This is a genomic window from Marinomonas posidonica, from assembly GCF_043643765.1.
Classification (GTDB): domain Bacteria; phylum Pseudomonadota; class Gammaproteobacteria; order Pseudomonadales; family Marinomonadaceae; genus Marinomonas; species Marinomonas posidonica_A.
On record NZ_JBHZSP010000011.1, the window covers coordinates 1 to 55413 of the forward strand.

At 43.9% G+C, this 55413-nt stretch carries 68 protein-coding genes and 1 tRNA gene (1 of these 69 only partly in view); 32 read left to right on the top strand and 37 right to left on the bottom strand.

Going from position 1 to position 55413, the window contains the following annotated elements:
• The first annotated feature begins 273 nt into the window (after window positions 1–273).
• Window positions 274–690, top strand: coding sequence for a CBS domain-containing protein (locus ACHUFM_RS12970; protein ID WP_394182644.1), 417 nt, complete (start codon window positions 274–276; stop codon window positions 688–690).
• A 104-nt stretch (window positions 691–794) separates the two neighbouring features.
• On the opposite strand, the gene ACHUFM_RS12975 is transcribed toward ACHUFM_RS12970, so the two are convergent.
• From ACHUFM_RS12975 to ACHUFM_RS13000, 6 genes are read right to left on the bottom strand one after another with little or no spacing between them, the layout of a single operon-like run.
• Entirely contained in the window at window positions 795–2546 is a 1752-nt protein-coding gene (locus ACHUFM_RS12975) for a lysophospholipid acyltransferase family protein (RefSeq protein WP_394182645.1), read from the bottom strand.
• Window positions 2547–2566: 20 nt separating this feature from the next.
• Complete coding sequence (locus ACHUFM_RS12980) at window positions 2567–3007, bottom strand: YHS domain-containing (seleno)protein (RefSeq protein WP_394182646.1); 441 nt, start codon at window positions 3005–3007, stop codon at window positions 2567–2569.
• Between the two features lie 10 nt (window positions 3008–3017).
• Window positions 3018–3773 carry an NRDE family protein gene (locus tag ACHUFM_RS12985; protein WP_394182647.1) on the bottom strand — a complete coding sequence of 252 codons (756 nt, stop codon included), beginning with the start codon at window positions 3771–3773 and terminating at the stop codon, window positions 3018–3020.
• A gap of 2 nt (window positions 3774–3775) precedes the next feature.
• Window positions 3776–4372 carry a DinB family protein gene (locus ACHUFM_RS12990; protein WP_394182648.1) on the bottom strand — a complete coding sequence of 199 codons (597 nt, stop codon included), beginning with the start codon at window positions 4370–4372 and terminating at the stop codon, window positions 3776–3778.
• A 42-nt stretch (window positions 4373–4414) separates the two neighbouring features.
• Entirely contained in the window at window positions 4415–5539 is a 1125-nt protein-coding gene (locus tag ACHUFM_RS12995) for an ATP-grasp domain-containing protein (protein ID WP_394182649.1), read from the bottom strand.
• 1 nt (window position 5540) lies between these two features.
• Window positions 5541–6125 (bottom strand): DedA family protein, encoded by a 585-nt coding sequence (locus ACHUFM_RS13000; protein ID WP_394182650.1) that lies wholly within the window; start codon window positions 6123–6125, stop codon window positions 5541–5543.
• Window positions 6126–6420: 295 nt separating this feature from the next.
• On the opposite strand from ACHUFM_RS13000, the gene ACHUFM_RS13005 reads away from it, so the two are divergent.
• The 9 genes from ACHUFM_RS13005 (at window position 6421) to ACHUFM_RS13045 (ending at window position 14319) form a co-directional block, all read left to right on the top strand.
• Window positions 6421–6864, top strand: coding sequence for a hypothetical protein (locus tag ACHUFM_RS13005; protein WP_394182651.1), 444 nt, complete (start codon window positions 6421–6423; stop codon window positions 6862–6864).
• Window positions 6865–6904: 40 nt separating this feature from the next.
• Window positions 6905–7093 (top strand): DUF1289 domain-containing protein, encoded by a 189-nt coding sequence (locus ACHUFM_RS13010; protein ID WP_394182652.1) that lies wholly within the window; start codon window positions 6905–6907, stop codon window positions 7091–7093.
• Window positions 7094–7440: 347 nt separating this feature from the next.
• Window positions 7441–8046, top strand: coding sequence for a Yip1 family protein (locus tag ACHUFM_RS13015; RefSeq protein WP_394182653.1), 606 nt, complete (start codon window positions 7441–7443; stop codon window positions 8044–8046).
• 462 nt (window positions 8047–8508) lie between these two features.
• On the top strand, window positions 8509–11307 hold the full coding sequence (locus ACHUFM_RS13020; RefSeq protein ID WP_394182654.1) for a monovalent cation/H+ antiporter subunit A: 2799 nt from the start codon (window positions 8509–8511) through the stop codon (window positions 11305–11307).
• On the top strand, window positions 11307–11675 hold the full coding sequence (locus tag ACHUFM_RS13025) for a Na+/H+ antiporter subunit C (RefSeq protein ID WP_063332803.1): 369 nt from the start codon (window positions 11307–11309) through the stop codon (window positions 11673–11675). Before ACHUFM_RS13020 ends, ACHUFM_RS13025 begins: the two co-directional genes overlap by 1 nt.
• Window positions 11676–13187, top strand: a complete 1512-nt coding sequence (locus ACHUFM_RS13030) for a monovalent cation/H+ antiporter subunit D (RefSeq protein ID WP_394182655.1) — start codon at window positions 11676–11678, stop codon at window positions 13185–13187. It begins immediately after the preceding gene.
• Complete coding sequence (locus ACHUFM_RS13035; protein WP_394182656.1) at window positions 13184–13669, top strand: Na+/H+ antiporter subunit E; 486 nt, start codon at window positions 13184–13186, stop codon at window positions 13667–13669. The genes ACHUFM_RS13030 and ACHUFM_RS13035 overlap by 4 nt, the downstream gene beginning before the upstream one ends.
• A complete protein-coding gene (locus ACHUFM_RS13040; RefSeq protein WP_394182657.1) occupies window positions 13663–13932 on the top strand; it encodes a K+/H+ antiporter subunit F in 270 nt (89 codons plus the stop codon). The genes ACHUFM_RS13035 and ACHUFM_RS13040 overlap by 7 nt, the downstream gene beginning before the upstream one ends.
• A 9-nt stretch (window positions 13933–13941) precedes the next feature.
• Window positions 13942–14319, top strand: a complete 378-nt coding sequence (locus ACHUFM_RS13045) for a Na+/H+ antiporter subunit G (RefSeq protein WP_394182658.1) — start codon at window positions 13942–13944, stop codon at window positions 14317–14319.
• On the opposite strand, the gene amt is transcribed toward ACHUFM_RS13045, so the two are convergent.
• On the bottom strand, window positions 14294–17350 hold the full coding sequence (gene amt, locus ACHUFM_RS13050; protein WP_394182659.1) for an ammonium transporter: 3057 nt from the start codon (window positions 17348–17350) through the stop codon (window positions 14294–14296). The genes ACHUFM_RS13045 and amt overlap by 26 nt on opposite strands.
• A 352-nt stretch (window positions 17351–17702) precedes the next feature.
• Here amt and cysP point away from each other — a divergent pair, with 352 nt between their 5' ends.
• The 5 genes from cysP (at window position 17703) to hxpB (ending at window position 22380) form a co-directional block, all read left to right on the top strand.
• Window positions 17703–18716 carry a thiosulfate ABC transporter substrate-binding protein CysP gene (cysP, locus tag ACHUFM_RS13055; RefSeq protein ID WP_394182660.1) on the top strand — a complete coding sequence of 338 codons (1014 nt, stop codon included), beginning with the start codon at window positions 17703–17705 and terminating at the stop codon, window positions 18714–18716.
• A gap of 135 nt (window positions 18717–18851) precedes the next feature.
• Window positions 18852–19709, top strand: coding sequence for a sulfate/thiosulfate ABC transporter permease CysT (gene cysT, locus ACHUFM_RS13060; protein WP_063332810.1), 858 nt, complete (start codon window positions 18852–18854; stop codon window positions 19707–19709).
• Window positions 19710–19720: 11 nt separating this feature from the next.
• Window positions 19721–20602 (top strand): sulfate ABC transporter permease subunit CysW, encoded by an 882-nt coding sequence (gene cysW, locus ACHUFM_RS13065; RefSeq protein WP_394182661.1) that lies wholly within the window; start codon window positions 19721–19723, stop codon window positions 20600–20602.
• A complete protein-coding gene (locus ACHUFM_RS13070) occupies window positions 20599–21687 on the top strand; it encodes a sulfate/molybdate ABC transporter ATP-binding protein (RefSeq protein WP_394182662.1) in 1089 nt (362 codons plus the stop codon). The genes cysW and ACHUFM_RS13070 overlap by 4 nt, the downstream gene beginning before the upstream one ends.
• A 33-nt stretch (window positions 21688–21720) precedes the next feature.
• Window positions 21721–22380 (top strand): hexitol phosphatase HxpB, encoded by a 660-nt coding sequence (gene hxpB / locus ACHUFM_RS13075; protein WP_394182663.1) that lies wholly within the window; start codon window positions 21721–21723, stop codon window positions 22378–22380.
• A 7-nt stretch (window positions 22381–22387) separates the two neighbouring features.
• Here the strand turns inward: hxpB and ACHUFM_RS13080 are convergent, their stop codons facing one another.
• Entirely contained in the window at window positions 22388–23311 is a 924-nt protein-coding gene (locus ACHUFM_RS13080; protein WP_394182664.1) for a histone deacetylase family protein, read from the bottom strand.
• 265 nt (window positions 23312–23576) lie between these two features.
• Here ACHUFM_RS13080 and ACHUFM_RS13085 point away from each other — a divergent pair, with 265 nt between their 5' ends.
• Both ACHUFM_RS13085 and ACHUFM_RS13090 read left to right on the top strand, forming a co-directional pair.
• Window positions 23577–25964 carry a bifunctional acetate--CoA ligase family protein/GNAT family N-acetyltransferase gene (locus ACHUFM_RS13085; RefSeq protein ID WP_394182665.1) on the top strand — a complete coding sequence of 796 codons (2388 nt, stop codon included), beginning with the start codon at window positions 23577–23579 and terminating at the stop codon, window positions 25962–25964.
• Window positions 25965–26249: 285 nt separating this feature from the next.
• Window positions 26250–26624, top strand: a complete 375-nt coding sequence (locus ACHUFM_RS13090; RefSeq protein ID WP_394182666.1) for a hypothetical protein — start codon at window positions 26250–26252, stop codon at window positions 26622–26624.
• Between the two features lie 164 nt (window positions 26625–26788).
• Here the strand turns inward: ACHUFM_RS13090 and ACHUFM_RS13095 are convergent, their stop codons facing one another.
• The 4 genes from ACHUFM_RS13095 to ACHUFM_RS13110 form a co-directional block, all read right to left on the bottom strand.
• Entirely contained in the window at window positions 26789–27145 is a 357-nt protein-coding gene (locus ACHUFM_RS13095) for a type II toxin-antitoxin system PemK/MazF family toxin (RefSeq protein ID WP_394182833.1), read from the bottom strand.
• Between the two features lie 31 nt (window positions 27146–27176).
• A complete protein-coding gene (locus tag ACHUFM_RS13100) occupies window positions 27177–27440 on the bottom strand; it encodes an AbrB/MazE/SpoVT family DNA-binding domain-containing protein (RefSeq protein WP_394182667.1) in 264 nt (87 codons plus the stop codon).
• 65 nt (window positions 27441–27505) lie between these two features.
• Window positions 27506–27646, bottom strand: a complete 141-nt coding sequence (locus ACHUFM_RS13105) for a hypothetical protein (RefSeq protein WP_394182668.1) — start codon at window positions 27644–27646, stop codon at window positions 27506–27508.
• 130 nt (window positions 27647–27776) lie between these two features.
• Complete coding sequence (locus tag ACHUFM_RS13110) at window positions 27777–28265, bottom strand: hypothetical protein (RefSeq protein ID WP_394182669.1); 489 nt, start codon at window positions 28263–28265, stop codon at window positions 27777–27779.
• A 430-nt stretch (window positions 28266–28695) separates the two neighbouring features.
• Here ACHUFM_RS13110 and ACHUFM_RS13115 point away from each other — a divergent pair, with 430 nt between their 5' ends.
• The 3 genes from ACHUFM_RS13115 (at window position 28696) to ACHUFM_RS13125 (ending at window position 29831) form a co-directional block, all read left to right on the top strand.
• The gene (locus tag ACHUFM_RS13115) at window positions 28696–28968 is read left to right on the top strand and encodes a site-specific integrase (RefSeq protein ID WP_394182670.1); all 273 of its coding nucleotides are present in this window, start codon (window positions 28696–28698) and stop codon (window positions 28966–28968) included.
• Window positions 28969–29301: 333 nt separating this feature from the next.
• The gene (locus ACHUFM_RS13120; protein WP_394182671.1) at window positions 29302–29589 is read left to right on the top strand and encodes a hypothetical protein; all 288 of its coding nucleotides are present in this window, start codon (window positions 29302–29304) and stop codon (window positions 29587–29589) included.
• Window positions 29590–29657: 68 nt separating this feature from the next.
• On the top strand, window positions 29658–29831 hold the full coding sequence (locus ACHUFM_RS13125; RefSeq protein WP_394182672.1) for a DUF3606 domain-containing protein: 174 nt from the start codon (window positions 29658–29660) through the stop codon (window positions 29829–29831).
• 92 nt (window positions 29832–29923) lie between these two features.
• Here ACHUFM_RS13125 and ACHUFM_RS13130 read toward each other — a convergent pair whose 3' ends face one another.
• Both ACHUFM_RS13130 and ACHUFM_RS13135 read right to left on the bottom strand, forming a co-directional pair.
• Window positions 29924–30484: a hypothetical protein gene (locus ACHUFM_RS13130; RefSeq protein WP_394182673.1), complete on the bottom strand. Its 561-nt coding sequence runs from the start codon at window positions 30482–30484 to the stop codon at window positions 29924–29926.
• Between the two features lie 43 nt (window positions 30485–30527).
• Window positions 30528–31613: a hypothetical protein gene (locus ACHUFM_RS13135; RefSeq protein ID WP_394182674.1), complete on the bottom strand. Its 1086-nt coding sequence runs from the start codon at window positions 31611–31613 to the stop codon at window positions 30528–30530.
• Window positions 31614–31773: 160 nt separating this feature from the next.
• On the opposite strand from ACHUFM_RS13135, the gene ACHUFM_RS13140 reads away from it, so the two are divergent.
• A complete protein-coding gene (locus ACHUFM_RS13140; RefSeq protein ID WP_394182675.1) occupies window positions 31774–32010 on the top strand; it encodes a hypothetical protein in 237 nt (78 codons plus the stop codon).
• Window positions 32011–32070: 60 nt separating this feature from the next.
• On the top strand, window positions 32071–32592 hold the full coding sequence (locus tag ACHUFM_RS13145; protein ID WP_394182676.1) for a hypothetical protein: 522 nt from the start codon (window positions 32071–32073) through the stop codon (window positions 32590–32592).
• A 17-nt stretch (window positions 32593–32609) separates the two neighbouring features.
• On the opposite strand, the gene ACHUFM_RS13150 is transcribed toward ACHUFM_RS13145, so the two are convergent.
• From ACHUFM_RS13150 to ACHUFM_RS13165, 4 genes are all read right to left on the bottom strand, one after another.
• A complete protein-coding gene (locus ACHUFM_RS13150) occupies window positions 32610–32795 on the bottom strand; it encodes a hypothetical protein (protein WP_394182677.1) in 186 nt (61 codons plus the stop codon).
• 103 nt (window positions 32796–32898) lie between these two features.
• On the bottom strand, window positions 32899–33384 hold the full coding sequence (locus ACHUFM_RS13155) for a DUF2971 domain-containing protein (protein ID WP_394182678.1): 486 nt from the start codon (window positions 33382–33384) through the stop codon (window positions 32899–32901).
• A gap of 17 nt (window positions 33385–33401) precedes the next feature.
• Entirely contained in the window at window positions 33402–33926 is a 525-nt protein-coding gene (locus ACHUFM_RS13160) for a hypothetical protein (RefSeq protein WP_394182679.1), read from the bottom strand.
• 1 nt (window position 33927) lies between these two features.
• On the bottom strand, window positions 33928–34326 hold the full coding sequence (locus ACHUFM_RS13165) for a hypothetical protein (protein WP_394182680.1): 399 nt from the start codon (window positions 34324–34326) through the stop codon (window positions 33928–33930).
• Between the two features lie 386 nt (window positions 34327–34712).
• Here ACHUFM_RS13165 and ACHUFM_RS13170 point away from each other — a divergent pair, with 386 nt between their 5' ends.
• Complete coding sequence (locus ACHUFM_RS13170) at window positions 34713–35060, top strand: hypothetical protein (protein WP_394182681.1); 348 nt, start codon at window positions 34713–34715, stop codon at window positions 35058–35060.
• Window positions 35053–35334 carry a hypothetical protein gene (locus ACHUFM_RS13175; protein WP_394182682.1) on the top strand — a complete coding sequence of 94 codons (282 nt, stop codon included), beginning with the start codon at window positions 35053–35055 and terminating at the stop codon, window positions 35332–35334. The genes ACHUFM_RS13170 and ACHUFM_RS13175 overlap by 8 nt, the downstream gene beginning before the upstream one ends.
• Here ACHUFM_RS13175 and ACHUFM_RS13180 read toward each other — a convergent pair.
• Window positions 35331–35585: an ogr/Delta-like zinc finger family protein gene (locus ACHUFM_RS13180; protein WP_394182683.1), complete on the bottom strand. Its 255-nt coding sequence runs from the start codon at window positions 35583–35585 to the stop codon at window positions 35331–35333. The genes ACHUFM_RS13175 and ACHUFM_RS13180 overlap by 4 nt on opposite strands.
• 161 nt (window positions 35586–35746) lie before the next feature.
• Here ACHUFM_RS13180 and ACHUFM_RS13185 point away from each other — a divergent pair, with 161 nt between their 5' ends.
• The 3 genes from ACHUFM_RS13185 to ACHUFM_RS13195 all read left to right on the top strand — a co-directional run bounded on the left by ACHUFM_RS13185 (window position 35747) and on the right by ACHUFM_RS13195 (window position 37158).
• Complete coding sequence (locus ACHUFM_RS13185; RefSeq protein ID WP_394182684.1) at window positions 35747–35923, top strand: type II toxin-antitoxin system HicA family toxin; 177 nt, start codon at window positions 35747–35749, stop codon at window positions 35921–35923.
• A gap of 122 nt (window positions 35924–36045) precedes the next feature.
• Window positions 36046–36453: a type II toxin-antitoxin system HicB family antitoxin gene (locus ACHUFM_RS13190; RefSeq protein ID WP_394182685.1), complete on the top strand. Its 408-nt coding sequence runs from the start codon at window positions 36046–36048 to the stop codon at window positions 36451–36453.
• Between the two features lie 159 nt (window positions 36454–36612).
• Window positions 36613–37158, top strand: coding sequence for a hypothetical protein (locus tag ACHUFM_RS13195; RefSeq protein WP_394182686.1), 546 nt, complete (start codon window positions 36613–36615; stop codon window positions 37156–37158).
• Window positions 37159–37211: 53 nt separating this feature from the next.
• Here ACHUFM_RS13195 and ACHUFM_RS13200 read toward each other — a convergent pair whose 3' ends face one another.
• Window positions 37212–37721, bottom strand: coding sequence for a hypothetical protein (locus tag ACHUFM_RS13200; RefSeq protein ID WP_394182687.1), 510 nt, complete (start codon window positions 37719–37721; stop codon window positions 37212–37214).
• Window positions 37722–37758: 37 nt separating this feature from the next.
• Window positions 37759–37834: transfer RNA gene (locus ACHUFM_RS13205), tRNA-Phe, on the bottom strand.
• 120 nt (window positions 37835–37954) lie between these two features.
• On the opposite strand from ACHUFM_RS13205, the gene trmL reads away from it, so the two are divergent.
• Both trmL and ACHUFM_RS13215 read left to right on the top strand, forming a co-directional pair.
• Complete coding sequence (trmL, locus tag ACHUFM_RS13210; RefSeq protein ID WP_394182688.1) at window positions 37955–38431, top strand: tRNA (uridine(34)/cytosine(34)/5-carboxymethylaminomethyluridine(34)-2'-O)-methyltransferase TrmL; 477 nt, start codon at window positions 37955–37957, stop codon at window positions 38429–38431.
• A 7-nt stretch (window positions 38432–38438) separates the two neighbouring features.
• The gene (locus ACHUFM_RS13215; RefSeq protein ID WP_394182689.1) at window positions 38439–39539 is read left to right on the top strand and encodes a potassium channel family protein; all 1101 of its coding nucleotides are present in this window, start codon (window positions 38439–38441) and stop codon (window positions 39537–39539) included.
• Between the two features lie 33 nt (window positions 39540–39572).
• Here the strand turns inward: ACHUFM_RS13215 and ACHUFM_RS13220 are convergent, their stop codons facing one another.
• From ACHUFM_RS13220 to ACHUFM_RS13275, 12 genes are all read right to left on the bottom strand, one after another.
• Window positions 39573–41306, bottom strand: a complete 1734-nt coding sequence (locus tag ACHUFM_RS13220; RefSeq protein WP_394182835.1) for a potassium/proton antiporter — start codon at window positions 41304–41306, stop codon at window positions 39573–39575.
• 14 nt (window positions 41307–41320) lie between these two features.
• The gene (locus ACHUFM_RS13225; protein WP_394182690.1) at window positions 41321–41572 is read right to left on the bottom strand and encodes a YfhL family 4Fe-4S dicluster ferredoxin; all 252 of its coding nucleotides are present in this window, start codon (window positions 41570–41572) and stop codon (window positions 41321–41323) included.
• Between the two features lie 53 nt (window positions 41573–41625).
• Window positions 41626–42111, bottom strand: coding sequence for a pantetheine-phosphate adenylyltransferase (gene coaD / locus ACHUFM_RS13230; RefSeq protein ID WP_013797555.1), 486 nt, complete (start codon window positions 42109–42111; stop codon window positions 41626–41628).
• Between the two features lie 169 nt (window positions 42112–42280).
• On the bottom strand, window positions 42281–42826 hold the full coding sequence (locus ACHUFM_RS13235) for a YggT family protein (protein ID WP_394182691.1): 546 nt from the start codon (window positions 42824–42826) through the stop codon (window positions 42281–42283).
• Window positions 42827–42852: 26 nt separating this feature from the next.
• A complete protein-coding gene (proC, locus tag ACHUFM_RS13240) occupies window positions 42853–43671 on the bottom strand; it encodes a pyrroline-5-carboxylate reductase (protein WP_394182692.1) in 819 nt (272 codons plus the stop codon).
• Between the two features lie 63 nt (window positions 43672–43734).
• Window positions 43735–44457 (bottom strand): YggS family pyridoxal phosphate-dependent enzyme, encoded by a 723-nt coding sequence (locus ACHUFM_RS13245; protein ID WP_394182693.1) that lies wholly within the window; start codon window positions 44455–44457, stop codon window positions 43735–43737.
• Window positions 44458–44551: 94 nt separating this feature from the next.
• Window positions 44552–45658: a GGDEF domain-containing protein gene (locus ACHUFM_RS13250; RefSeq protein WP_394182694.1), complete on the bottom strand. Its 1107-nt coding sequence runs from the start codon at window positions 45656–45658 to the stop codon at window positions 44552–44554.
• Between the two features lie 114 nt (window positions 45659–45772).
• Window positions 45773–47050 (bottom strand): dihydroorotase, encoded by a 1278-nt coding sequence (locus tag ACHUFM_RS13255; RefSeq protein ID WP_394182695.1) that lies wholly within the window; start codon window positions 47048–47050, stop codon window positions 45773–45775.
• A gap of 1 nt (window position 47051) precedes the next feature.
• Window positions 47052–48059, bottom strand: a complete 1008-nt coding sequence (locus tag ACHUFM_RS13260; RefSeq protein ID WP_394182696.1) for an aspartate carbamoyltransferase catalytic subunit — start codon at window positions 48057–48059, stop codon at window positions 47052–47054.
• A gap of 231 nt (window positions 48060–48290) precedes the next feature.
• On the bottom strand, window positions 48291–48788 hold the full coding sequence (gene pyrR / locus ACHUFM_RS13265; RefSeq protein ID WP_113872841.1) for a bifunctional pyr operon transcriptional regulator/uracil phosphoribosyltransferase PyrR: 498 nt from the start codon (window positions 48786–48788) through the stop codon (window positions 48291–48293).
• Window positions 48789–48853: 65 nt separating this feature from the next.
• Complete coding sequence (gene ruvX / locus ACHUFM_RS13270) at window positions 48854–49315, bottom strand: Holliday junction resolvase RuvX (RefSeq protein WP_394182697.1); 462 nt, start codon at window positions 49313–49315, stop codon at window positions 48854–48856.
• On the bottom strand, window positions 49315–49878 hold the full coding sequence (locus ACHUFM_RS13275; RefSeq protein ID WP_394182698.1) for a YqgE/AlgH family protein: 564 nt from the start codon (window positions 49876–49878) through the stop codon (window positions 49315–49317). Before ACHUFM_RS13275 ends, ruvX begins: the two co-directional genes overlap by 1 nt.
• Before the next feature lie 269 nt (window positions 49879–50147).
• Between ACHUFM_RS13275 and ACHUFM_RS13280 the strand changes: the two genes are divergently transcribed.
• The 3 genes from ACHUFM_RS13280 (at window position 50148) to ACHUFM_RS13290 (ending at window position 52057) form a co-directional block, all read left to right on the top strand.
• Window positions 50148–50303 carry a hypothetical protein gene (locus ACHUFM_RS13280; protein WP_181799768.1) on the top strand — a complete coding sequence of 52 codons (156 nt, stop codon included), beginning with the start codon at window positions 50148–50150 and terminating at the stop codon, window positions 50301–50303.
• 99 nt (window positions 50304–50402) lie between these two features.
• A complete protein-coding gene (locus ACHUFM_RS13285) occupies window positions 50403–51242 on the top strand; it encodes a 2OG-Fe(II) oxygenase family protein (protein ID WP_394182837.1) in 840 nt (279 codons plus the stop codon).
• Between the two features lie 161 nt (window positions 51243–51403).
• Window positions 51404–52057 carry a DsbA family oxidoreductase gene (locus ACHUFM_RS13290; protein ID WP_394182699.1) on the top strand — a complete coding sequence of 218 codons (654 nt, stop codon included), beginning with the start codon at window positions 51404–51406 and terminating at the stop codon, window positions 52055–52057.
• Window positions 52058–52119: 62 nt separating this feature from the next.
• Here the strand turns inward: ACHUFM_RS13290 and ACHUFM_RS13295 are convergent, their stop codons facing one another.
• The 4 genes from ACHUFM_RS13295 to ACHUFM_RS13310 all read right to left on the bottom strand — a co-directional run.
• Window positions 52120–52716, bottom strand: a complete 597-nt coding sequence (locus tag ACHUFM_RS13295) for a Crp/Fnr family transcriptional regulator (RefSeq protein ID WP_394182700.1) — start codon at window positions 52714–52716, stop codon at window positions 52120–52122.
• Window positions 52717–52758: 42 nt separating this feature from the next.
• Entirely contained in the window at window positions 52759–53694 is a 936-nt protein-coding gene (locus tag ACHUFM_RS13300) for a DMT family transporter (protein WP_394182701.1), read from the bottom strand.
• Window positions 53695–53714: 20 nt separating this feature from the next.
• Window positions 53715–54554, bottom strand: coding sequence for an arylamine N-acetyltransferase family protein (locus ACHUFM_RS13305; RefSeq protein WP_394182702.1), 840 nt, complete (start codon window positions 54552–54554; stop codon window positions 53715–53717).
• A gap of 71 nt (window positions 54555–54625) precedes the next feature.
• Window positions 54626–55413, bottom strand: the 3' portion of a protein-coding gene (locus ACHUFM_RS13310; RefSeq protein WP_394182703.1) for a sterol desaturase family protein. It continues 220 nt past the right edge of the window; 788 of the gene's 1008 nt are visible here — the last part of the coding sequence; the start codon falls outside the window, past its right edge; it ends in the stop codon at window positions 54626–54628.

Here is a 55413-nt window from a genome sequence, read left to right on the forward strand (position 1 = left end):
GCCTGAGTCCGATAGCGTATCGAAATCAGGCCTTGAAAGCCGCTTAGAACAGAGTCCAACTTTATGGGGTCAGTTCATTCGGGTGGCTTTTTTATTTGGTGTGTAACGAAAACTCATAGCCTTTCCACTATTTACCCAATCCACCATCACGCAAAGCACACCCACTCCTAATTCTTCAAACTCTCATACCAACAACAAAAAGCTCACGCCCGTTACGCAATTTGGCGCGTCTCGCTCTACACTAAAAGTAAGCATTGGCTGGGAGAAATAAGTATGAAAACAGGTACCCTCTTTGTGAGAGACATTATGTCGCGTGACACCTATTACGTTTACCCTGACACCAGTATCATTGATTGTGTAAAAGGTTTGACGCAACGCCGTTTACCGGGCGCACCAGTGGCCGATAAGCGGGGGCATTTGATAGGTTTTGTGTCTGAACAAGACATTTTACCGGCGCTGATGCAAAGCGCGTATTACAGTGAAGAGCCAAAAGACGTCAGCTCAGTGATGCAGACTAATGTGCTTAGTGTCAGCCCTAATGATCACATTATGGAAATCGCCAAGATGATGGCGGAACCCAAACCTAAGGTGTACCCAGTGGTACAAGAAGGGCGCATTATAGGCATCATCACCCGCTATCACATAACCAAAGCCTTGCTGGCTGATTTAGAAATCGCTGTGCCTGTTTAGCCTCGGCCCTCTCAGTCACGAAGCTCCCCTTCGTGACAAAGCTACGGACGTTGTTGCTCAAGCGCATTTTTCGTTACGACGAATAGGTGAAAATACATGGCACCTCACTGAGGTAAGTCAGATTCAGCACCTTCATGTTGATTAAGGTACTCTTCTGCCTGTGTTCGTCCCATGTATTTCCCTAAGGTTTTGAGTGGCACCTTAGTCAAATCCACCATAATCAGGCCATCCAACGCATCGTTAAAATCGTGATCCAGATTAAAGCAGATCAATTTACCGTTCATTTTAAGGTATTGCCTAAGCAACACGGGCAAACCTTTACCTTGCTCCATGCGCGCCAGTATCTTCGATAGCAACTCAACACTGGCTAAAGCCGACAAAAGATTCGGTTGCCAAAAGTCTGTTGTATTCTGTGCCAACGGCGTGGACGCTTTGACCAGTTTGGCTCGTTGTTGATCATAATGATGTAAAGACAAGGTTTGCATCATAAGCTGTCGTGCGCTATCGCTGTAATCACTACTAATACTGACCGGCCCAAACAAATGCGTGTATTGTGGGTAACGTGCAACTAAAGCGGCGATCCCCTTCCACAACATCAGTAAAGAATTGAGGTTCTTTTGATACGCTTCAGCCACCACAGAACGCCCAACCTCAATGCTTTTTCCCATGCTGGCCAAAAACGCTTGATCATATTGAAATAAGCTACGTGAATACAAACCTTGCAGTCCTTTTTGTTTAAGCAACTGATCCACAAAGCCCAAACGATAAGCCCCCACGATTTTTTGATCTACTTTGTGCCACACAAACAATTGCTGATAGTAATCATCATATTCATCCAAATCACACGCTAATCCACTGCCCTCACCAACCGCACGAAAGTTTTGCTCTCTAATGCGCCCAATTTCCTGCATGACATTGGGCAGTTGAGCGCGACCAGTACAATACACAGCAAAATCCCCTTGCTCGAATAACAAAACCTCAGTGGGTAATGCTGTTATGTCTTTTAATAAATACTCGGTCGCCAGTGGCGCAATGACTTTGGGCAAGTTTTGTTGCTGAGTTTCAGATGACAATAAATAGGTATTAAGACGCAGGTAATGGACTAAATCTTTTTCATCACTGAAACCTTTTAATTCTGCATAATCAATAGCTTTCCCAATTGATAAACGAATTTTCGAAGCACGTTTGTTGAGCAACTCTTTCGCCAACATAGCGGTTCTCAAAAGTGGATGGATTCGCCCTGCTCGATAAAACATGGGGCTGTTTTGTCCATCAATAAAAATGGGTACCACCGCCGCTTGGCTACGATTGATAAATTTCGCCACCGAATGACGCCACGCCACATCGGCCAACACCTTGCTGCCTTTAGCATAACTAGACACTTCTCCTGCCGGGAAGATCACTAACACGCCGCCTTCGGCCAAATGTTGATTGGCCTCGCGAATGGCCATACTGTTGGTTTTCGCGGCTTTACTGCCGCCAAACACATTCACACCGATAAAAAGGTCGCGAATTTCAGGCAAACGCTTAAGCATTTCATTTGCCAACACTTTGACATCTTGACGCACCCTAGCCAGCAAATCCGCCAAAATAACACCTTCAATCGCACCTAACGGGTGATTCGCAACAATCACAACGGGGCCTTTTCGGGGAATATTTTGTAAGGAACCGGATGCCAATTGATAATCAATATCCAAGGCTTTGAGAGTGTAATTCATAAACTCAAAGCTGGACTGTGTTGGTGTACGCTGTTGATATAAAGCATCCAGCTTACTCAACCCCGTCAACCACTCAACACACCTTTCCCCAAGGCCAAATGGTGTGACTCTGGGCAAACGAAATGGACTATCTTTCATCTTCTTCTCTCTTTGCTGACTTACTGCGGCATCATATCAGGCCAATTCTGGTCCGCTTGATTAATGTGCAAACGACGATCAGCATCCCATTTTTGTTTTACCGATTTGTTATAATTCAAATATAATTTGCCATCGACAATGGCCCACTGCTCAGGATCTGACGACGCAAAGCTTTTGCTAGCAGAAACCGCCCAAGCGCAATAACCACCGTATTGTGGTGCGTATTTTTCAGGCTCGGCTAAGAACATCTCCAAATGCTGTTGCGAGGCGAAATACCAATCTGCACCCTGATATTCAGTTTTAAAGTTAGCACGCCCTTCAATGGCCTTTTGCTGCGTGAAATATGCCACCGTGTCATAGCCACTGAGAGCTTTGTTGCTAAAATACCCTGTTGAAATAGGGTCTTCCGCCCATCCCCATTGGCTGATAAACAGAGTGATGATGACGATTAGTTTTTTCATTTTTTGCTCCTCAAAAAGCCTCAGACATGGTCGTTTGTTTCGATAAGGTGAGGCGATTCTGCGCCAAACTACTCGGTGTTAAATGATTGCAGGGCGACCCCGCTACATAACTCATGTACTGCTCGGTTGGGGTCACCGAGACATGGGTAAAGCTGACAGTTTGCGCATCTTCGCGGTGCAAACAGATGGATTTATAACCCTGCTCTGCATGATGATGGCAATGAAATGCCATACGTGCAGCATGACTGGCTTCGCTCCCCACTGTGTCCTGATACGTCGCATTTCGGTATTCAGTAACCGGCCCTAATGCCACAGCAGATGAAAACACTGGAGACGCCATGGTGCCGATACTAAAGGCCTCTCCATCCCAATGAAAAGCCCGCACCGATGTCTGCCCTTCACAAAGGCTAAGATCAAAGGACAACAAAATAAACGGCGCAAACTTGTTAAGCCTAATATTGCGCAACGCCTGCTCAACATCATTCAGACAGGTATGTTTAGCCAATCGACTGAGCAATAAGCCTCGGCTTATCAAGGGGGTTGCTGGCATCTTGCCTTGATAATTATTTAATAAACACAGGCTCAAGCCAGCATTATTAGTACTAATCCAACTACCTCGCCCAACCGGGTCAATTGGCATCAATACCTCTACACCAGAGAAGTGCAGTCTTTTAGGTGGCAGCGCCACAGGACGTGTTTTCTGTTCATCACGATTAAAGTAAATCTGATAACCATGATCATTAAGGCACCAGCTAACGGAACACATCGCTAGGACCTCCCCATGTATGTCAGCGTCGCTGGGGCAAAACCAAAATCCGCTGCCACATGACGACCCAGTAATGTCATGGTGACCTTGGTCATAGCAAAATGATGGTTTGCATGAAGCGCGATAAAGGTCAGCTCTCTTTCCAAGGTGGAACACATTTGGGCGGATTGTGTTTGGCTAACAGACACTTCCGAGATAACTTGTACAGGCGCTTTCACATCGTCCAACGTCAAACACTCAAGCCAAGCCAATAACTCTTCGATTTCCGCCAAAGCCTGCAGACGACAAGTTTCCACTCGGTGTCCACGACGACGTTGATTGTAATCAATCACCCTTGCCTGATGAGTAGACAAGCAGGCTCCAACCTCTTTCGAGTAAACACCTAGGTAAACCCCTCGATACACATCCAAGATATGCCGGAAGTGTTCTCCAATACTGCTAGTAACATAAGGTTCCGCAGACGCTAAATATTGCTCGCTGGTCAATGAAGCCAAAAAAGCTTCACCTTGTTTTAGGGAATCAATACACCCTTGAATGACCGCCAATTCGCTATTAAAACCGGTTTGCTGATGGCGTTCACTGTTCAGTATTGGAATCATATCGGCTCTCTTTCCAGTGCTTTTAAATGACCTCATAAACGCTCAGTCTGTCGTTGGGTATTCTTTAGTGAGCTGCTTCTCTTCTCGCCAAGCCGCCAATAACTGACGCAAAGAGGGAGGCTGATGGCCTCGCTTCTTTTGTTTTGCGCCAATCGAATACAACAAGCGATACTGCTTAAGTAACACATTAAAAATACTTGGCAGGGACGCATTTCTATCCCAGATATGAGCGGCCTCGCTGCTTGCCCCATTGAGTTCTAAGATGGTGAATTTTTCACCTTGCATAAAATCATGAAGGTTGTCGAATTTGATGTCTAAACGACCGTAGTAGTAGCCCTTTACGTCTTTCAGTAACAAATCCAACTTACGGGTTAAGGCCTGCGTAATGTATTGATTACCATCACGAAAAATAGCCCCACGACTGTGACTGCCCGCAAAGGCTAATTGAAACTCTTCGCCTGTTTCAGGCACCCAATCAAGAATATTTTGATGACGCGGTAGATATAAATGCCGCAACTTTCCGGCTCGAGGATGAGTTTCTATCAAGCGTTTCAACGTCTGTTGACCATCCCCTACAACCGTAGGGGAATACTTCAATGTTATGGAGAAAATCTCACCTTTTTGCTGCCCTGGCTGACGCACATAAAACACGCCAGCCTCGGCTTTATAAGGGGCTTTTTCTTGCAGAACAAAACGCGCACCTAAAGGAAAGGATTGAATATAATCGGCCAATTGCTCTACGGATTGCAGCAGTTTGACGCCAACCCCTCGACAACCCAAATCTGGTTTTGCCACCAAAGGGAAAGGAATATTACGCTGTTTCAACTCGGCTAACGCGGCACTTAATTGCTGCTCTATTGGCGATTGGTTTTTCTCTCTTACGCAATAAGTGGCAATCCATCTCGACGCCAGACTGCCCGCCAAATTCATAATGTCATGCTTTGACTCTCCGACCATACCGCTTAGCTTGATGCTTGGATTGGCGACTAAAGGCAATCGAAAGTCACGATAGTAAATCCCCTGAAAAACACTCTGCAACACCACTGGCGTGTAAAAAAACCAAGTGGGTAAAAACTCATAGGGCGAAATCGTTCGCTTCGAGTCTTCTTCTAATGTCGGCATACCGCCATTCACTTTATGTGCAGGAATCAATGAACATTTTGTCATATTACTTATCAACACCTTTTAAATATGTCGTTTTAATCAATCGGTTCACACTTAACAAACCGAGCAAAGCAACTGGCATCAGCAGCCATTGATATTGTGTCGCGACCAACCAAGCTTGCTGGCCAAAGGTGTAAATAATGCCAAACACCAAACCACTCCAAAGCGCTGTCGCAGTAACCACTGCGCCCAAAAACAGGCTCATTGGCAACGCCATAAAACCAGACAAGGTAAAGCCGACGGTTCTCAACCCGGGTACAAACCGGATAATAAAAAGATTCAAGAACAAGTGCGTTTCAAAGCGCTGTTTGGCCATAGGAAAATAAGGCATTTTCAATAGCTTCAGCCGCACACAACGAAAACGCCGACCACTTCGTCCCACCCCATACAGGGCTAAATCTCCCGTCGCAATGCCAATAAAAATCGCCAGTAGCGCCCAGCTGATTGGCAAGTTGCCTTGTGACGCCAGAATCGCCGCAGTCACAATAGCCAAGTCTTCCAATACATAAGAAAGCAAAATGATGCCTATAAACAGCCAAGCAACGGATGTCGTTCGATCAGCAAGCATGGATTGAAGCGCTTCTAACAATGTTTTGCCCTGGCCGTCATGTGTAGATATTGAGAATTAGTCGTTGGCATAAAATGATTTATTACAGTGAATGTCGTTTTATTTTGCCGAGTAGGTTTTCTGTAGGGAAATCACGCCATAAGAAATGACCTTCCAAAGTTCAACGCATAAAAAATCGTTACGGCAGCGGCATCAACACTCAAACCTTCACTTTGAGAGCAGAGCAAGGTACATTGCCCCAGATGACTATTCTCACTGGCAAAGCCACCCGAGAAAATAGCCAAGGAAATCAGCCCTAAACAAGATAGATAGCCCTATGAAAGACATTAAAAGCATTTTCCGTAACCTTGAAAAAAAGCTTAAACAAGCGAAATGGTTTGAAGACGATTGGGAAATCTATAATCGCGGACCTTACTTACAACTTTATAAATCAAGTTGGCATAATCATAATCAAGGTGGAATTCACTTCGAAACCTACATTGAAGCGCCTCAAATTACACAAAAATCCTTTCCAATTTGCTTACATGCAGAAGAAGATTGCCCATCAAGAAGTGAGTTTATGCAGCGCTTTTTAGAGCTTGAAGAAGAGCGTATAAAAGGTTGGAAAGGCTATCAAATCATTGCCAAAGATCATCATATTCTGCAAAAAACCTTGCCGCTCAATTTCAAGAACTTAGAGCAACGTCTTTATGATGAATTGAGCCAACTGAGCAAACTTGAATCGAGTATAGAGCAAGCTTTACAAGAGCTTGGATCCTAAGTTCAACAGTGAATAATCCTAGTGGTGTGGAAGTAAAAAAATGAAGTCTCAAAAAAGTCCATGTATTGATGTCTGTGTATTTTCTGGTCCAAAAGGTTGGTGTATTGGTTGCGCTCGAACTCGACAAGAATGCCAGCAATGGAAAACGATGAAACCGTATAATAAGAATTTACTCGAAAAAGCCCTTAAGAAAAGATTGCAGCAATTAAAAAATCACCCTACCGAATAACACACAAAAACCATAAAATCACGAAAAACACTACCACGTAGAAAGATATAAAAACAACAAACTACCCGAACTATAAGCCTTCATCACAAGCGTTTTTTTTGCGTCAAATTCATCAAACACAAAGAAACGCCTCAACGATTCGCTCGACCCAAAAAACAATTAAAGCACCTCTGCTTTTAACGCCATAAGATCTTAAAACGCACCTCTTTATAATAAAATTATATTAACCCTTCCAACGTTTCCCGCGTATGCAACTATACTGATGGAAAGCCACAAAAGTTTGGGCGTGGCTGTATCAGGACTTTTTCCAACACATTTACGCTTTATTTCAAAGCAAGGGGGAATCCATGATCAATCATGTTTGGGGTCTTATTCATCATCCGGATAAAGAGTGGCGAGCGATTAACGAAGAGCACGAAACAGTGAGTCACATGTTTTATCACCATGTGCTTTGGATGGCTGCCATACCGGTTGTCAGTACTTTTATTGGCACCACGCAATTTGGTTGGACCATAGGCAACGAATCCATAAAAGTCTCTATGATGGATGGTTTGTGGCTTGGTCTGCTGTTTTACGCTCTCATCTTAGTCGCTGTCGCAGCCGTTGGCAGTGTGATTCACTGGATGGCACGAAATCATGCAAATCGTCCACCACGCCAAGAATGTATTGTCTTTGCTGGCTACATTGCCACACCATTGTTCTTGAGCGGCCTTGTCGCGATCTATCCTATTATCTGGTTGTGTTTATTGTCTTGTGTGGTTGGTATCATCTATACCGGTTATCTGCTTTACCGAGGCACGCCTAGTTTCTTAGGCATCAGCAACAAACAAGGCTTCATTCTTTCGAGCACCACTCTTGGTATTGGCGTACTTGTCTTAGAAGCTTTATTAGCCGCTGTGGTTCTTATCTGGAGCCTAGGCTCTGAACACAGTATTATCTGGAAGTTCTTTTAACGTCACTCCATCCAACTAGGTTTGTCGTACCCATAACGCGATTAATGACGACAAACCTAGTTAGACCTTTCTTAACGAAAATACGCTTCTTTGTGCCATAACAGGACCATCCCCAAAAAATCCCTGAGAGTTGTTTTTATAACGAAGCCCTTAATGATAACAAGCCACTCAGCGTCGTTAAAAACAGCGCCTCACTTTATTCGCCTTAATCACCCTAAGTTAATGAAAAATACAGCAATCAACGGAACTTTTTCTATCGTCTACGCTCTCAATTTTACTTATTCTTAATCGCAATTTGTGCTATTTTCACTGTTATCTCTTTAGGTAAGGGTTTGTCGGGTAAGGACGAACCAAACATAGTATGATCGCAGAACACGTTGATAAGGCTGAATGTAGGATTAACATCATGCTCACACTCTGTATTGGCTCTGTTTTACCGTTCATTTGGAAGGAGTTATCCCCTTGAGTTCACTGATCTGGCTACCGTTTCTCCCTTTATTAGGGACTCTGGTTCCTCTTCTTAGTGCTCGCTATAGTCGAACGGCTTGTGCCTTTTTGACGGCAGCACTCCCAGCCTTAACCTTATTACTCGTGCTGTTACACGCCGGTGAAATTTTCCAAGGGGAACGTTTTCAAGCGGCTTTACCTTGGATTCCAGCTATTGGCCTAAACCTTTCGTTTCGATTGGACGGACTTGCACTGCTGTTTGCTATCTTGATTCTTGGCATCGGCTTACTCGTTATTCTGTACGCCCGCTATTATCTTTCCGCAAAAGACTCCATTGGCAAGTTTTATGCTTATCTGATCCTCTTTATGTTCGCCATGCTCGGTGTGGTGTTATCCAATAACCTCATTCAAATTTGGTTTTTTTGGGAACTTACTAGTATTAGCTCCTTTTTGCTAATCAGTTTTTGGGGGCATAAAACCGAAGCTCGCAAAGGTGCCCGCATGGCATTAACCGTCACTGGAGCCGGCGGTTTAGCATTACTGGCAGGCTTGTTGATCTTGGGCAACACGGTTGACAGCTTTAACCTACAAGACATTCTCGACAGCGGCGATTTCATTAAAGCCAGTGCCAATTACCCTATTATTGTGGTACTGATTTTAATCGGAGCCTTTACCAAATCAGCTCAATTCCCCTTCCATTTTTGGTTACCCAATGCCATGGCGGCACCAACGCCCGTCAGTGCGTATTTACACTCAGCCACCATGGTAAAAGCAGGTATCTTCCTAATGGCACGATTCTATCCTGCCTTAGCGGATACTAATCTATGGTTCTTGATTGTGAGTTTGACCGGCTTGGCCACTTTCTTGGTCGGCGCTTATATCGCCATCTTCCAGCATGATTTGAAAGGCTTATTGGCCAATTCCACCATCAGTCATTTAGGACTCATTACTCTGTTGTTAGGCATGGGAACTGACTTGGCCGCGGTGGCCGCGATCTTCCACATCATCAACCACGCAACCTTTAAAGCCTCTTTATTTATGGCGGCCGGGATCATTGATCATGAATCAGGCTCCCGAGACATGCGCCAGCTAAATGGACTGTGGAAATACATGCCGTATACCGCCACGCTGGCGATGGTGGCATCGGCCTCAATGGCTGGAGTGCCTTTGCTAAACGGTTTCTTATCGAAAGAAATGTTCTTCACCGAAACCTTACATCAAGCCTCTCTAGGGTCTTTATCTTGGTTCATTCCAGTACTCGCAACCTTAGGTGGCGTTTTTGCTGTCGCGTATTCAACACGCTTTATTCACGATGTGTTTTTCAATGGTGATCCCATAAACTTGCCAAAAACACCGCATGAACCGCCTCGCTATATGCGTGTGCCAGTTGAAATTTTAGTGGCTCTTTGTTTGTTGGTCGGGATTTTCCCAAGTTTAGTAGTCGGTGAGTTACTGTACGCCGCCGCCAGTGCTACCCTAAACACCCCAGCGCCAGAATACAGCCTCGCTATTTGGCATGGCTTCAACTTCCCTCTGTTAATGAGTGTGGTGGCCTTGGTTGGCGGTCTTTACATGTACCATAACCGTATTCACTTATTTAAGTTTCAGGCGCAATTTCCTGCCAGTGATCCAAAACTGGTCTTTGAAAGCATCGTGCAATACATTACCAATAAAGCCAAAAGCATTATTGCGGTGACGGAAAACGGTTCCTTACAGCGCTACATTTTCTTCACCTTGGCCTTTGCTGTGGTGATGACCGCATCCTCCTTAATGAAATTGAATACCACGGCAGGACAACGTCCCGAAATCCCTGTGGATGCTTTGTCTATTACCTGTGCGGTGCTGTTGACCATTTCCGCCTTGGCGACGGTCATTTGGCACAGAAGACGATTAGTGGCGCTGTTAACCTTATCCGTGGTTGGGTTAATCGTCTCTCTCGCCTTCGCTCAATTTTCAGCACCAGATTTGGCCTTGACGCAACTTTCCGTCGAAGTGGTGACCGTCATCCTGCTGATTTTGGCACTCTTCTTCTTGCCGCAAAAAACACCAAAGGAGTCATCTCCACGACGTGTTGTTCGAGATTTAGGGTTAGCCTCACTAATCGGTGGCGTCGTTGGCACCATCTGTTATGCGTTAATGACTCGACCTTTGGACACCATCTCTACTTTCTTCACGGCCAACAGTAAAACCGGTGGCGGTGGAACCAATGTGGTAAACGTTATCCTAGTGGACTTCCGTGGTTTTGATACCTTGGGAGAAATTACCGTATTAGGTATCGCGGCATTGGGTATATATAAGCTGGTAGCTCGTATGAAGCTGTTCATGCCATCGTCGGATGATAATGGTTTGGCTTGGTCAACGGATCGTCACCCAATCCTACTGGCCGTCATTTCACAAAGTCTGTTGCCATTAGCGCTTCTCGTTTCTGCCTATATATTCTTGCGAGGTCATAACCTTCCAGGTGGTGGTTTCATTGCTGGCTTGATTACTTCTGTTGCGATTATTCAACAATACGTGGCACACGGTGTTGAGTGGATCAAAACGCGAATTAAACTGGACTATCAAATCATGATTGGCTCAGGTATAGGCATCGCCACCCTCAGCGGCCTGGGTAGCTGGGTATTCGGTCATACCTTCTTAACAACTTGGTTTGATTACTTCTATTTGCCATTGATTGGTAAATTCGAGCTAGCCAGCGCGATGATTTTTGATCTTGGCGTGTACCTCACTGTGGTCGGTGCGACCATGTTAATTCTCGCCAATCTCGGCCAGCTGACCACCAGCGAACGCCCGATTCAAAAGGAGCACGATTAATGGAAGGTCTATACGCATTTTGTGTCGGCTTGCTCACTGCTTGCGGCATCTTCTTAACCTTACGTGGTCGCAGTTTTTCTGTGGTAATTGGCTTGACGCTATTGTCTTATGCTGTGAATTTATTCTTGTTCGCCAGCGGCCGTTTAAAATTAAATGCGGCGGCCGTTTTGGGTGAGTCTGAACAATACAGTGACCCGCTACCACAAGCCCTCGTGCTCACCGCCATCGTCATAGGCTTTGCAATGACCGCCTTCGCGGTTATCCTCGCCATGCGCGCCCGTGCGGATTTGGGCAATGACCATGTGGATGGCAACTTACCTAAACTACCAAGTGAAGTGTCGAATAAGTCGTCTGGAGGCAATAAATAAATGCAGCATTTGAGCATTTTCCCCATTTTAATCCCGCTGTTATTTGGCGCGATTATGTTGCTGCCTCCGATTTCCAGAGACATTAATTCGCAACGAATCAGTTCCGTTATTGGTACTTTGTTTTTATTGATTTCTTCAGCGTTACTGCTGTATCAAATTGATGCCTCTGGCACAGAACTTTATGCTTTAGGAAGCTGGCAAGCACCTTTTGGCATTGTGTTGGTGGCCGATCGGGTATCCAGTTTACTGGTGTTACTCACCTCCTTCCTAGGCTTTGCTGTCATGCTTTACGCCATAGCTGGAAAGGACAAAGGTGGCGCCTATTTTCACCCATTGTTTATGTTCCAATTAATGGGCATCAACGGTGCCTTTTTAACCGGCGATATTTTTAACCTGTTTGTGTTCTTTGAAGTATTACTGATCGCGTCCTATGCCTTATTAATTCACGCAGGCGGTAAGCAAAAAACTCAAGCGACCGTGCATTATGTGATCCTAAACTTAGTCGGCTCCAGCCTATTCTTATTTGGCTTAGGCATACTCTACGGTACGCTAGGCACCTTAAACATGGCCGACATGGCCATCAAGGTCGGTCAGTTACAAGGAGAAAATGCCACCCTCGCCAAAACAGGCGCCTTGTTCCTATTGGTTGTCTTTGGTTTAAAAGCCGCCATGTTACCCATGCATTTCTGGCTACCAAAAACCTATGCCAGCGCCTCGGCTCCTGTCGCGGCATTGTTCGCCATTATGACGAAAGTCGGCCTTTACAGTATCTTCCGAGTGTATACTGTGATTTTCGGAGAACACGCCGGCGAGCTGGAAAACATTGCCACGCCTTGGCTCTGGCCACTGGCGCTGCTCACCATCACCATTGGTAGCATTGGTGTATTAGCTAGCCCAAGTGTTCGAACCCTAAGCGCCAATCTGGTGATTGTCTCCAGCGGTAGTTTACTCGCCTGTGCCGCGATCAATTCCGTTGAAGCCACTTCGGCCGCATTGTATTACATGGTACACAGTACGTTAGCCTCAGCCGCGTTGTTCTTATTGGCAGACCTAATTAGTCGCCAAAGAGGCCAAGCGGAAGACCGGTTCGTCAAATCTCGTATGTTTACTCAACCTAAGCTAATGGGCTTTGCATTCGCGATTGTGGCTTTGAGCTTAGTTGGCATGCCGCCATTCTCCGGCTTTGTTGGCAAGGTGATGATCTTGCAGGCAACACAATCCTCCGTGCAAACCATGTGGGTGTGGCCATTAATCTTAATTGGCAGTTTGGGCGCTTTGGTGACCTTCTCCCGAGCGGGCACGACTTTGTTCTGGCGACATAGCGGCTCGGCGTCAAATGATGCTGAACCCGCGTCAAAAAGCGAAATAACCGCCGTGGCACTGCTCTTACTTGCTGCACCAGTGTTAGTTATTTTCGGTGGTGCGATCACAGAGTACACCTTGCAAGCCGCGACGGCTTTGCATGACATCCAATCGTCAGCCTACGACTTAATTCCGGGGGTTAGCCGATGAAATTTCTGCCTATGCCATTCCATACGGTTCTGCTGTTTTTTGTATGGCTATTACTGAATAACTCAATGAGTGCAGGACACATAGTGTTAGCGTTTTTTTTCGCCATTACCATACCCATGCTGGTCAATGGTATGCGTGATGAGCACCCAAAAATCCTGAAGCCTTGGAAAGCCATTTGTTATGTACTAATGGTGATGAAAGACATAGTGGTAGCTAACGTTGAAGTGGCCTTATGGATCATTGGTCCAGTCAAAAAACTGAAACCAGGCTTTGTAGCCATTCCGATTAACATTCAATCTGATCTTGGTATTACTATTCTGGCCAGTACTGTGTCATTAACCCCTGGTACAGTCAGTGCTGAAGTATCTGAAGACAAACAATGGCTGTACATTCATGCGTTACATCTAGACAACGAAAGCGAATTGATTGAGACCGTCAAACAACGTTACGAAAAACCAATCAAGGAGATATTTGGATGCTAACTTATACCATCGTCATTGTTGCCGTTTGTATCTGCGTTGCCTTGATTTTAAATCTATGGCGTTTAATGGTTGGGCCCACTGTGTCTGATCGCATTCTGGCTCTCGATACCATGTACATTAATGCCATTGCGTTGATTCTTTTGTACGGCATTTACGCCAATACGGCTTTGTATTTTGAAGCCGCCTTGCTCATCGCCATGCTCGGATTCGTTAGTACCGCAGCACTCTGTAAGTACTTACTTCGCGGCGACATTATTGAATAGGATACAAATATGCCACTTTATCTCGAAATTATCATTTGTATGTGCCTGCTGATCGGCGGTCTGTTTCTCTTGGTAGGCTCTTATGGCTTAGCACGCTTACCTGACATCTACATGCGCTTACACAGTCCGACAAAAGCCTCGACTCTGGGCATCACAGGGGTGTTAGTCGCGTCTATGATCTATCAAAGTTACTCAAAAGGCTTTTTATCCATTCAAGAGTTTTTGATCACCTTATTTTTGCTCATTACTGCGCCAGTTGCCGCAAACATGATTGCCAAAACCGCGCTGCATCATAGAACCAAAGCCCTTGAGAAAACTCAAGGGCAAGAATTAATGACCAGTATCCGAGAAAGACAAGCGCCTAACTCAACACAAGACGCTGACTAAGCAAAGACGGAATGGCATCTGCCGACATGGGTTTGTAGAAATAATATCCTTGGAATATTTCACAACCTAAGGATGCCAACGTGTCGGCTTGTGATGCCGTCTCCACGCCTTCGGCAACGATCATCAACTCTAGGTTATGTGCCAAATGAATGATGGTTTCGCAAATTTTGGCATCTTCTGTGTGCGTATCACATTCTTCTACAAACGATTGATCAATTTTTAACGTATCCAAAGGCAAACGTTTTAAATAGCTCAAAGAAGAATAACCCGTTCCAAAATCGTCGATGGAAATCTTAATATTGAGGGCTTTTAACTCTCTTAATACCTCAACACAACGTTGAATATCCTGTAACAATACCCCTTCGGTGATTTCAAACTCCAACATACTGCCAGAAATCTGGTACTTTGCTAATCGATCTGCTACATACGGCACCAAAGAGTCCGACACCAAATGACGACCGGACAAGTTCACCGCGACAGGTACCATTTCCAACTCTTGCGCTCGCCAATGACTCATTTGTTTAAGGGCATGATCAATCACCCATTCATCGATTTTGACAATCAAACTCGACTCCTCGGCTATCGGTATAAATTCCGCAGGGGAAATAAAGCCTTTGTCAGGGTGGTGCCAACGTATCAGCGCCTCCAATCCCAGAATACCTTGTCCATCACGACCTACTTTTGGTTGAAACACTAAAGCAAACTGATTTGACGCTAATGCGTCATTAATTTCTTTGTCGAAACCGAATTTTTTCGTCACCACATTAGCCATTTCAGAGGTAAAGAACTGCGCATTATCCCGCCCTTTATCTTTCGCATAATACATAGCAATATCGGCCTGCTGAATGAGCCGATCCGCATTAATACTATTCTGGCTCGAAAAAGTAATACCGATACTGGTTGGAATGGTTAAGTCTTGGGCGTCAAGATTTACTGGCGCTCGCATGGCTTGCAAAATTTTCTCAGCACGCTCCTGTAATAGTGTTTCTGTAACATTCTCCGTCACCATAAAAACAAACTCATCACCACCCCACCGAGCAATCACATCTTGCTCACCCGACACCATAGACAAACGCCGAGCCACTTCACATAGCAATTCATCACCGGCCTTATGCCCCAATGTATCATTGATGATTTTAAAGTTGTCCAGATCCAAAAACAGCAACCCCACTGACGTTTTTTGCTTGGTTGCAAAAAGCAACGCACTGACCAACGCATCCATCAAATAAGTACGATTATAAAGGCCAGTCAAAGGGTCACTGTAAGCCAAGAATTTTAATCTTTCTTGCAATTTAATATGCTTGGTCATATCTCGAATATGCAAGGTAAATTCACTGCCTGAGCTGGTATCTGTATTCGCCTTAGTAATGGCAATTTCTGCTGGAAAATCATGGTTTGGGCTACGCTGTAAACGAAACGGATTGCGGCGATTTAAAATCAAGCCGCTGGACGAAGCAAAACCTGAATTCAAACTTTCAAACGTTTTCTTACGATCCGCCTCCAGAACAAACAAACCAATGAAGCTTTTGCCTTCCACCTGTTTCTTCAAACAACCAAAGGTTCGCTCTGCCGCAGGATTAAATTCGATCACAGAACCGAAGCGGTTAATGGTAACAATGCAATCCATTGACGAGTTTAGAATCGCCGACTTGCGCATTTCACTTTCTTGGAAACGCATTAAGGCATCATCACGCTGAGCAATTTCACTGCTCACACGATCAATGACCTGATTGTATTTACGGGCAATCTGCCCGACTTCGGTAAAGGGCTCTTCTGGTACAGGTTTGGAAAAATCCGCATTGTTCTGTTGATATTGCATAGAAGTCAGCAGATCCAACAATTCTGTTGTGGCTCTGTGTTCTGCCACATTCAAACCTTGCTCCTCTTGTTCTTTGCTGGCCCTTAACGGCATGACGCGATTTAGTAGCCAGATACAAGAGTAGCCAACCAAAAAGCAATAAAAACCAATCATCAACACACCTAACGATTGCACGCCAAGTTGCTGCCAGAAGCCTAAGTCATTATCAATCCGTGCTTGGTCACCAAATATCGCCACACTAAGCGTGCCCCAAACGCCTGCAAATAAATGCGCCGGCACCACATCAAGTGCATCATCCAGCCGCCACGCCTCCATCAACAAGCTACCGTAATAGACAATGACACCGGATACGCCACCAATCAATATGGAATCCCCAGGTGAGACCACATGACAGGACGCGGTAATACCGACCAAGCCCGCAATGGTGCCATTCAATACAAACCCCACTTCCACAAAGCCGTCACGAAGGTAATTTAAACCGGCGGCAATTAAGCCGCCCCAAGCCGCAGAGATAAAGGTGTTCAAGATGATCATAGGCACCTCGTTGGTCAGTGCCAACGTACTGCCACCGTTAAAACCAAACCAACCAAACCAGATCAGCAACGCCCCTAACGCAGACAACGGAAGGTTATTGCCTGGCGGTAAACGAATGCCTTGTTCAAAGCGGCCCAGTCTTGGACCAATCACCATAATCGCAGCCAATGCCACCCAGCCACCAACCGAATGGACGACGGTTGAGCCTGCGAAGTCAATAAAACCTAATTGTTCTAACCAACCTTGTGGCCCATTCGCATCATAAATGCCCGACCATGCCCAGTGCCCAACAATAGGGTAAATTAAAGCACTCAAGATGGCAGTAACGGCCAAATACCCCATAAAGGTCATGCGCTCTGCCACGGCACCAGAGGTTAATGTTGCGGCGGTGCCACAGAACATCATTTGGAAGATAAAGAAACTGATTTGCCATGGCGTATGATCTTCATCAAATGCAAATTCACTGCGGCCAAACACACCAAAAACCGATTCGCCAAACATGATGCCAAAACCAAAACACCAAAATAACGTGGTGGACAAAATAAAATCGGAAATATTTTTGGCCGCCACATTAATGCTATTTTTACTGCGAATTCGACCACTTTCTAAACATAAAAAACCCGCCTGCATTACAAAAACAAATGCGGCAGTGACTAACAACCAAATAAAATCCGTCATGCTCACCCTAAAAAAGTAATAACGCACCAAAATAACACACAAGAAAATTAACGTGACACACAAAATGAACCTTGTGGTTCATTTAAAGAGCAATACAACCTATCAACCAATGTTTTCGGGGGTATAAGGAGCTATTCAATAGTTACGCCAACTCTGTCACTGGTAACATAAAGACCTCTCTCTTACACTTTTTTTGCATGAACAAGGGAAATCTCAATGCCTCCGATTTCCTAACATCAAAGCCGGCTATCTATATTCCAAAAAAGTTTATTTAAGACAATTGTAATAACTAAATCTTTTAAGTATTCTTACCAACAATTAAGAATGACTAGCATTAGAATCTGAGGTTAACATGCAATTTAAGTCAGGCGTTTTCAAAACCATCGTCAGCAGTTTACTACTAAGTGGCGCGGTTCACGCATCCGCAGCCGACCAAACCATCTTGAACACGTCTTACGACATTGCTCGTGAGCTGTTCGCGACTTACAACCCGACTTTTGAAAAACATTGGCAAGAAAAAACGGGGCAAACAATTGAGATCAAACAATCTCATGCGGGATCCTCTAAGCAAGCCAATGCCATCATGAATGGACTTCAAGCGGATGTCGTGACCTTTAATCAGGTCACCGATGTACAAGTGCTGCATGATAAGGCACGCATGATTCCTGAAAACTGGAAAGCTGAATTCCCAAATAACAGCTCTCCTTATTACTCCACTACTGCATTTTTGGTACGTAAAGGTAATCCAAAAAACATCCAAAGCTGGGGTGACCTAGTACGTGATGACGTGGCCTTGGTGTTTCCAAACCCAAAAACCTCTGGTAATGGTCGTTATACTTACCTTGCTGCGTATGGTTACGCACAAAACCATTTTGGCAAGGACAACGAAAGTAACATTGATGACTTCCTAAGCACTTTTCTGAAAAACGTTGCCGTATTTGATACGGGTGGTCGTGGCGCCACAACCACGTTTGTAGAGCGCGGTATCGGGGATGTTTTGATTACCTTTGAATCCGAAGTAAATAACATCCGCAACCAATATGGCGCAGATCAATATGAAGTTGTCGTGCCTAAAACCTCTATCTTGGCTGAATTCCCTGTTGCGGTTGTCGCGAAAAATGCCAAGAAACATGGCACAGAAGCGGTTTCTCACGAATACCTAAACTACTTGTACAGTGAAGCATCACAGCGTTTATTGGCAGGTTTTAACTACCGCATTCATAATGACGTGGTAAAAGCGGAGTTTGCCGACAAATTCCCAGAAGTGACCTTACTAACCGTAGAAGAAATCGCGGGCGGATGGCCAAAAGCGACTAAAGACATTTTCCGTAATGGCGGTAAACTGGATCAACTTCAGCGTCGTTAATCTTTGATTAATGAAAGCTAAGCCGGATACGCTCGCGTGTTCGGCTTTTCTACTTTCTAAACGTCGCTTAGTGACCACTTTTAATTTGGCTATTTCTGTTCGAGATAGATCATTTCAAAGCAAACAGGCAACCTAATGGCAACACATTTAAGCGTGGCGCAAGCCCGACCGAAACACAAACGAGTCCTCCCTGGCTTAGGTCTAAGTCTGGGTACTTCTTTGTTGTTTATCAGTTTGATCATGCTGCTTCCCATGACCGGATTAATCATGCAATCCGTCGACATGGGATGGGATGAATATTGGTATGTCATCACCAACGAACGAGTGGTTGCCAGTTATAAAGTCACACTGTGGGCCGCATTTTTCGCGTCCATTTTTAACGGACTTTTTGGTTTGTTATTAGCCTGGGTATTGGTGCGTTACGAATTCCCAGGACGTCGTGTTCTCGACGCGCTGGTAGACTTACCTTTTGCGTTACCAACTGCCGTCGCCGGTATTACTCTGGCCACACTGTATTCACAAAATGGTTGGTATGGCGATCTATTGGCAAGCCTTGGTATCAAAGTCGCGTACACCCCTGTCGGCATCATTCTCGCCATGGCCTTTACCAGTATTCCGTTTGTTGTTCGTACCGTGCAGCCAGTTTTAGAAGAGCTTTCACCGGAAGAGGAAGAAGCCGGCATGACCCTTGGCGCATCAGATTGGGCGGTGTTTCGACGAGTCATTTTCCCGGCATTATGGCCAGCACTCATGACGGGGATTGCGTTATCCTTTACCCGTAGCCTTGGTGAATTTGGTGCGGTGATTTTCATCGCAGGCAATATGCCGTATGTCAGCGAGATTACCTCTTTGATGATCTTTGTTAGCTTGCAGGAGTTTGATTTTCCAGCGGCCAGCGCCATCGCCTCTGTGGTGTTGATGGCTTCTTTGGTTTTATTGTTTGCCATTAACGTTTGGCAGGCACGTTATTTACGTCGCCTCCATGGTCGATAGGGAGTCGTACTATGTCTAATCGCCCAGGGCAATCTCATCAATTAAGAGTCGGTGATCGCCCTCTTATCAAGTACTCGTTGATCGGCATCACCTTACTGCTGACCATATTACTATTGGTCGTGCCGCTGATCAGCATTTTTCAACAAGCCTTAGTGGAAGGCGTAGGCCACTATTTCGCCAGCCTGCTTGAAGGCGACACCTTGCATGCCATAGGTTTAACCTTATTTGTTGCCTTACTTACTGTGCCAATCAATCTGGTATTTGGCGTTATGTTAGCTTGGTCGGTGACACGCTTTGAGTTTCCTGGGCGTAAACTGCTGATGACCTTAATGGACATCCCCTTCGCAGTGTCACCTGTGGTGGCAGGCTTACTGTATCTATTGCTATATGGCAACAATGGTTGGATCGGTTCTTGGCTGTACGACCAAGACATTCAATTAATGTTTGCTTGGCCCGGCATTGTCATGGTCACGGTTTTCGTTACCTGTCCATTTGTTGCTCGAGAACTCATCCCACTGATGCAACAACAAGGTAGAGAAGACGAAGAAGCCGCCGTTATCTTAGGCGCTTCTGGCTGGCAACTCTTTCGTCGAGTGACCTTACCAAACATCAAATGGGCACTCATTTACGGCGTCATTCTAACCAATGCTCGCGCCGTCGGAGAATTTGGTGCCGTCTCTGTGGTATCCGGCAATATTCGTGGTGAAACCAACACCTTACCACTGCATGTGCAATTGCAATATGAGGATTACCAAGCCGCCGCCGCGTTTGCCAGTGCTTCATTATTAGCCTTGATCGCTTTGATCACATTATTGTTTAAAGCTTACATCGAATGGCGCCAAGAAAAACTTATGCGCAATGAATCAGACCAAGAAAAGCAGGTAGCAAAATGAGCATTCTGATTGACAATATTTCCAAACACTTTGGCTCATTTCAGGCCTTATCCCCCTTATCATTAGACATTAATGAGGGCGAAATGATTGGTCTGCTGGGGCCATCCGGTTCTGGGAAAACCACTCTATTACGCATTATTGCCGGACTGGAAGGCGCGGATTCAGGTCGCATTCAATTTGGTGAACGCGATGTCACCAATCTGCATGTGCGCGACCGGCGGGTGGGGTTTGTGTTTCAAAACTATGCTCTGTTCCGTCATATGACCGTGGCCGATAATGTGGCTTTTGGATTAGAGGTGTTACCCAAGTCTAAACGCCCTAATGCGGCTACTATTCGCAAACGTGTTATGCATTTGCTGGACATGGTTCAACTTGGTCATCTAGCACAACGCTTCCCATCGCAATTATCGGGTGGTCAAAAACAACGCATTGCTTTGGCTAGAGCTTTGGCAACACAGCCTGAAGTTTTACTGCTAGACGAGCCTTTTGGCGCCTTGGATGCGAAAGTCCGTAAAGAGCTACGTCGCTGGTTACGCGGTTTACATGATGAGTTAGGCTTTACCAGCGTGTTTGTTACCCACGATCAAGAAGAAGCCTTAGAACTGTCAGATCGAGTGGTGGTGATGAGTAATGGTCACATTGAACAAATCGATCAACCTGGCGACCTTTATGCCTCACCAAACAGCCGCTTTGTGTTTGATTTTTTAGGCAATGCTAACGTTTTTGATGCCGAGTTTAGTCAGGGCAAATGGCAAAACGATGTGGCCAGCCTACAGCTACCTGATGAGGCACCCAAAACAGCCGGGCAAATATACCTGCGTTCCCATGAATTCCATGTCTCTTCCGTCGCGACAGAACAGGCATTCTTACCATTGAAAGTGGTCGCCATTAACCTAATCGGTGCTGAAGTGAGATTGGAACTGACACCAATTGATTGGCGCAGTGACCACATCTGGGAAGTGGACTTACCTCACAAAGCCTTTGATAAACATTGCTTCGAAAAAGGCCAAACCGTGTTTGTGACACCAAAAGCAGGCTACTTTTTCGCCAATGGTCAGAAAACACCACAACCCGTATACTGGTAGTTTCAAAATGGTTTCACTCTAAGGTAGGACACAATGCAAGCCGCTATTTTTGATATGGACGGACTGTTAATTCACTCTGAGCCCTTTTGGAAGCAGGCGGAACGGGCTGTGTTTTCTGCCTTAGGCGTTCCCATAACGCCTCAGGAAACCGATCTTACCGCCGCCATGACCACACGAGAAGTCACCGAATTCTGGTATCAAAAATACCCATGGACAGGCCTTTCACACAAGGAAGTAGAACAGAGAGTCATTAATCAGGTTAGCCACCTTGTCCAACACCAGGGTGAAGCAATGGCTGGCGTACGAGACATATTGCAAACCTTAACGTCAAAGGGCGTAAAAATAGCGTTAGCTACCAACTCACCCAAAAGCATTATTCCTTCTGTGTTTAAACGCCTAGACATTGGCCACTTCTTTTTGACTTACAGCTCAGCCGATGACGTTCAACATGGCAAACCCAAGCCCGATATTTACTTGCTAACCTTGTCTAAACTTGGTGTAAGAGCGCAAGATTGCCTCTCATTTGAAGACTCAGTCGGGGGCATCAAAGCCTCTCTTGCCGCAGGCATAAAAAGCATCGCAATCCCTCATTCACATGAATTTGACGATGAGAAGTTTAATATTGCCTCACACAAATTGCGCAGCTTATCGGAATTTGATTATTCTCTAGGCCGACAATTGCTGTCTGCTTAAGGCCTCATCAGAGCGACATCAAACTGCGAATATGACAAAAGGCCGCGCGCCCTAAAGCATCAATATTATAACCGCCTTCCAACACTGAAACGATGCGACCATCACAATAGCGTTCAGCCGCTTCTCGGAGTTGATCCGTAATCCAAGTGAAATCGGTTTCATCTAATCTTAACTGCCCCATTGGATCTTCTTTATGGGCGTCAAAGCCTGCGGAGATCATAATTAACTGTGGTTTAAAGTCATCCAGTGCAGGGATTAGCTGATCCAGGATGACCTGCCGAAAAGCCGCACTACCAGAACCAGCTTCAAGTGGCATGTGCAAAATATTGTCATGGGACGCGCCAGGGTCGCTGTAAGGATAGAAAGGATGCTGGTAGCTAGAAGCGTATAGCACTCGTTGATCTTGCTTGAAGATGTCCTCTGTCCCATTGCCATGATGAACATCAAAATCCACAATGGCAATTCGCTCTAAATCGTATTGAGCCGTCGCGTATCTCGCCCCCACGGCAATGTTATTAAACAAACAAAAGCCCATGGCTTTATCAAACTCAGCATGATGACCTGGCGGACGAACAGCACAAAACGCATTATCGACTTGTTGTGTCATCACCATATCCACCGCTTTCACCACCGCGCCCGCGGCATACAAAGACGCCTCTAACGTATGCGGCATCATAATCGTCTCGGCTTCCAGCTCCACCTGCCCTTCCTCAGGTGCACGAGCAAAAATGCTGTCCACATAATCTGGCTGATGAGTCGCGACTAACTGCTCTCGTGTTGCTGTTGGCGCTTCTACATGGCGTAAGAAATCCATCAACTGACCATTGATCAAACGATTCTGAATGGCGCCCAAACGCTGAGGAGACTCGGGATGATCTGCGCCCATATTGTGCTTATCACACTGAAAATGAGTTATGTAGGCCGTTGTCATGTGGTTCCAATTTAAGAGAATGGTTGTGAAATAAACTTGCTCTATATCAAGCCATATTCACATCAAAGCCGTCTACCCTACCATAGTCTACAATTCTTACTTTCGTTATGTATGCTATTGTTTAGTGAAAACACGCACCAGCTAATTGGCGTCCAAAAGGATACCTAAGTAGCTAATCCTATATATTTATACAGAGGTCAGCGTGCTTTTATTGGAAACACGCTTCACTATCCAACACCGAACATTAAGGCAAGGAGATAACACCGTGACTCAACACGCATTACAGCCACTGCTTGCCCCTAAATCCATGGCCATACTCACTGGTGACGACCCAGATAATGCGCTATTGCTGGCATTATTGAACTCGTTATCACAAGCACCAAAATCCTGCCCTGTTCATTTAGTCGGTGTGGCCCCCAGCCAGTCCTGTGATTTTCCTCATAGCGCCTCTTTAAGCGAACTAACGGCAACCGTCGACCTGGCGGTGTTAGTTGGTCATTACCCTAATACCAGCATGCAAGAGATCATTGCCGACTGCGGCAAAGCCAATATTCACTCCTTGTTAATGTTATCGTGGACAGACACCTCGGCAGACGAACTCACAGAAGCCCTTCGTGAACACAATGTTCGCCTACTCGGCCCGAACAGCTTTGGCATTTGTCGACCTAAACAAGGGGTATTTGCATGGCTGGGGTTAACCCAACCATTGAGTGGCAAACTTGCCCTTATGTCGCAATCAGGCACCGTCGCCAGTGCCTTAGTGGACTGGGCCAGCTGGCAAGGCATTGGCTTTTCACAAGTCGTCGCCATGGGATCGCCTGTTGATGTGATGCCATCACAGGTCTTAGATTACTTATCTCGAGATTTCGATAGCCAAGCCATTTTAATGTATCTGCAAAAAATAGGACGCCCGACACGCTTTCTTAGTAGTTTACGAGCAACAGGACGAAGCAAGCCTGTTGCCGTGGTCACAGAGCATGCTATTGGCGCTGATCAACGGGTTCTGGATGCCGCCCTCAGTCGCACCGGTGCCGTTCGCGGCAGACGTTTGAACGACCTAATTGCCGCCGCTTCGGTGATGACCAATGCAAGACGGGTCAAAGAAGGCTCTCTACTCATCATAGGCAACGGTGCCGGCCCAGGGGAACTGGCCGCCCAACGTGCCATGGAATTAGGCATTGATTTATTAACGCCTGAAGGGCCACTGCAGCAACAACTAGAACAGACGATGGCAGGACGCGGTGGCATTGGCACTGTCACCACAGTTTGGGCCAGTAGTGCTACGGACCTGTTTATTAATCTCGCGGCCGATGCCCTCAACAGTGAAGCCTGTGGCGCAGTATTACTCACCTTAAGCCCCACCGCATTGATCGACATCGATTCACTTTATGCGCTAATCACACAACTGCATCGACAACAGAAAAAACTGGTTATGGTGTGCTTACTCGGTGGTGGTGGCATGACGAAAATGCGAACGCGCATAAATGAAGCTGGTATCCCGACTTTTAGAACGCCAGAAACCGCGATCGAAGGCTTTCAGTTTCTCGTCCAGTTTCAACGCAACCAACTGTTGGCAAAACAAGCCGCCGACAGCCACGCTTTTCGTTTTCAAATAGACGTCAATCAAGCCAGTAGACAGCTCACCAAGCTCCACAAACGTCCATCGCCAAGTCTGGGATTAGATGATCTAAAAGACATCTTTGAACTCTTTCATATTCGACTAACCTCCAGACGACAAGCCCACCATCTGCTGGCAGCGCCTTTGCACATTCGAGTATTTCAAGACCCAGTATTTGGACCGGCTATTGGCTTAGCGTTGGAAGGAGCACAACAACACCAACAAGCCGAGGCCGTTGCCTTGCCACCATTAAATACCCTACTGGCAAAAGACCTCATCCAACGAGCCTTACCAAATGAAACCTCTTATGAATTAGAAGGCTTATTACGCAACCTGTCGACTCTTGTCTGCGAGCTGCCCGAAATTGACCATTTAGATCTAGCCGATGTTCGTCTCCATGATAGCGGCAGTCTGTATGCCGATGTCAGCGCCAGCCTGAAAGACAGCAAACACCTACGGCGTTATGAGCATCTGGCCATCCAACCCTACCCTAGGCAATGGGTCAGCGAGTTGTCACTCAAAAACGGCGAACAAGCGACTGTTCGTCCGGTGCTTCCAAGAGACTCAGGCATCATGGCGGATTTTGTACGGAATATGTCACATGAAACCCGCTACTTCCGCTTTATCTCAAACATCGAAGAGCTCACACCTCGCATGCTGGCGACCATGTCACACATAGATTACGACCGAGAAATGGCCTTGCTTGCGGTTATTAAGCGAGAAGACTCTGACCTACTGATTGGCACCGCTCGTTATATTGATAACTTTGACGACCAGAGCTGTGAATTCGCCGTTGTTTTAGGAGACGAGTTCCAAGGTCTAGGCTTAGCCTCCTACCTGATGCGACAACTGTTCTTAGTCGCCTATGACAAAGGGTTAAACGTCATGAAAGGCATTGTCTTAGCGGAAAACAAACGCATGATCCAATTCTGTAAACACCTAGGCTTCCAGATTCAAAGAGACCCAGATGACATCAGCCAAGTCATTGCCACCATCAAGCTCACGAAAACCCTCATCAAAGACATAGGTGCTTGATGAAGGGAATCGCTGCAATGCCATTTCGAACCAAACATTGCAACGAGCAAAAGTCAGCCATTTTTTAATCGTTGCAACTGGCAAGACTCAGTACATCAGATCTGCGAAAAGCATTACGCTTCATAAAAGGAGGTGTATCGCCACTTGTTAGATGGCATTTCTAGGTGGGTTTAAATCGTGGAATGGCTTTGCTGTGACAATGTTGGCAAATGACTCGCGTGGCTAACTCCCCTAAGTTTTGGATATATCAGAAAAAGTATGGCGTTATTCAGTAAAGGAGGACCTATGAAAAATATCATAGTTCAAATGATAATGAACTTTTTACTCTTATGTTTTAGTACCATGGTGTTTAGTGAAGAAAGCCAAAACGACTGTGGCTTAAGTTCGGTAAAACAACAATTTTCAGATCTCACTTTTGTTGGCCCTCTAACAATTGATGAGACACAGTCTATGTATTCAGCAGATATTTCAGAGAATGAAACAGAACAGATGGCGTTTGATTGGAATATTCTGATAAAAAGGGCATCAGAATCCGCAGCAGGCTGTGTTTATTTTTTCTCAACAGATGAAGAAAGCTGGAACTTGTTGAGAGGTATTAAAGGTTTTACTTTGATAGAAAATGGTAAAGCGTTAGATATGATCATCACCTCTAAAAGCTAATCATTCATTGAAGAAATGGTTTCGGTGCTGAAATCGAATTGACCTTTGTTCAGATGTCCAGAAAACTTCTTCATGCCTTCCCTCGATCAAAAAACAATTTATAAACCGCTGTTTGAGAAAGCTTACATGCCTCTCAAACAGCGGTTTTTTTTGTATCAATGCAATCAAGTTAACAACTGATCCACACCCATCAAAGTGGCCAGTTTCAAAACCGCTTCTTTATAGACATGATCTTCTGCCTTAGTAATGAACTGGGCTTTGCGCTGTTTCCAATCCAGCGTTTGCACACCGTTTGACACAACCACAGAAGGTTTGTTCAGGGCATCGCCAAGCGGCACTTCCAACATACCACCGCGAATACTGGTGCTGATCGGCAAACAGATAATCATTCCCGTCTGCTGGTTTAACGCCTGAGAGGACAGCACCATCGCGGGCCGCAATTTGCCGATTTCTCGCCCTTTTTTGGGCTCGAAATCCAACCAAACAATGTCCTTTCGGTCCGGTACATAATGGCTCTGCATCACACTAATATCCTTTTATTCCGTCATCAGGCTAATCAAGCCATTCATTGTCATCAAAGGCCGCCAATTCATCCGTGTGGGCATTATTTTTATCAATACCCGCTAATAGCTCTGACTCTGAATAAGGCCAAGCGTTGGCGCTTTTATCGACCACCGGCTTGATCAACAAACCATCTGGCAAAATTTCATAGGTCACTTTACTGCCTTGATGTAGGTTCAGTGCTTCAGCCGTGACCGCATTGATGCGCAATGCCAGGCTGTTGCCCCATTTTTTTACTTCAGCATCAATGTTCATACCTTCACCTCAATGTTAACCACATCAGCCAAGTATATACATTGGATATACATATTGCAAAATACTCAGTCTTGTTTTTCCTCTGATTTCACTAAGCCCTGACCCAATTGATTCTGCACAACTTCAATACACAAACTCAAACCACGATAAAAAGAAGCCGAACGTTCTTCTCTTTGAAAAGACAACTCATGGGTACTGGAGCGCAAAAAAACTCAGCATGCACTATATAAATAAATACAGAACATGAGAAAGCCACTCTAAGTTTCTGCAACTCACTTTCAAGGCCTAACTTCGAGAGTTAATAAAGGAACTTATATTTATCAACTATTTCTGACATTAAGATGCCATTTCCTTTGCTGTAGAAATCAACACTGTCATCGCATCATCAATAAGCAGGAAAGTCTCTCTTCCACCTCCCACTTCAACACACCATTTTCCTGATGCATTTCGTTCGTTGTAGAACAGAGTAACGATAGGACGCTTGTACCGATTGCCATTTTTTAATAGCTTGTAAACTTTAAGAACAGCACCTTCATAATGAAAATCTACCTTGTCCATTTCGGCTTTTTTCATTTGTTGACTCAATCGAACTAAAGATGACTCTATGGTCGCTTTAACTTCATCCTCGGTGTTCATAGTGAGCCCAGGCTCGACTTGTTTTGTTGAATCGGTAAATTGAGAGAAATTAGCACCTATATGTCCGACGCCTTCCTTCGACTTAACCCATCCCCCATGTCGTTTTTTAAGCGTTAATGCCCTTTTAAAACACAATACTGAAAAGATCAAAAGTCCCAAAATAACTAAGGTTATTGTACTGCCATCCATGCCTGCACCTCTTGCTTAACTTCAATACATTGTCCTTCTTACAAATGTATTATTTAACAAATATAATACAAGATGGCTCAAAGACACATCAACCATCAACCAAGCGCTCTAACCACTCCACTCTGGGCATTCTAGAAAGCCCATTCAAAATTTAAATTTCAATGTCGAAGCAAACGAACGTTACGTCAAAGACGAAGAATATGACATTCAATATAAAATCGCTGCAGAACAATCTGAGTACCTACCCTACTTTTTTGAACTCACGTACCTAATTACTTCAAGAGGTGTTGAAACATTAGACCTCAGAACATCACACATCAATCCTGACCCTATAAATGGCGGGATTTTAGTAACTCGCAGAAAGGGAAGTAAGAAAAATTTTATTGAATGAACAGAGCGACTTTATAAAGCTTACCAAGCTGCTGTAAAAATGCTAAAGGATCACAATGCATACGGTGAAGACGTTCCATTAATCATCAGCTCAACCGGACACAAGCTCAGCATGTCGGGTTTACGAACAGCCTTACACCGCTTAAAAGATACAATGGAAGAAAGAGGCTTAAAAGATACGTTTTGGACATTACACCTTCTAAAGTCGAAAGGCGTATCAGATGCTGAAAGTGATCATATTGCTGGCCATAAAACCGAGAGTATGAGGAATAAATACAAGACAAAAATCGAACGATTTAAAGCAGCAAGGTAGCGTTTGTTCCTAATTAGGAACAAATTAGGCAAAAAAAAACCTGCTTAAAAAGCAGGTTTCCTTTAATCATGGTGCCCAGAGACGGAATCGAACCGCCGACACGAGGATTTTCAATTCTGTATTTAATCTAATAACTTCAATAAGTTAAGATGTTTTTTTGTGCCCAACTTTGAAAATTATTTTCCATATAAATCAATAGGTTAGTATTTTTTGTACCTATGCTTTTAGCATGATATTGATATTGATTTGAACCATCACAAGAAGATTGCTAATCTTTAGTCAGCAAGGATTGCTACTGAATTGAACCTCTAGACACAGTAAAAGGATGTACTTATGAACAAAGTAGAAATACAACTACTCGCAGAACAAGCCCTCGGACTCACTCCAGACCAAGCAGACGCCCTGATCGATAGCGGGGAAGATTACGACACCCCGCTTAAAGAACGCTTTGGTGTCGACCTAGTAACCTTTGGCAGAATCGCTAACGCCCTTATCCCACTAACTCCAGTGATAGAGCAGCCAAAAACACATCAATTGATACACGCCTTTGTTGAATTCCAAAACGGACGCGGCACGATAATAGCTGGCCAAGCCTTAAATATAACTCCTATCTACACTTGAGAAAGGAAAAGTAGCCCTATATTAAAACCTACTATCAATTCCGATAGTGGATTTAGCGAGGAAATATTATGTCAGACGACAAATCGAAAGTCGGATCTCCAGATAACATCAGAATAGACATTAACGATCCATCTGAAGTAAGAAATTGGTGCAGCTCTTTAGGTTGCACTCAAGGTGCATTAATACTAGCAGTAAATGCTGTTGGTACTTATGCATCAGACGTTAGAAAATATCTATCTTGATAATCATTATAGTATGTAAGGAAAAATAAGTGTTGTGATGATTTTTGGATTAAGATCTAAAACTTAAAAAGCCCTCAAATTATGAGGGCTTTTTAATAATGCTTATCTTCAAGTTTATCTTTCAACTTCAGTATGTCTAAAAACTGATCTGCGCCATACAATAAAATTTTCACTATCAATTTAATTTGAACTAGGCCAAGAAAAACTAAAATTGAAAATGATACACCTTTAAGAACACTTGCATATTGAATAAAGAAATTTATCTTAGATAACGCATGATAAAGAAATATCTGTGCAATACAAAAGAATAGAATTATACAACTGACTGTTATAATCCCACTTAAATCTTCGATTTTCTTTACTATATGCCCAGTACTTTCCCATTTTGGTATTTTTTCTTCCAACTCTTTCTCTGCATCTAATTTCATTAAAGACAGCCAAGCTCCCATGATACCAAAGATAATAGCTGAAACTGTCGTCATGCTAGCCCCAATAGATGCCTGATCGGAACCCTTAATTTGCATACCTGGCCAAAAAGCTGATACAGAAATGATTAAAAAAATAAATGTTAGAAAGTAATTAAATCGACGAAGAAAATCATCGTCCGAAATTTTTTTACCAATAAATACAAGAAGTTTATTACCTATAGACATAATATCACCCCCTCTATAAGTTAGATTATAGCATATAAACTAACTAAGAATTAAGGAAGCTACCCGCTTTATCAAACAACTTTTTATGAAGATCTAATAGCACTGGAAACTCTCTATTTTTCGCTTCAGTTTGGACACTCATCTTATCACTAAACTTTCTATAAGTTTTATCTAGCCAATACTCTTTCGGATCTTTATGGATTTTAAATCCAACATTAAAAGCTTCCCCTTCAGAAAACTCTTCAAAATTATTTTCCAACTCAATAATTTCACTTACGTCTAACCCATTAAGAATAGGAATAACAACCTCCATTTCTTTTCTATTGTCTAAATCATCATTCCCCAACTTAAAATCAGCAAACATTTGTCTAAAATAATTTAGTTTCGAATTGGCATGATTCATAATTTTTTCAGGCTGTCTAAACTTATAAGTTAACTTATAAATATCTCTAGATTTATCTTTTACGACTTGTAATTCTGGGTCGCCAGTTTCTCTTGACCACTCTAGCCTAGATACTAAATTTGAATTTGGTACTCGACCTTCTGTACCTTTTGGCTTTTCTGAGAAAGAAGAACCACCATCTTCTTTCATCAAATAACCAGTTTCGTAATTTATATAAGCATTTAGATAAGCTTTCATTTTAGGAGTAGATACAGGATTTTTATCAGTACCTATATGGCGAAGCTGAACAGGTGCAAAGCGGTTCTTCTCAGGTACAAAAATAAAATAAGCCATATATCCTGCAATATCATCATCTGTAAGATTCGCTTTTGCATCGGTAGGCACAACATTTTTTATAGGCTTACTACGTGAGAGTTTATTAATGCTATTTTTCCCTTTAGCCATCGCAACCCAAAATGCAGCAAGAAAAGTACCTTTATACTCAGTAATGTTGTAACAATAAATCCTAGATGAGTCTGCAATTCCGCTTGGGCATGTGTTACCAAAAGGTCGATCAGAGTCTACTGCCCACTTCTTAATTTCTCGTAGCAATTCATCTATAAGTAGAGCTTTTGCAGGTTCATTACGAAGAATTCTTTGTTGATTACCCTGAAGTGTTGACTCATATAACCCACACTTTTCTAATTTATACAAAGACATTTCTATTTCAAAATCACTTGATGCCAAGGGATATCCTCCATGATTTGGGATATGAAAATTTAAGGATATGGTTAGTATCTCTATAACCGTTTGATTTGTCATCATTTGAAAACATTTTATTGACTAAATACTGACAAGCCATGCTTTGGCTTGCTAATCTGGAAGGCGGGTCATTGAGGGAACGAGCATGCAGAGGAAAAGCAGGTCTGATGTTCGCTGTGAGATCGCAGACGAGGCGATTAAAGAAGAACACTACGACTGGCATCGCTCGGTGGATTTAGCCATCAAGCAGTATAAGGCGTGGGGAGAACACTCTGTCAGCGAATTGGATGACTTGATTGATATTGTTCGCCGTAAGATTAAAAATGAAGAAAAGCGGAAGTCACAAATAAAGCTAGAACAGTATAGGAAATTAAGAGGGTAGCTTTTCATCAGCCCAAACATTATAAAAATATCAACATCATTAATTAAATCGAGATTTCAAATGCTATCAAAAATCATACGCTTACTTTTTCCTTCTAACGTTCAAATTAATTCTATAAAAGCTAATGATAATTTAACAGAAATTGAAAGTGACATGAAGATTCGGACATTGAATGCATATTTTCTAGACGAATTAGAGATCGAATCAATAATCCCTAAATCTAAGTATACTCTCGTTTTGGCCCACCTAAATCATGAATCAAAATTAACTGATTCAATCATTTCATCAGAATTTCAAGTAAATGAAGAAGAAATAAAACATATCAACAAAGTAGTAAGAGATATATATTATAAAGGTTCATGTGAAAAAGCATGGGATGATAATTTCATTAAATCGCATAAGTCTGGAATAAAAGAAGCAATACTAAGAAGCTCTGGAACTAACAATCACTGTGACTACTGTCGCTCTAGGTTTGATAAGAAAATAGATTTAAGCATAAATACATTCTTCGATTTCAAAAAAAACTGCATGTGTATTCCGTATAAAAAATCACATTTAGAACCCATTATTACGTTTGATTAATATCCATTAATAAATTCTTAAGAACTTCGAATTTTTATAGTATTTTTCCCTTCATATGCATCTTTGAATGGAACGTCAAAAGGTAGGTTTTTTTTCAGGTATGATTTTGCGTTTTCTGTCATACGACAACCAAAAATGATAGATTTAATCCATTCTGGTTGATACTTAACAAGCACAAAATTATCGCCTTTTTTAGCTATCAAACCCTCCATAGTATTACTAAGCTGGAAACGATATTCTGATTCGTATTTCCAATCATCAAGTTTTAACCTTAACGCCTCCCATATTTCATCTCCGGCGCTATCTTTATAATGGTAGCCCGTATGTTGACCTTAGAATGTCGAAAACATCAAACTTGGCTATTTCAGATTCATATCTGACCTTGTCTGCATTGATAAATTCAGAACTCCATTCGATGCAAAACCCTTTATGAGAATTAGCATAATGAGACCACATAAGATTACTATCCGGCTTGTCCGTAAGACAGTAATATAAATATCTATCAAAAACTCTTGATATTTCCTGTTCAACAGCTAAATATTTTTCTTCCCAATCTTCACCTAAAAAATCTCGCTTAAAGTCAGACCTCATTTTTGCATTCATTTCACTTGCCAGTTTTTTAAGTTTCGCTCTAGTAGGTCTAATAAAGTCAATTTTCGAATCAAACAAATCATTAAAATTATGTCTATTCGAAAATACTGCATGTGAATTAATTAAGTTCTCTATTGATCTCTCATTTTCAAAATTATCACTATAGATTGGGCAATACTTGTAAAGGCTATCAGGTCTCATATTATTCCTTAGTCAATTTAGCTCAACATCCCAATCAACCTAGACACACCTACACCAATCACACCACTAACCGTTGGGTTTTCAAGGAGCTTCATTAGCATTCCTTTTGCTTCTTTATCGCCGGATGCCGCTACTTTTTCAACGAGCTCTTGCATGTTGATGGTGATATTTTGAATGTTGTCGTTACCAAATTGAGCTTGTTGTGTGGTCACTGGTCCATTAAAAGTAAAATGACTATTTGAGGTAGTTTCTTCCTTTTCCGTTTTCATGATTTTTACGTGCCCTAGGAATGATAACTCCCCCGACAAAGGAGAAAGAAAGCCTAACGACTTGAGATCACTTTGACCTGCCATGTTTGAAATCATTTTTTTTGAAATCATATAATTCAAATGCACATCAAACATTTCAGTAGGTTTTTTATTGCTCTCACATACAATGACGCCTAACTTTTCAACTTCAGAAAGATATGCAGACAATGTGAGAATATTTCCATCATCTAACGGGCTTAAGAGCTTAACTAGGTATTCTTGATCAATTTTCATATTAGAATCGACTCATGTATGAACTACCACTAATAGCCACTCGATCTTTTGATTGAGCCTCTGCAGTGCCAAAATTATTTTTGCAGGTTGCACAATTCCACCAACCATCTCTATAGTTTTGCAATCGAATGTTCTTCTTGTCGCTATCATGACACTGCTGGCAAAATGGTCCATCTTTCTTTCCACCGTCTATCATCCAGTAAAAAGGAGCTTCGTAAGTTAATTTAGCTTTTTCTTCTAGATCTTCTTCAAGTTTTTTAACTTTCACCTTTAGGTCCAAGTTCTCTTCTTGAAGCTCAAGCGTCGCTTCCCGAAGCTCCATAATTCTCTCTAGTGCCTCTACTGTGGCACCTTTATCGAGCAAGTCTGAAATGTCTTTGTATTTAGGTATCACTTCCATTACCTCCCTCTAGCTAATCAGACAATAACTTTACTATGTTTTATCTGTGGTCATTTGTCATTAGTTGAAAACATTTTTATTGACTTCTTTTTCCTACCATCCTATCGTTTACGTGTGTTGGCAAAATCCAACATGAGAGTTTGGAAGCTCTGAATTTAAGAGAACGCACATCACCGCCGCGTTGCGGTTTTTTTGTGCCATAATGCAAGCGTTATGGTGGCTGTGTGTGGTGAGGCCTTGTGCCTGCCAGGTTCTCTTGACTGGTCTTCCAACTCTGCACGCAGTCACCACCCATGTTTGGAAGCATGAGTAGTGGCTTAAACTTCTATCAAGAGATTTAAACCATGAATAACACTATTGTTCGTTCACAGCACCACCACGTCCTTTTGCCGTCTATCGGCTCCCGCTTTGCTCCATCACCCTATAAAATTGGCATTGGCCGCATCGTCGCGGTTTGCGTCGAAAGCGACGAACCACTCTTTGTGCAAACGCCGAATGGCGCCATCTTTTCTATCGGCGGTTTGTCCGATCGACAAAAGCAACAACTCCTTACCCTGTTACCCGATCTCATCCATACCCGTGTCCGCTTTCAGTACAGTCGACAAAATGACCTTGGCCAAGCAGTCGATGCGATATTTCAAACCCTGCTCATCGAGGGCGACACCCGCCACAGAGCCAGCTCAGTCGTGTTTAATACCGGATTTAACAACATGCAAGGAGTACAGCATGGGTAAGCCAGACAAAGATTTAGCACAAGACTTCCACATGGATCGCGTGAACTTGGACATAACCACGTCTGATGAGATAAAGCGCCAAATACACCATATGTCGTTTGGGATCGATGCATTAGATGGACTAGGAATGATGGCGGCTCATGCCATTGAAGACGACATAGGCGTAACAGGTGAACAAATCGCTAGCTTGTTGAAGTGCGTGGAATACAGTTTATTGACGACGCAAAGGAAGATCATTGCGGCCATAGACGAAAACGATGGTAACACCCACTAACTAGCGAACATATCCCGCTGCAGAGCCTGCCTTTCTTCGATCGGCAGGCTTTTTATTAGGGCAATGGCCATTTGTTGTGTGGTGTGTCGAGGTGGGTTTAAATCATGGGAGTGGCTAAGTTTATAAACAAAGCTGGCACCACAGTGTTTGGTGTTGGTGCATTGGCAATATAGGTCTTTTACCGTGGCCGTCAGCTCATTGCTCGACGTAATCAAGGCTTTGCTGTAACAATGTGGGCAAATGACTCGCATGACGTTATCCCCTAAGTTTTGGATATTTTAGCAAAAATAAGGGGATATGACAGGGCAACTCCTCTCCTCCATTAGAAGTAAACAAAAAAGATTACTATCAAGCTTTACAAGGTAAACATATTTGTTTACTATTTGTATTGTTATTTTGACAAGGAGACAAGGTGAAGCAAAGTGAATTCAGACGGCAATTAGAAAAGATGGGAGTAGAGGTTAAGAAAGGCACAAACCACCTAAAGCTCTACTACGAAGATAAACGATCAGTAATGCCAAGACACCCAAGTAAAGAAATACCAGAAGGCACAAGACAGGCAATACTGAAACAGCTAGGAATAAAGTAACCCGCAAGGGTTATTTTATTCGATGTAATTGAGTTAATACCAATTCTAAGCCGCAAAGGTGGCTTAGAAAAATAGCATATGAAACGCGCATGGGCGTTTATATAAATATAGGATTTATTGCTATGAAATACCCAGTCACAATTGAAAGAGACGGAAATGGCTACAGCGTTAGTTTTCCTGATATTCCAGAAGCGTTAACCTGTGGCGACACTTACGAAGAAGCTTTAGCCGAAGCAGAAGACGCCTTGGTTACCGCTTTTGAGTTCTATTTTGAAGACGAACGCTCGGTACCGCTACCGTCTAAAGTAACCAGTGAATCCGTGAGCGTGCCTTTAAGCGTTTGGAGCAAAGTGCTTCTACTGAACGCGATGCTTGAAGAGCATGTTTCTCAATCGGAACTGGCCAAACGTATCGGTAAAAAGAAGCAGGAAATGCAACGTATTATCAACCTTGGCCATAATACGAAAATCGATACGTTGGTAAGCGCTTTAGAAGCATTAGGTAAGAAAATAAACTTCTCTGTCGTCTGAGTTTGTTTTTTCGCACCTTGTTAAATTAGCCCCTCACATGAGGGGTTTTTTTATATCTTTTCGCTCACTTTGTTCATCCATAATATTCATCGGCAAAACTAATCCCCTTAAGTAAAACCAACTTATTTACAGTCGTTTTAGACGAGTAGAAGAGTAAAAATGAATTTAGCATTAGCTTTACCTTATGAAGACAAGGTATCAAACCAAACAATATGGAGAAACAATATGGCTGGTGACTTATTAATTGAAAACTTATCTCTTGATGATAAAAATACTTTTGAGGCAGCTGGTGCAACTATTCAGAAGGCGATATACCATAGTGATAAAGCATGGCGACAGTATGAGAACGTCCTGATTGAAAGATTGAATAATCCTGGCCCATCTGCTCGCGGCGATTTACCCGCGCACGCTTATATACGATTTGATGCTAATAATGCTGGAATGGTAGATGCATACTGTAACAGCAGGATAAATAAAGCAAAACTCAACAATGCACTAGTAAAACTCTCTAGACCTCTAGGAATCGTTAGTGCCAACCCAAACCTTGCAAATTGGCCAGGTAATGGGGATTGGGATAGCGCAGCCAACATACTATTAACTGCACTGGCCAACGGCTCTGTAGTAATAGAATATTATAAACAAGATAACTCACCAGTCATAAATGTCTTTGGCTATGATAATGATTGGGGAAAATACCCTGAGTAATCATTGACAACTGCCATTAAAGCACCTCTTTTGAGGGGCTTTTTTATACCTCATTACATGGCACTTTCACCGTGCCATTTGGGCTCTCCAAAGCTCACTGCGCCAGCACCTATGTGCTGGTTTATCTCTAAAAACGGTTGCTGTAGGGCGCTGACTTCCAGTTCGTGGTAAACCCGCATGATCTTCTCTATGTCTCCAAAGCCGCCGTTGGTTTCTGGCATGATGCCCGATAGGCCCGGCTGCATGCGGTGCATGGAGAGGATTTCATCTCGGGTGATGTTCTTTATCCGCTCGAATTCGTCTTTGGTACCTATGTCGCCCACTGGGATGATTTGCACCGGCTCTTTGGCTTGGGATTTACCAATATTTAAGAACAACAATCGGAAGTTACCAGGGCCTTTTGAGGACTGTACTTTTTTCTGTATGGCTTTGGCGGTTTCTTCGTCTAAGTCGGCATCGTTGGTCACTAAATGGAAAGAATGTGAAATAAGTATAAGACAAAAACGGAACGTTTCAGAGCGACTGGATAACCCTTTGTGCCCATTTAGGCACAAATTAGGCAAAAAAAAACCCGCTATAATAAGCGGGTTTCTTTAATCATGGTGCCCAGAGACGGAATCGAACCGCCGACACGAGGATTTTCAATCCTCTGCTCTACCGACTGAGCTATCTGGGCAAGTGGGGCGTATTATAGAGAAACCTTTTTTATGGTCAATACTTTTTTTTGAAAAAAACATAAAAACTTAGTTTTCGCCGATTGTCTGGTATTATCTCTGAATATCAAGGAGATAAATTCATGCTACACATTGTACTTTACCAACCTGAAATTCCACCTAATACCGGCAATGTTATCCGCCTTTGTGCCAACACGGGCTACCACCTTCATCTGATCGAACCTTTGGGTTTTGAGTTAGAAGATAAAAAGCTACGTCGTGCAGGCTTGGACTACCATGAGTTCACACGCTTAAAACGCTACCCTGACTTTCAAGCGTTTCTTGATCAAAACGAGACGGGCACTGTGTATGCGCTGACCACAAAAGGCAGTCATACGCACAGTGAAGCGGAATTTGTGGAAAATGATGTTTTGGTGTTTGGCCCGGAAACACGAGGTCTGCCTGCTGACTTTATTGAAGCTTTACCACCAGCACAACGCTTACGTCTGCCCATGCAAGCTAATTCACGTAGTTTAAATCTTTCCAACACCGTAGCCGTGATGGTTTACGAATCTTGGCGACAACTCGACTACGCTATGCCCAGTGAAATGAACGATTAGGAGCCCAATGAATTCTCTTAGCCTCCTGTTAAAACGGAAAAACAGCCGTCGCCAATTTCGTAAGGAAGTGCACCTTCACGAAACCACGGACTTAAAAAAGCGCCTGCTGCTGTTAGCGGGCGTCATTGCACTTCATAGTCTCGCCATGGTGTTGTTTGAAGATTTGGACTGGTGGCAAGCATTTTGGCTCACCATGACGTCAGCCAGCACAACCGGTTATGGGGATTTATCCGCCGTTAGCTTCTGGGGGCAGTTTTGCACCATCGTATTAATTTATGGAATGGGCATTACCCTGCTAGCACAAATTGCCAGTGACTATGTTGAACTCAGATTAATGCGTAAAGAAATGCGCATCAAAGGCCGAATGAGGTGGGACCATATGCAAGATCATATTCTTATCATCAACACACCCAAATATGACGCAGAACGCTATCTGGGTCTCTTGGTGAATCAAATTAATCAAACACCTGAATTAGCCGATACGCCCATTCAAATTCTCACCACAGCCTTTCCGGATGGTTTACCAAACGACCTTAGATTACAAGGCGTGGTTCATCATACTGGCGATGCGTTGGAAGATGGCATGTTACTCTCCGCTGGCATACAAAATGCCAAATACGTGATTGTGCTATCACCCGATAGCCGCAACAATCATTGCGATAGCTTAATTTTTGATGCCTTACATAGGATTAAGCAGATAGGTTCGTCTGCCTTTCTACTGGTCGAAGCCATTAATGACAGTAATCGTCCTCGTTTCAAGACGGCTGGTGCGAATGCGGTGATTCGTCCGATTCGAGCCTACCCAGAAATGCTAGTACGATCTTTGATCGCACCAGGCACTGAGCAAGTATTGGAAGATTTATTTCGACATCAAGGGGATCATACCATTCGCCTAGATATCAGTTTGTCGGATGTGAGCTGGGCCCATGTGGTCTCAACGCTCATTCTAAAAGACATTGGCACGGCGTTAGGTTATGTGAAGCAAGGTGGCGACATTGTCACTCACCCTCAGTCCAAAGAATTAATTGACGCTAAAGGTCTGATCATTCTTGTCAATGACAATCAAACGTTACCAGAGGTTGAGCAGATTCGACGTTTGTTTGCTTAAATCACTCACATCAAGCTGAGCGACGGCTGACGACTAACTTTGCAGCTTGATGCCCACTACGGTAATGTCTGCGCCATCCATTTGTCGAATGGTTAGGCGCAGCTTACCGAATCTCACTCGGTCACCCACCACAACTTGTCGCCCTAGCTGACGCTTTAATAAGTCCGCTGCGGTTTCTTGATCGTTTATGTCTTGACTGTCGACACCATAGGTTTGCGCCAATACTAATAAAGACGCATCACCATGAACCGAAAACTCTCCGAAAAAGTTTTGCATGAGGAATGACGCGGTGCCTTTTTGAGCAAAAGCAAAGGCGACATCATTCACATCATTTGGATGCAGCAACATCCAGACGCGATCGCCGGTCATTAATTCCGTTTCCGCCGTCACCACCATTGGATGTTGATTACGTACTAAAGCCACTAACTGAGGTGTGTCGACGCTCACACTTGGCACATTATGAATGATGGCCGCAGGGATACGAATGCCGTCCGCTTGCACTAGAAACTCATACAGTTCTAATGACGGATGAAACGCATCACTTTCGGTCAACGAAAAACGCGTGGTTGGTTGTGGAACAGGTGGCACCACGACTTTCAGCCATCGCGCCATCAACGGTACAGTAGAGCCCTGTAATAGCAGAGAAATCAACACCACAGTAAAGGTAATCTCGAACAATAAATTAGAGTTACTTAGCCCTGCAATGACCGGATACAATGCCAATACGATTGGCACCGCACCACGTAACCCTACCCAACTAATATAGAAACGTTCAGGCCAACGAAAATCAAATGGCAGTAGACATATTAGGATCGCCACAGGGCGAGCAATAAAAATGAGGAAAAGTGCAATCAATACCGCTTGCCAGCCATAAGCCAATAAATCCGACGGGGTAACCAGTAATCCTAGCAACAAAAACATACCAGCTTGAGCTAGCCAAGCCAGACCATCCATAGCCTGAGAAATGGAATCATGCTGTTTGATCTTACCATTCCCCAGTATCACACCCACTAAATAAACCGCTAAAAAGCCACTGCCGCCCAGCATATTGACGCCCGAAAAAATGGCCAGACCGCAGGAGACAATCAGCAGGGCATATAAACCTTCCACTAAGGGAATTCGCTGCAGCAACAGTAATGCGCAGCGACCACCTAACCAGCCCAAAAAGCCACCAATCGCAAACTGTAATCCGATCTGGCTAAGAAAACCCCACAAACTAACTTGTTCTGAAGACTGCAGTAAACCGGTTAGCATCACCACCAGCAGAATCGCCATCGGGTCGTTCGCACCCGATTCTATTTCTAATGTTCCACCAACACGCTCATTCAACCTGACGCCACTATTGCGTAACAAATTAAACACCGCGGCCGCATCGGTCGAACCGACAATGGCCCCCAGTAAAAGCCCATAAATTAAATCAACATTCAACAACCAAGCCGCAAAGGAACCCACCGCCGCCGTGGTCATCACCACACCTAGGGTCGCTAAAGACAAAGAAGGCCATAAAGCCACTCGGAAAGTACTGATCTTGGTACGCATACCACCATCAAGAAGAATGACAGCCAAGGCAAGATTACCAACAAAAAAGGCAAGATTTGGGTTGTCAAAGTCCAGTCGGCCTACCCCTTCTTCACCTGCTAGCATTCCCATTCCAAGGAACACAAGAAGCAAAGGCAGACCAACGCGAACAGTAACAGAGCTGGCGAGGATGCTGACTAGCAGCAGCGCCCCCGCAAGGAAGATAAATCCATTTGTATCGATGTTAATTTCAACCTAAGACGTTAAAGTTGACCTGTTAATGTCAGGTATTTTTCCATTAACTGCTCTTCCGTTTCCTTATAGTTCGGATCTAATGGAATACAGTCAACAGGACAGACTTGTTGACACTGCGGTTCATCAAAGTGACCAACACACTCAGTGCATTTTGACGGTTCAATGACGTATATTTCTTCCCCTTGAAAAATGGCCTCATTCGGACATTCAGGTTCGCATACATCACAGTTTATACAATCATCGGTAATAATAAGAGACATTCGTTCTCTCCAAAATCGCCATAGATTCTACAGCGTAATCAAACAAATCAGTTTTACAACGTTTGATAGTGTTCCTGAAGTACTCGTTTCACTTCAGGGTTTACAAACTGTCCGAAATCCCCATTTAGTGAAGCAATTTCTCGAACTAACGTAGAAGAAATATAAGAGTGCTTCTCTGAAGGCGTCAAGAAAATGCTTTCCACATCTGGCGCAATAACACGGTTCATGTTCGCCAATTGGAATTCATATTCAAAATCCGACACCGCACGCAAGCCACGAATAACGACTTGGCCATTTACTGAGCGAGTAAACTCAGTTAATAGATTATCGAAACCGAGTACTTCCACATTGGGTAAATGCCCAAGCACCTTTTTGGCCAATGAAATACGCAATTCATGGGACAAGGCCGGACGTTTCTTAGGGCTCGCCGCCACCGCAACTATTACTTTAGAGAATAGTTTTGAAGCGCGATCAACCAAATCCGTATGGCCGTTTGTAATAGGATCAAATGTCCCCGGATAAACCGCAATCGTACTCATAGCTTTCATCCAAAAAATTAACAAGGGAGCAGGAGCGAAGGCGGTTTTATCATATGTCGCCTATCTTCACTCCCATTTAGGGGTCGCATCATATAGGAATATGCCGATCTTCTCAATTCGGCACCTTCCTCCGCCTATTTATCCGCGTGATGCCCCACATCACTTACTTCTATCCGAAACCGTAAAACGCCAATGCTTGCTTCGAAAACGAAATCGCTAAGAAGATAAAGATAGGTGATAAGTCCAATCCTCCCAACGGCGGAATAACGCGCTGACAAGCACTATACAAAGGTGCAGTGATCTGAGCAACCAACATTGCCCCTGGGTGATTGGCACCTGGTGCCACCCAACTTAGGATCACCGAAATCAACATCGCCCAGAAATATAAGTCTAACAGGTGATACAACACCCCGACGACTGTGGCAATGAAGTATTGTATTGGCTGAGCGTTCACCCCGTGCATAAAATTAATTAACAACAGAGTAAGCAGCTGCACAATTAACGCCAACACCAAAGACGCTGTGTCGAGACGACCTATCGACGGTATAATCTTACGCAATGGAATGATAAATGGACTGGTCGCTTTTACCACGCCCTGACTAATCGGGTTATAAAAGTCAGCTCGAGTAAGCTGCAGCACCAGGCGCAGCAGTACAATGAATAAATACAAGTTACCAATGACTTGTATTAGCATCACAAATGGGTTTGATTGCATTGCCATTTTCCTTAGTTAAATGTTGTCTAGGCAGAAAAGTCTTTCGCCATAACCTTTGAACGATCCATACAAGCTGTCATCGCATCGGCCACTACTTGATCAATATTAGACGCTTCAAACGACAATAACGCTTGTTCTGTAGTGCCATTTGGCGAGGTAATATTTTGCCTCAACTGAGCGATGGGTTCATCAATTTCTACCACCATACGCGCCGCCCCTAACATAGCATGACTGGCTAGCTTGCGACTGCTCTCTTCGTCTAAACCTTGCTGTTTAGCCGCTTTCATCATAGCTTCCACAAAACGATAGAAGTAAGCTGGAGCACTACCCGATAACGCCGTCACCGTATGCATCTGAGTTTCATCGTCCACCCAGACTGAGTCACCAATACTGGCGAACAATTCTGTCACCCAATCTTTTTGAACTTGAGTAGTTTTGCCATTGGCGATTAAACCTGTCATACCTGCACCAATTTGCGAAGGCGTGTTCGGCATGCTTCGAACCACGGCAACTGGACTATTCAGCCAATGAGACAAGGCAGCTATTTCAACCCCTGCGGCCACGGAGATGTACAACTGATCTTGACGAACCTGTGGGGCAAACGCCTCAATCACAGATTGCATCTGAGCAGGCTTTACACATAGCACCACCACATCTGCTTGCTGAACAGCTTGTTGGTTATCGGCTAACATGGTGATGCCATATTCGTCAGCATAGTGGTCTCGTTTATCCGCTGTTCGCGACGTTCCTATAATGCGGTTGGCTGGATAACCACTCGCTAATAATCCACTAAAAATGGATCTTGCCATATTTCCAACGCCGATAAAGGCAATACTTGGTGTCATTTTGTATCCTAAAATTGTCTATTTAATCGTTGTAAACGTTCATCAAAAATCGACTCACCGGTCTTATTGAGCATAATCCCGCGCGCCAAAAATCGCCGTACCTACGCGAACCATGGTGCTTCCAGACGAAATCGCGGCGGGCAAATCCCCCGACATACCAATGGATAATGTGTCTATCATGCTATCGGATTCGGATAATTCAAGAAACGCTTGTTGTAAAGGTTGATAAACCTGACATTGAGTGGCAAAACTTTGTTGGGGGGCCGGAATCGCCATCAAGCCTCGTAACTGAAGATTCGGCAAACTTTGAACCAATGCGACCATCGCTGGCAACTGCTCTAATAAAATCCCCGATTTACTTTCTTCACCACTGATGTTGACCTGAATACAGACCTGCAATGTTGGCATATTGTCAGGTCTTTGCTCGCTTAAGCGACGCGCAATTTTTTCGCGATCAATGGAATGCACCCAATCCATGGATTCTGCGATTTGACGAGTCTTATTTGATTGAATTGGCCCAATAAAATGCCACTCTATGTCCGTGAGTTCAGATAACGCATGATATTTATCAAACGCTTCTTGAACATAGTTTTCGCCGAACGCCCTTTGCCCAGATTGATAGGCGGCTTGAATATCAGCGAGAGGTTTGGTTTTACTTACAGCCAATATCCGCACACTGGCTTGATCGCGGCCTGCGTCTATTGCCAATTGCTCAACTTGCTGCCTCACCTGAAAAAGATTTTCGGTGACCTGATCGGCATGAGAGAGGTTTGTGTCGATTGTCATGCTGGTGCCTCTTACTATCTGAATCAAGTGAGTGAATAAAACACTTTATTCACTCACCGAGTAGAAACACATGATAACACTAATGAAAAATCACTTATAAAGAATAAAATTCGCTGCTGGTATCGTACAAAGCACCATGAAATTCAATCTGATAGCCTGACATATTTTTCAAGGAATTAGCAGCAAAGTGCGCCGCCTGATATAAAGTTTCTAAACTTGAATGCTCAGGATAAAAAGCAATACCAATAGAAACACCTGATTCAATCAGACTGTTACTGGCATACTTTTCCTGCTGCATGGATTCTAAAAGTTTGCTCGCAACCACTTCCGCATCGGCTAAATTCTGAATGCGAATTCCCATCACCAACTCACGTTCATCATAGTGTGCAATCAAATCATTCTCACGCACCGCTTCACGGATCAATTCCGCCAACACTCTTAGTTCTTCGTCATCGACTTTCTTCTTGGAAAGCAATTGAATGGAAAACATAGCCGCCCGCTGAAAATGGCGACGAGAGTCTTTCAGCACAATGCCAAAACTGTTTTCAAAACTAAAACGACGCAACAAGCCCGTAACAGGGTCTCTATGGTTGTCTTCCAACAACTGATAATTCGCTTTTTCACGAATAAAGACCGCATCCAACCAAGAGCAATAAGCCTCCAATGCCGTTTCCATCAGATCACTTTCTAGCTGCTGATGGTGCTTTTGGAAAGCAAGCATGATGTATATCGCCCCCTGCTCATCAGAGTTACTGACCATAGAGACATCAGAGAAATCATGGGTATTTAGGAAAGCTTGCCAAGACTGCCAGTTCGCCGCATTGTGAATGTCTGAATCATGACGTTTTTGACAGGAAGGGGCCGCCGCAAATGAAATCAACGCCTGAGGAATATCCACTAACATGCCTTTTGAGTTCAAAAGACTCTCGCTCACCAAATCGGAATACTGAAGTCGCCACTGCAAACAGTCTTTGTCACACACCAAAAACAAACAATAAGACTGCGACAACTGCGACTTTATTTTTTCACGAAATCGGTTAAGCAAGGAGCTTAAAGGTGCTCCTTTCGAGATGATTTGCATCATCTGGGACATATCACTGTACAAATTCTTAATAAAGTCGCGCTCTTTTTCCAAAAAAGACACACGAGAGCGCAACGCTTGCTGCTCATCCAACAGTGATTTTGAAGATTCAATAGACATAAAACATTACAACCAGTAGCAAATCCTTGTTTAGCTAGATTAACCACCTAAGACAAAAAGTAAAGAATTTGTATAGATAAGTTGGGTAAAAACCCAACTTATCCTGAAAATTCATTACGAAAGCTGATAAATTCGCTGCCCAGATATGTAAGTCGCCATCACTTGTCCGATAAACTCGTCTTCGAAATAAGGTGAATTATGACCTTTTGTTTTGCGGTTTTCGTATGCCCAGTGCCATCTCGAAGTACTGTCAAACAATATAAAGTCGGCAAAACTACCAACGGCCAAGGAGCCTGCTTCCAAACCAAAGCAAGCCGCAGGACCTGACGTTAAACAGGTAAGTAGTGTTGAGAAATCCAAATCGCCTTCGTCTAATAATGTCATGGCCAACGGCAATAGAATCTCGACGTTTGCCATACCCGGTTCAGTGGCAGCAAAAGGCGCTATTTTCGCCATTTTTTCATGTGGCTGGTGATCAGAGCATATAGCCGAAATTACGCCTTGTTTGATGCCTTCGATTAGGGTTAGACGATCCCCCTCACCACGCAATGGCGGTAATACATGGAAACGCCCATCAAATTGATTTAACACATCGTCACTCAGCAGCACGTTATGCAAAGCCACATCAGCCGTGACATCCAGCCCAGCGGCTTTCGCATCCGCCAACATTTCGACAGATTTTGCGCAAGACAGACGAGCAAAATGCGCTCGTACACCCGTTTTCTCTACGAGTAATAAATCTCGCATAAGGGCAACGGTTTCCGCCGTATCTGGAATACCCGCTAATCCATGCATAGTGGAATACAAACCTTCATGGGCGCAACCGCCATCTGACAGGCTTTTATCTTCTGGGTGAAATACCACTAAAAGATCGTGCGTCGCCGCGTATTCCAATGCTCGTGACAAGACTTTGGCACTTTTCATTTCGTGACGACCATTCGATACCGCCACACAGCCAGCTTCCGTTAACGCCACCATGTTACTAAGTTGTTCCCCTTCCAAACCTTGGGTTAAGGCTCCGATAGGAAACACATTGGCCATGCCTGCTTCATCTGCTTTATCTTGAATCAATGCCGCTACCGCTGGCGTATCAACAATCGGCTTAGTATCAGGAGGACACACTAAGGTTGTCACACCACCCGAAACAGCCGCACGTCCTTCGCTTGCGATGCTGCCTTTTTGCGTTTGACCTGGTTCACGCAATGACACTGCCAAATCCACTAAACCTGGTAGCACCCATTTGCCTGTGGCATCCACCACTTCTGCGTCTTCAAAACCAGCTGGCGCTTCACCAATCGCCACGATTTTTTGATCTTCAACAAACAGATCTACAACGGCATCAAGGTTTTGACTCGGGTCGATCAAACGACCATTTTGAACTCGTAATTTCATACTACTTCTCACCCTCGCTGCCTTGATCCGTTTCAGCTTTCTGTAATTGCCCACTCATTGCCATAGACATCACCGCCATGCGTACGGCAATACCATTCGTCACCTGGTTCAAAATCACAGAATGATCACCATCGGCCACCTCTGAAGAAATTTCGACACCGCGGTTAATTGGCCCTGGGTGCATTACAATGGCATCAGGTTTCGCCCAAGATAAGGACTCTTCCGTCAAACCGTATAAACGGTAAAACTCACTTTCACTTGGCAATAACGCACCTTTCATCCGTTCTTTTTGCAGCCTCAGCATGACCACAACGTCAACGTCTTTCAAACCTGCCTCTAAGTCATGACAGATTTTCGCCCCCATTTCAAAAAAGAAACTGGGTACTAATGTTTTAGGGCCGACCAAGCGTACTTCGTCTACCCCTAATGTGGTCAGAGCCTGCAACTGAGAGCGAGCCACTCGGGAATGTAAGATGTCGCCAACGATCGCGACTTTGAGGCCTTCAAACTGTCCCTTATGACGACGTATGGTTAACATGTCGAGCATGGCTTGAGTTGGATGAGCATGACGACCGTCACCAGCATTGATAATGGCGACATTGGGCGTGCAATGTTCGGCAATAAAATGTGCCGCGCCACTGTCCGAGTGACGAACCACAAACATGTCGCTCTGCATGGCTTGCAAGTTTTGCAACGTATCCAGCAAAGACTCCCCTTTTGAGGTGGCAGACGTTTCAATATTGAGGTTAATCACATCAGCCGATAGGCGTTTTGCAGCCAACTCGAAAGTAGTCCGGGTACGTGTGGAGTTTTCAAAAAACAGATTGACCACGGTTCTCCCTCGCAAAAGAGGGACTTTCTTAACCGATTGCTCTCCCATGGTTAGGAAAGAATCGGCCCGATCCAAGATCTCTGTCAGAATCGTTTTATCCAGACCGTCCAAAGTTAAAAAATGTTTTAACTGGCCGTCATCGTTTAGTTGTAATGCCCGTGGTTCGGATCGCATCATGGTTTGCTTTCCTCAAGCTACAAAGGCGCAGATCGCCTTTCTCTTTGAAACAAAATAGGTCGATAAGAAAATGCCCGGTACAGCTAACTGTGACCGGGCATTAAGAACATCAAGTAACAAGCCCACCTATTTTTCGATGGAACTCAGTGCGACTCATTACTTTTTCATAAAACTTATCCATAGGCGTAATTGTCGTACTTGTTCAACAAAAAATAAAGGCTTGAAAACAGATTAATCCGTCTCAATCACAGAAACCGCAAGCGGTTTAGGCCCAGTTAACTTAACCCTTTGATCAGGATTAAGCGTCAAACGCTCTCCAACGATATCGGCCGCGATTGGCAACTCGTGCTGACCAAGATCGTATAAAATCGCTAAGGTGATGCTGGCAGGGCGACCGAAATCAAAAATTTCGTTCATCGCTGCACGAATGGTTCGGCCAGACATCAACACATCATCCACCAAAATAACGTGACGATCTTCAATCGCAGGCAATAATGTCTGGTTCACCTTAGGGTTTAATCCAGCTTTGGTAAAATCGTCTCGATAAAACGTAATGTCCAGCGTCGCTAATGGATCCTTAGTTGGCGCAGCAGACATCAGTTGCTCCGCTACCCACACCCCACCAGTGTGAATTCCAACCACAATCGCATCTTCAATTTGCTTAGCCTGACAGTAATCTACTAACTGCTGCTTCATTGAGGCCAAAGAAGGCTCTAAATCTAATGTCATGTTGTTATTAACCTGTTTTGAAACTCTAATCTGTCATCACACACCGTTTACTGACAAGGCGGATCTTAATACTGCTCAGCAAACCATGTTTCCAAAATCATCTGTGCCGCCAACCCATCGACTGAATTGTCTTTAAAGTTCCGATTGCCACCACGTGCAATTACTTGTCCTTTTGCTTCATAAGAGGACAACCGCTCATCCATCATATGGTATGGCAGGTTAAATCGTCCATGTAATCGTTTGGCGAATTTTCGTGCTCGCAGACACATTTCATTTTCCTGCCCATCCATGTCAAGCGGTAGCCCAACCACGATGGCATTAGGTTGCCATTCTGCAAACACTTTTTCAATTTCATCCCAATTAGGAATACCGTCACGGGCCTTAATCGGCTCTAAAGGTTGAGCCGTTCCCGTTATACTTTGCCCAATTGCCAAGCCGATTCGAGTCGTGCCAAAATCAAAACCCAATACGGATTGCGTCGTATTGGGTTTTGTTGTGTTGTTGTCAGGTGACGCACTTGCTGTCATTAACCATGTCCTATGTCCGGTGAAAGTCTCGCCATATCAATGCCCAAGACTTGAGTCGCTGCTGTAAACTGCAGCTCACTTGGTGTGTGGAATAATACGTCTAAATCCGCCTCACATACCAGCCAATCATTGTTAGCAATTTCCATTTCCAACTGCCCATCGTCCCACCCGGCACAACCCAGAGTGACACGAAATGCACTGGGGCCCTGACCTTTTGCGATGTCCTCTAAAGCCTGCAAAGACGCAGACAAAGAGACTTCAGACGTCACCGGAAGTGTATTACTCCATTGTTTATCCGCAGTATGCAGAATAAAACCACGCTCAGCCTCAACTGGGCCGCCAGTATAAATGGTTTCAGTGAGCAAGCCTGGTTGCTCTATTGGCATGCTTAAATGATCTGCCAATTCACTGAAATCAATATTAGATGGGCGATTAATAATTATCCCCATCGCACCTGCAGGGGTATGTTCACAAAGATAGATCACAGTATGTTCGAAATGCGGGTCATCGAGGTGTGGCATTGAAATTAAAAAATGGTTTTTAAAAGAATCAAATACAGTCATAACAAGAGCCCTCTTTATCAAATAAAAAACGCAATTACTGGATTAAAAACACGGTGCCAGCCTGGCAGAAGATATACATGTAGAAGAGCAAAGAAGGCGACCAAATCAACAAAGCCGCCAATGTCAGTATAGGACAAACTGAGAATTTACCTAGCCAATCCTCACAATTTATTACGGAATCACTTCAAAACTGTCCATTCAGTTAGTAAACTAGAGATTCACTAAATCATCAATGATTAAATCCGCTTTTACGGAATAGGTTCACAAAAATGCCACTCAACTTACTCAATGCAAGACACCTAACAACGACTTCTGTCGTGGCGGCTGTCTGTCCAAAAGCACTGAGTCTGTCTCATTGGGCACAGCATTTTCAGGCAGAAACCGTGGATTTACGCTACTTTTTCCATAGTGGTTGGTCTTCCTAGACTAATATTGGCTCGTTTTATTTATCCATCTACGCCTTATCAAAAGGGCGTATATCAAATCGACCAACACACACTTTTATGCGTAAAAAGGGCACTATGATGACATTACAAGCCATTGACTATACAAGCAAAACGGCTCAAGAAGACTTTGTTAAATCCCTTCACGAAACAGGGTTTGGCGTCTTAAAAAACCACCCTATTCAGCAATCGTTAGTCAGTGCCATCTATCAAGAATGGCAGCACTTTTTCGACGGTGAAGACAAACAGAATTACCTTTACCATAAAGGCACTCAAGACGGTTTTTTCCCAGCTGATATCTCTGAGACAGCCAAAGGTCATACAAAAAAAGACATTAAAGAGTACTTCCATTACTACCCTTGGGGGCAATGCCCTGTTGAGCAAAAAGCCTTACTGGCACAATATTATTCGGAAGCGAATGAGCTAGCAGCGGAACTACTGGGTTGGGTAGAAGCTCATACACCAACGGATGTTGCACAACACTACTCTCAGTCCCTATCCAGTATGGTCGAAGACAGTGATCAAACGTTATTGCGTGTATTGCATTATCCACCACTAAAGGGTGATGAGGAGCTAGGAGCGATTCGCGCTGGCGCACACGAGGACATCAACTTATTGACTATCCTACCGTCCGCCAATGAACCTGGCTTACAAGTCAAAGCCAAAGATGGCTCTTGGATGGACGTGCCTTGTGATTTTGGCACCTTGATCATCAACATTGGCGACATGCTACAAGAAGCCTCGGGCGGTTACTTCCCTTCGACGTCGCACCGAGTCGTGAACCCTGAGGGCGCAGACAAAACCAAGTCACGTATTTCTCTACCGCTGTTTTTGCACCCAAAACCAGAAGTGGTCTTGTCAGACCGTTATACCGCCAAAAGCTATTTGCATGAGCGTTTGGTCGAATTAGGCGTCATTTAAGTCTCTATGGCCTGTCTTAATACAGCAGGCCATTTTTCTTTTTAAGCTTCAAAAAAAGATGCAAAATTTGCGCATCTTGCAGGTTATTTCAGCTAAATACCTTTAATTTGTTTGCAATGCCCATAACAAGTTCCTAATCATTCTTTATTAGGTATCACATTATGAGCACATCTCTTACTATTCAATTTGTTTCAGACATCATGTGCCCTTGGTGCGTCGTCGGTTTGGGGAATTTAAACAAAGCCCTTGATCAATTAGATGACTCTGTCACTGTCGATTTAACGTTTCAGCCTTTTGAGTTAAACCCCAACATGCCAGCGGAAGGGCAAGGTTTTCGTGAACACATCATCGAAAAGTATGGCATAAGCGAACAAGAGTCCGATCAAAACCGCGCCATGATTCAATCCCGTGGTAAGGAGGTCGACTTTGACTTCAACTTTACCGATGACAGCCGTATGCGAAACTCCTTTGATGCGCATCGACTTCTGCATTGGGCGGCCACTCAAGATAAGCAGGCTGAATTAAAGGCATCCTTGTTCAAAGCTCACTTTACTCATAACCAAGACGTCAGTGACTATTCGGTGCTAGCCAACCTAGCCGCCAGTGTGGATTTAGATTTAGCCGAAGCAAAAGCCATATTAGAAGGTCAGCATTATGCTGATGAGGTTCGAGAACAAGAAGCATTTTGGCAACAAAATGGCATCAGTTCCGTTCCGACCGTCATCATCAATAATAAATATGCGATTTCAGGCGGACAGCCAGCGGAAGTCTTTAAAAGCGCGCTGGAAGAGATCATGGCCAAAGAAGCCGAATAACGTCTTCAGTCATTTTTCAAGCGTCACAATAAACATAAGGTTGGTTTGATGATGTCAGAGAATCAACCTTTCGACTTTAACCTGATTTTTTGACGAATGCGGCTCAAAGCTACTGGTGTAATGCCTAAATAAGAAGCAATTTGTTGCTGTGGAATGCTATCTTTCAAATCGGGGTAATCCACACAAAAGTCCAAATAACGACGTTCTGCAGAATGCTCAACAAACGCACTTTCCCGTGCGTCTTTAGTCAGAAAAATTTGCTCCATGAAACGACTGTAATAGGTCAAAAAACCTAAGTCCTGATGCATCTGAGCATAAAAATCTTGCCAATCGTAAGAGCTAATCACGCAATCCTGTAAAGCCTGAATGCCAAACAAGGTAGCAGAATTTTCCACCATGGCACGAGTGGAGCCTATGATTTTTGGTGCTCGAACGAAGGTCTTTGTGAACTCTTTGCCCTCTGAGGAAATATTCACGTAACGAACCAGCCCCTTATGAAGAAAGAAAAGGCGCTGAGCATACTCTCCTTGGCGAAACAAAAAATCACCTTTCGCTACGGCATGAAAACTCATCGACAAAGACAGTTTTTGCCAATCAATATCGTAACCCTGCTCTGCAAAGTGGTGTTGAAATTCAATTTCTAATTGCGCCTTGTCCATGCTGTTTCCACTATTATTTCAACTAGATGCATTAAATAGAGTTTAATTTTCTACAACAGGTTTGATTCTAGTTTGCTGATCGATCAAATACAAAGCCACCAGCAAGCACACCAATCCTAATGCAAACCCCATATTGAACAACAATAACCACTGCCATGACGACAAGGCTAGATACAGCGCGACCCAAACAGGAATGGTATAGGAAGCCGCTAAAATACGGTTAGCACCCACAGAACGAACCAAGGTTTGTTGCAACATAAAGGTAAAAAGCGTGGTAAACACGGTCAAATACAAACCGTTCAACCAAAACCCAAAACTATCCCAAGCCACGTTGGATAAGTCTCCCCACATCAAGGCGATAGGCAACAACCACAGAGAGCCAAACAGCATGATCAAAAAGGCCCCTTCAAACGCCCCAACGGATTGCCCCCATTTTTGTACTGACACCACATGAAAGGCCAATAAAACAGAGGCTCCAAGAAAGATATAATCCCCCTTATGCCAGACAAAAGGCCCATTACCTTGAGTCGCCAGTAACACTAAAACAGCCCCTAAAGAACCCAGCACAAAGCCAGACACTTTAAGTAACGAAGCTGACTCGCCTAACCAAAATTTAGCAATCAACATCCCGATCAGTGGCACTAAGGTATAGAGTACAGACGTATGCAAAGGCGTAGTAGACTCTAAAGCGGCAAACAAACCGATAAAAAAACCGACTAAGGCACCGCTGATCAAAGCGTATTGCCAAACCTTTTTTCCAGAAAAAAGCGCTCTAAGCTGGGCAAGCTGTTTTCCTTCACTGGTCGATCTTGTTAGCTGTATTTTGATAAACCAAATGCCCGTCATCAGCAACAAGGCCAACACGAAACGAAAGAATGCCGTGGCAATGGGACTGGCATAGGCCACCATATTGCCAGACACCACAAAAGACGACGCCATTAATAAAGCCCATACAAATAATGAGATAAGAGGATTCATAACACACTTCCTTGTTTCGCTTATGATTGTTGAGCAGTATGACGGCTCGATAATTCTGCCAATTTGGGGGCAATAAATCGGTCAAATAAATGCTCCGCAATGACCATTTCCACATGCACATGAAACACTTCAGCCAACAAGGAATGTAAAGCTGGCGCTGAGTCGATCAGATTTTCCTGTTCGATGCCATGTTGACGGGTAAAAAACACATGATTACGTATGCCTGAGGTTTGATTGACGTCTTTAATACTCGCCACCAAATTGTTTACGAACACCGCTTTAGGGTACTTAGACGAGAAAAAATTCCCCATCATGCAGTCTGCATCTGTGTATTCGGCTAGATCGAAACGATACAAGGTATAAAAATTATCCGATCTTTGAATCTGCAAATCATATTCCCCACCTCGTAGCACAATACGATAATTCTCATGACCAATTTGTTGCTCCAAATCTGATTGCAACAACAAAGGTGCAATAGGACAGTCCGCACCAAAGCCGACATCAAGGAGATACCTCTTACCATCAATATTAACCAGCGTAACGCGATGTGTACGAGGCCGATCCACTTCTTGCTCATTTAATACTCGAGCCATCACCAAACGAACGGAATAACCAAGGCTTTTCAATAATTCAAACGCCAACTTATTGTGTTCAAAGCAATACCCCCCCAAGCCATGCAGCACAATTTTTTCATAGACATTGGTTAGATCAAGAGACACCTCTTCACCAAGCAATACCGCCAAACTATTAAAACTGTACTTAGCGATATGCGCTGCCTGCAATTGCTCTACAAATGCCAGTGATAATTCATCAGGCATTGTTAGTTTGAGATCTGTTAAATAAGCGTGTAAATCAGACATTCGTATTTTCCTCTGTGTTTCACTATAGCCAGCAGAGTACACTGAAATACCGTTAGAAGAATTAACCTAGGTTAAGTGGTATAAAAAAGAGTGGTAGTGGACACCAGAATCATAATAATGGCTGGCATTTTAGCAAAAAGACGACGTTTCATACTCTCGAATGCATATTGAAAGGGCTCTAAGTACATGTTTACCAAACCCTTTTCATCAAAACGGGTGTTAGTCCCAAACACCAGTTTTTGCTGCCAATTGGCCTGTTTCCAAGAGCCGAACACTCTGTCCCAAAGCGCTAGTACCACACCAAAATTACAATCATAATCGTCTATCGCAGAAGAGTGATGACGCTGGTGTTGCGCTGGTGAAATCAACCATTTTTCCCAGCGTCCGTAACTCAATACCACATGAGAATGACGCAGATTAGCGCCCAACACATTAAATATAAAAGTAAAGATGGAAACGCCCCATACTGTGTACAAGGACACTTGCCCAGGGAATAAACTCACAAAGAAAGTAACACAGATGGCTTGAACCACAACGGAACGCAAAAAGAAAAGAACCCCTTCTACAGGGTGAGTACGAAACACCGTAATAGGCGTCAGCACTTTTGCACTGTGATGCACTCGATGAAATGCCCACAAAATAGGCCATTTGTGCAGCATACGATGCAGGTAGAATCGACTGAAGTCATCCAGCAAGAAATAACACAAGGTGAACAAGGCGATCACATAAGCAGTCGGCAAACTGAGTTCGGCAGAATATGGAAACCAATTCTGACTCTGATAATACAACCAAGTTGTCAGCAGAACGCTACTGGGCAATCGTGGTGACAGCAATGCCATAACAAAACGATTGATGAAGA

Coding starts and splice junctions, on each gene's coding strand:
- ACHUFM_RS12970 (WP_394182644.1), top strand. CDS start 274: ATGAAAACAGGTACCCTCTTTGTGAGAGACATTATGTCGCGTGACACC.
- ACHUFM_RS12975 (WP_394182645.1), bottom strand. CDS start 2,546: ATGAAAGATAGTCCATTTCGTTTGCCCAGAGTCACACCATTTGGCCTT.
- ACHUFM_RS12980 (WP_394182646.1), bottom strand. CDS start 3,007: ATGAAAAAACTAATCGTCATCATCACTCTGTTTATCAGCCAATGGGGA.
- ACHUFM_RS12985 (WP_394182647.1), bottom strand. CDS start 3,773: ATGTGTTCCGTTAGCTGGTGCCTTAATGATCATGGTTATCAGATTTAC.
- ACHUFM_RS12990 (WP_394182648.1), bottom strand. CDS start 4,372: ATGATTCCAATACTGAACAGTGAACGCCATCAGCAAACCGGTTTTAAT.
- ACHUFM_RS12995 (WP_394182649.1), bottom strand. CDS start 5,539: ATGACAAAATGTTCATTGATTCCTGCACATAAAGTGAATGGCGGTATG.
- ACHUFM_RS13005 (WP_394182651.1), top strand. CDS start 6,421: ATGAAAGACATTAAAAGCATTTTCCGTAACCTTGAAAAAAAGCTTAAA.
- ACHUFM_RS13010 (WP_394182652.1), top strand. CDS start 6,905: ATGAAGTCTCAAAAAAGTCCATGTATTGATGTCTGTGTATTTTCTGGT.
- ACHUFM_RS13015 (WP_394182653.1), top strand. CDS start 7,441: ATGATCAATCATGTTTGGGGTCTTATTCATCATCCGGATAAAGAGTGG.
- ACHUFM_RS13025 (WP_063332803.1), top strand. CDS start 11,307: ATGGAAGGTCTATACGCATTTTGTGTCGGCTTGCTCACTGCTTGCGGC.
- ACHUFM_RS13030 (WP_394182655.1), top strand. CDS start 11,676: ATGCAGCATTTGAGCATTTTCCCCATTTTAATCCCGCTGTTATTTGGC.
- ACHUFM_RS13035 (WP_394182656.1), top strand. CDS start 13,184: ATGAAATTTCTGCCTATGCCATTCCATACGGTTCTGCTGTTTTTTGTA.
- ACHUFM_RS13040 (WP_394182657.1), top strand. CDS start 13,663: ATGCTAACTTATACCATCGTCATTGTTGCCGTTTGTATCTGCGTTGCC.
- ACHUFM_RS13045 (WP_394182658.1), top strand. CDS start 13,942: ATGCCACTTTATCTCGAAATTATCATTTGTATGTGCCTGCTGATCGGC.
- amt (WP_394182659.1), bottom strand. CDS start 17,350: ATGACGGATTTTATTTGGTTGTTAGTCACTGCCGCATTTGTTTTTGTA.
- cysP (WP_394182660.1), top strand. CDS start 17,703: ATGCAATTTAAGTCAGGCGTTTTCAAAACCATCGTCAGCAGTTTACTA.
- cysT (WP_063332810.1), top strand. CDS start 18,852: ATGGCAACACATTTAAGCGTGGCGCAAGCCCGACCGAAACACAAACGA.
- cysW (WP_394182661.1), top strand. CDS start 19,721: ATGTCTAATCGCCCAGGGCAATCTCATCAATTAAGAGTCGGTGATCGC.
- ACHUFM_RS13070 (WP_394182662.1), top strand. CDS start 20,599: ATGAGCATTCTGATTGACAATATTTCCAAACACTTTGGCTCATTTCAG.
- hxpB (WP_394182663.1), top strand. CDS start 21,721: ATGCAAGCCGCTATTTTTGATATGGACGGACTGTTAATTCACTCTGAG.
- ACHUFM_RS13080 (WP_394182664.1), bottom strand. CDS start 23,311: ATGACAACGGCCTACATAACTCATTTTCAGTGTGATAAGCACAATATG.
- ACHUFM_RS13090 (WP_394182666.1), top strand. CDS start 26,250: ATGAAAAATATCATAGTTCAAATGATAATGAACTTTTTACTCTTATGT.
- ACHUFM_RS13095 (WP_394182833.1), bottom strand. CDS start 27,145: ATGCAGAGCCATTATGTACCGGACCGAAAGGACATTGTTTGGTTGGAT.
- ACHUFM_RS13100 (WP_394182667.1), bottom strand. CDS start 27,440: ATGAACATTGATGCTGAAGTAAAAAAATGGGGCAACAGCCTGGCATTG.
- ACHUFM_RS13110 (WP_394182669.1), bottom strand. CDS start 28,265: ATGGATGGCAGTACAATAACCTTAGTTATTTTGGGACTTTTGATCTTT.
- ACHUFM_RS13115 (WP_394182670.1), top strand. CDS start 28,696: ATGCTAAAGGATCACAATGCATACGGTGAAGACGTTCCATTAATCATC.
- ACHUFM_RS13120 (WP_394182671.1), top strand. CDS start 29,302: ATGAACAAAGTAGAAATACAACTACTCGCAGAACAAGCCCTCGGACTC.
- ACHUFM_RS13125 (WP_394182672.1), top strand. CDS start 29,658: ATGTCAGACGACAAATCGAAAGTCGGATCTCCAGATAACATCAGAATA.
- ACHUFM_RS13130 (WP_394182673.1), bottom strand. CDS start 30,484: ATGTCTATAGGTAATAAACTTCTTGTATTTATTGGTAAAAAAATTTCG.
- ACHUFM_RS13140 (WP_394182675.1), top strand. CDS start 31,774: ATGCAGAGGAAAAGCAGGTCTGATGTTCGCTGTGAGATCGCAGACGAG.
- ACHUFM_RS13145 (WP_394182676.1), top strand. CDS start 32,071: ATGCTATCAAAAATCATACGCTTACTTTTTCCTTCTAACGTTCAAATT.
- ACHUFM_RS13155 (WP_394182678.1), bottom strand. CDS start 33,384: ATGAGACCTGATAGCCTTTACAAGTATTGCCCAATCTATAGTGATAAT.
- ACHUFM_RS13160 (WP_394182679.1), bottom strand. CDS start 33,926: ATGAAAATTGATCAAGAATACCTAGTTAAGCTCTTAAGCCCGTTAGAT.
- ACHUFM_RS13165 (WP_394182680.1), bottom strand. CDS start 34,326: ATGGAAGTGATACCTAAATACAAAGACATTTCAGACTTGCTCGATAAA.
- ACHUFM_RS13175 (WP_394182682.1), top strand. CDS start 35,053: ATGGGTAAGCCAGACAAAGATTTAGCACAAGACTTCCACATGGATCGC.
- ACHUFM_RS13180 (WP_394182683.1), bottom strand. CDS start 35,585: ATGCGAGTCATTTGCCCACATTGTTACAGCAAAGCCTTGATTACGTCG.
- ACHUFM_RS13190 (WP_394182685.1), top strand. CDS start 36,046: ATGAAATACCCAGTCACAATTGAAAGAGACGGAAATGGCTACAGCGTT.
- ACHUFM_RS13195 (WP_394182686.1), top strand. CDS start 36,613: ATGAATTTAGCATTAGCTTTACCTTATGAAGACAAGGTATCAAACCAA.
- trmL (WP_394182688.1), top strand. CDS start 37,955: ATGCTACACATTGTACTTTACCAACCTGAAATTCCACCTAATACCGGC.
- ACHUFM_RS13215 (WP_394182689.1), top strand. CDS start 38,439: ATGAATTCTCTTAGCCTCCTGTTAAAACGGAAAAACAGCCGTCGCCAA.
- ACHUFM_RS13225 (WP_394182690.1), bottom strand. CDS start 41,572: ATGTCTCTTATTATTACCGATGATTGTATAAACTGTGATGTATGCGAA.
- coaD (WP_013797555.1), bottom strand. CDS start 42,111: ATGAGTACGATTGCGGTTTATCCGGGGACATTTGATCCTATTACAAAC.
- ACHUFM_RS13235 (WP_394182691.1), bottom strand. CDS start 42,826: ATGCAATCAAACCCATTTGTGATGCTAATACAAGTCATTGGTAACTTG.
- proC (WP_394182692.1), bottom strand. CDS start 43,671: ATGACACCAAGTATTGCCTTTATCGGCGTTGGAAATATGGCAAGATCC.
- ACHUFM_RS13245 (WP_394182693.1), bottom strand. CDS start 44,457: ATGACAATCGACACAAACCTCTCTCATGCCGATCAGGTCACCGAAAAT.
- ACHUFM_RS13250 (WP_394182694.1), bottom strand. CDS start 45,658: ATGTCTATTGAATCTTCAAAATCACTGTTGGATGAGCAGCAAGCGTTG.
- ACHUFM_RS13255 (WP_394182695.1), bottom strand. CDS start 47,050: ATGAAATTACGAGTTCAAAATGGTCGTTTGATCGACCCGAGTCAAAAC.
- ACHUFM_RS13260 (WP_394182696.1), bottom strand. CDS start 48,059: ATGATGCGATCCGAACCACGGGCATTACAACTAAACGATGACGGCCAG.
- pyrR (WP_113872841.1), bottom strand. CDS start 48,788: ATGACATTAGATTTAGAGCCTTCTTTGGCCTCAATGAAGCAGCAGTTA.
- ruvX (WP_394182697.1), bottom strand. CDS start 49,315: ATGACAGCAAGTGCGTCACCTGACAACAACACAACAAAACCCAATACG.
- ACHUFM_RS13275 (WP_394182698.1), bottom strand. CDS start 49,878: ATGACTGTATTTGATTCTTTTAAAAACCATTTTTTAATTTCAATGCCA.
- ACHUFM_RS13280 (WP_181799768.1), top strand. CDS start 50,148: ATGCCACTCAACTTACTCAATGCAAGACACCTAACAACGACTTCTGTC.
- ACHUFM_RS13285 (WP_394182837.1), top strand. CDS start 50,403: ATGACATTACAAGCCATTGACTATACAAGCAAAACGGCTCAAGAAGAC.
- ACHUFM_RS13290 (WP_394182699.1), top strand. CDS start 51,404: ATGAGCACATCTCTTACTATTCAATTTGTTTCAGACATCATGTGCCCT.
- ACHUFM_RS13295 (WP_394182700.1), bottom strand. CDS start 52,716: ATGGACAAGGCGCAATTAGAAATTGAATTTCAACACCACTTTGCAGAG.
- ACHUFM_RS13300 (WP_394182701.1), bottom strand. CDS start 53,694: ATGAATCCTCTTATCTCATTATTTGTATGGGCTTTATTAATGGCGTCG.
- ACHUFM_RS13305 (WP_394182702.1), bottom strand. CDS start 54,554: ATGTCTGATTTACACGCTTATTTAACAGATCTCAAACTAACAATGCCT.